The organism is Streptomyces kronopolitis (assembly GCF_050953795.1).
In the GTDB taxonomy this organism is placed as follows: Bacteria; Actinomycetota; Actinomycetes; order Streptomycetales; family Streptomycetaceae; genus Streptomyces; species Streptomyces kronopolitis_A.
The window spans coordinates 6501901-6557771 of sequence record NZ_CP191850.1; the positions used below are offsets into that span (position 1 = coordinate 6501901).

A 55871-nucleotide genomic window follows, 5' to 3' on the forward strand; every position below is an offset into this window, starting at 1 on the left:
ACCGCGCCACCGAGGCCGCCACCGGGGACGTCACCGGGAAGACCGCGCCGGCCCCCGCCCACTGACGCCCATCCACTGACGCCCACCCGCTGACGTCCGCCCATCGACGTCCGCCCGCGCAACGGCCCGTACGGGAGCGGCAACCGCCCTCCCTCTGCGGGCCGTTGGGCCGTCCACCCGGCGAGGGCTCAGCCCAGGAACCCCGCCAGCAGCTCGCGGAGCCCCGGGCCCGGGTCGAAGTCCTCGTCGGGAAAGGCAAGTTGACGGAAGACGACGCCGTCCATGTAGTCCAGCAGGATGGCGCAGTGCCGCCGGGGCGCCGGCGAGCCGAAGCGCCGCAGCCACTCCGCGCCCCAGCCGGTGACGGCCTCCCGTCCGCGGGTGAGTGCCGGACGCAGCGCGGGCCGGGCCGTGGACTCCAGGTACAGCGCGAAGCGGGCGGCGGTCCGGGCGCGCTCGGGACCGGTCGCGTGCCGCAGGAACCGGGCGACGGCGTCGGCGAGTTCCCCCGCGTCGGCCGGGGCGGCCGCCGCGGCGAAGGCCTCCCAGTCGCGGCGCTCCAGCTCCTGGAGGTGGCCGACGATGCCCTCGATCAGGGCCGCCCGGTTGCGGAAGTAGTTGGAGGCGGTGCCGGAGGGGACGCCCGCCGCGGCGTCCACGGCCTGATAGGTCAGCCGTCGCGCACCCTCGTCGCCCAGCACCCGGATCCCCGCGTCCAGGACCTGCTCCCGCCGTCGTGCCACCCCGTGCGCCCTTCGTGCCGTGCCCGTGTCCGTGCCCCGCGTGTGCCGTGTGCGGTGGCCAGACACTGTAGACGTAGTGGCGGGGAGCGCCGGGCCGCGACGCGACGGGCCGGTACGAACCGCGCCGCAGCGGTCCGTACCGGCCCCCGGGTGGGACGGGTGCGGGGTGTCAGTCCAGCAGCTCGTAGGCGGGCAGCGTCAGGAACTCCGTGTAGTCCGTGTCCAGCGCGACCCGCAGCAGCAGGTCGTGAGCCTGCTGCCAGCGGCCGGCGGTGAAGGCGTCCTCGCCGACCTCGGCGCGGATCGCGGCCAGCTGCTCGGCGGCGACCCGGCGCACCAGCTCGGCCGTGGCCCGCTCCCCGTTCTCAAAGACGACACCGGCGTCGACCCACTGCCAGATCTGGGAGCGGGAGATCTCGGCGGTGGCGGCGTCCTCCATCAGGCCGAAGATGGCGACGGCGCCCAGGCCGCGCAGCCAGGCCTCGATGTAGCGGGTGCCGACCTGGACGGCGTCGATCAGGCCCTGGTAGGTGGGCCTGGCGTCGAGGGAGTCGATCGCGATCAGATCGGCGGCCTTGACGTCGACGTCCTCGCGGAGCCGGTCCTTCTGGTGCGGCCGGTCCCCGAGCACCGCGTCGAACGAGGCACGGGCGATGGGGACCAGGTCGGGGTGGGCGACCCAGGAGCCGTCGAAACCGTCACCGGCCTCGCGGTCCTTGTCGTTCTTGACCTTGGCGAGTGCCTGCTCGTTGGCCTCGGGGTCACGGCGGTTGGGGATGAACGCGGCCATCCCGCCGATCGCGTGCGCCCCGCGCTTGTGGCAGGTGCGGACGAGGAGTTCGGTGTAGGCGCGCATGAACGGGGCCGTCATCGTCACCGCGTTGCGGTCGGGCAGCACGAACTTGGCGCCGCCGTCCCGGAAGTTCTTGACGATGGAGAAGAGGTAGTCCCAGCGGCCGGCGTTCAGCCCCGAGGCGTGGTCGCGCAGCTCGTAGAGGATCTCCTCCATCTCGTACGCGGCGGTGATGGTCTCGATCAGGACGGTGGCGCGCACCGTGCCCTGCGGGATGCCGAGCTGGTCCTGGGCGAAGACGAAGATGTCGTTCCAGAGGCGGGCCTCCAGGTGCGACTCGGTCTTCGGCAGATAGAAGTACGGCCCCTTGCCGAGCTCCAGCAGCCGCTTGGCGTTGTGGAAGAAGTAGAGCCCGAAGTCGACCAGCGCGCCGGGCACCGGCCGGCCCTCGACCTGCAGGTGCCGCTCGTCCAGATGCCAGCCGCGCGGCCGCATCACGACGGTGGCGAGCTCGCCGGCGGGCTTGAGCGCGTAGGACTTGCCGGACGCCGGGTCGGTGAAGTCGATGCGCCGCTCGTAGGCGTCGATGAGGTTCAGCTGACCCGAGATGACGTTCTCCCAGGTCGGGGCCGAGGCGTCCTCGAAGTCGGCGAGCCAGACCTTGGCGCCCGAGTTGAGCGCGTTGATGGTCATCTTGCGGTCGGTGGGGCCGGTGATCTCCACCCGGCGGTCGTTGAGCGCGGCGGGCGCCTCGGCCACCCGCCAGCTGTCATCGGCCCGGACCTGCGCGGTCTGCGGCAGGAAGTCCAGCGTGCTGGTGCGCGCGATCTCGTCCCGGCGCTCGGCGCGGCGGGCGAGCAACTCGTCCCGGCGCGGGGTGAACCGCCGGTGCAGTGCGGCGACGAAGGCGAGCGCGGCGTCGGTGAGGACCTCGTCCTGCCGTTCGGGGGTGTGCGCGGGGTCGACTTCGACGATGGCCAGCGGGGACGGCGCTGGTGCGGACATGAGCTGTCACTCCATTCATCGGCGGTGCCCAACGGCCACGGGGACGCCGGGCGGCACGGGGTGCCGCGGGCCCCGGAACGCGGTCGCGGGCGCCGTCTGGGTTCAGGGCGCTTCTGACCAGTGGAGACTAGTTTCCTTATCGCGGAAGTTCAATGGTTTGTTGATGTCGAGATTCTCCGGCTCGACACACCCGTAGATCGAATGACTCCCGGTGCCACCGCGGTCACTCTCCCTCACTCCCGCTTCCCGGACGACGGCCGTCCGCCGGCGCGCGGGGTCACTCCAGGCGGCTCAGATCCTCCGGGGTGTCGATGTCGTAGGGCGCGGCCACATCGGCGCACTCGACCAGAGTGAGGGCGTCCGCATGCGTGCGGAGGTAGGCGCGCGCACCGCGGTCACCCGTTGCGGTGGCGGCGATGTCCGCCCAGCGCGCGGCGCCGAACAGGACCGGGTGGCCGCGCCGCCCGTCGTAGGCGGCGGAGGCGAGTGCGTGGCTGCCGTCGTACGCCGCCACCATCCGCGCCACCGCCGCGGCGCCGATGCCCGGCTGGTCCACCAGGGACACCACGACCGCGTCCGCCCCCGACCCTGCCAGCGCGGCCAGCCCCACCCGCAGCGACGAGCCCATGCCGTCCGCCCAGTCCGGGTTGCTCCAGAGGTGATAGCCCGTCAGATCGGCTCGCTCGCGCACCGCGTCGGCCGCCGCGCCGAGCACGATGTGGACCGGGTCGCAGCCACCCTCCCGCAGGGCCCGCGCGGCGTGCTCGACCAGCGGCCGGCCCCGGTGGTCGAGCAGCGCCTTGGGCCGTCCCCCCAGGCGCCGCCCACCGCCCGCGGCGAGCAGCAGACCGGCCACCCGCCCGCCCCTCCCCGTCCCCTCCGTCGGGGCGTCCGGCCGGACGCGGGGCGGCTGTTCACCCGGATCACCCGGATCACCCGGATCACCCGGGCCTCGCGGATCTCTCGGATTGTTCGGGTCCTTCGGTGCTGTCGGTGCCATGGGGACTGCATACCTCATGGCACCGTGGGGCGCGGCCCGTCGCTCAGGCGGCGTCGTCCGACGCGCGCGGGCGCGGGATGTACGGCCGGAACCGCTCGCGCCGCGGGGGAGTTCGCTCCTCCTCTTCCCGGTGCTCGGCGACGTAACGGTGTATGTGCTCCAGCGTGATTTCCGAGGCGTCGGACAGGCCGTAGGCGCGGCAGATGAGTTGGACGACGCTGACCCGACGCTGGTTCGAGCCGGTGTCGGGGCCGGAGTGGGGCTCCATGACATTCTCCGATCCAGTGATATGCCGGATATTTCCTTGAAAGGGAGAATGCTCCATCACGCCGTGCCGTACGCCTCGTCCCGGGTGTGCCCACGCCAAAGGGTGGCCTGGTGAACGCATGTGCTGACGCATGATCACATCGAATTCGGGTATCGCGTGACGGGCATGTTCCGGGGGTGCCCCGGCCGTCCGCGCCGTGCGCGAGCGGGGAGGTGGGGCGCGGCCCCCGCGGGCCCGGCGACCGTGACGCCTTTCGGTCTTCATGTGCGGCGCGACGGGGTGCGATCGGAGGGGGATTCCGGGAGGTCAGGGGCGTGAGCGGGCGTGCGGGCGGCGCATCCGCCGGGTGCGCCGTCCGGATTGCCGCCGGGCGAATCCCGCCAGTGATCGGTCTTTTTTCGCTCTCCGTATGGCGCGGGAAGCGCAGAGTGGCGTTAACTGTCCCGCATCGCGGGTCGGGCAACGGCCACGGAGGACGCCGTCGTGGTGGAACAGCTGCAGAGTGACAGACGAATGACCGGGGTCGAGGGTGACCCGCGGGTCCATGAACTGCGCGGGGCGGTGGCCCGGCTGCGCCGTCAACTGGCCTTGCTACCAGGCGAGTTGATGGACCGGGCGGCCGCGGACGACGAGCTGGCCGCCCTGGACGCGATGGTGAGCCACGGCCTGCCCGAGGTGCCCCGGCTGCGGCGCTCGCTGCTGCTGATCGCCGGGGCGGTCGGATCGGTGAGCGCCCTGTCGTCCGCGTTGACCGAAGTGCGCGAGGGCATCGACCGGTTCGGCGCGCTGCCGCGCACCCGCTGACCGCGGGGCGGCTCCGGCTGCGCGGCGGAGGCTAGGCCGGCGTCTGGTTGGCCAGTGCCACCGAGAGCTGCGCCGCGACGTCCTGGAGCACCGGCACGATCTTCTCGGTCGCGGCCTCCGAGACCCGGCCGGTCGGACCGGAGATGGAAATCGCCGCGGAGGTGGGGGAGTTGGGGACCGGCACCGCCAGGCAGCGGACGCCGATCTCCTGCTCGTTGTCGTCGACCGCGTAGCCCAGGCGGCGGACCTCGGCCAGCGCCTCAAGGAAGCGGTCGGGGTCGGTGAGGGTCTTCTCGGTGGCGGCGGGCATGCCCGTGCGGCCGAGCAGTGCGCGGACCTCCTCCGGCGGGTGGTCGGCCAGCAGGGCCTTGCCGACGCCGGTGGAGTGCGGCAGCACCCGCCGGCCGACCTCGGTGAACATCCGGACCGCGTGCCGGGAGGGGACCTGGGCGACATAGACGATCTCGTCGCCGTCGAGCAGCGCCATGTTGGCGGTCTCGCCGGTCTCCTCGACCAGGCGGGCGAGGAACGGCCGGGCCCAGGTGCCCAGCAGCCGCGAGGCGCTCTCGCCGAGCCGGATCAGCCGGGGGCCGAGCGCATAGCGGCGGTTGGGCTGCTGGCGGACGTAGCCGCAGGCCACGAGCGTGCGCATCAGCCGGTGGATGGTGGGCAGCGGCAGTCCGCTGCTGGCCGAGAGCTCGCTCAGGCCGACCTCTCCACCGGCGTCGGCCATCCGCTCGAGCAGGTCGAAGGCGCGCTCGAGGGACTGGACGCCGCCGCCGGCGGGCTTGGCTTCGGCGGCGGAGGTGCTGGCGCTGGACGACGGCACGTCGCGTTCCTTTCGGGGCGGGGCGGATCGGTCTCGGCAGGGCGCACGGGCGCCGGGCCCGATCGGAGCAGCCTACCGGTCCCCTTGCCCCGGCACACGGCCTCGCGCACACTCGTTCCCGCCGGTCAGGCCCCGTGCGTCCCGAGCCGCGACCCGCCGGGTCCCCTTCGGGCGGGGTGCTCCGGGTGGCACCGATGCCCCCGGTCGCGTTCTGCTGGGTGGAACTCTCTATCCGTTCCATGGAACCGCCTGCGGCGATGGAGTGCTTCCGGGGAGGCGCGGCGGGCGGCGGCCGTGGGGTCTTGACGGGTCGGGGTCCGGGATGAAGACTCATTCAACAGACTGTTGAATCCCGTGCCCGGCGCCCGTGCGGACACGTCCAGGGCCGTCTCGCCGTCCGCCCCGTCGGCCGTACGCCGCACGCGCCGCCGGCCGAAGCCAGAAGCACGATACGAGGAGGGGACCGGGTGTCCGAACCAGAGCTGGTGCTGCGCTCCACACGCGTCGTCACCCCGCAGGGCACGCGCGCCGCGACCGTCACCGTCCAGGACGGCACGATCGCCGCGGTGCTGCCGTACGACGCCCCGGCCCCGGCCGGAGCGCGGGTGGTGGACTGCGGCGACGACGCCCTGCTGCCCGGCCTGGTCGACACCCACGTGCACGTCAACGACCCCGGCCGCACGGAGTGGGAGGGCTTTTGGACCGCCACCCGCGCGGCCGCGGCCGGCGGGATCACCACCCTCGTCGACATGCCGCTCAACAGTCTGCCGCCCACGACCACCACGGCCCACCTCGACACCAAGCGCGCGGTGGCCCGCGGCAAGGCCCATGTCGACGTCGGCTTCTGGGGCGGCGCGATCCCCGGCAACGTCAAGGAGCTGCGCCCGCTGCACGACGCCGGGGTCTTCGGCTTCAAGTGCTTCCTGTCGCCCTCCGGTGTGGACGAGTTCCCCGCGGTCGACCAGGAGCAACTGGCCGCCGCCCTGGGCGAGATCGCCGGCTTCGACGGACTGCTGATCGTGCACGCCGAGGACCCGGGCCACCTGGACGCGGCGCCCGCACCGCACGGCCCCAAGTACACCGACTTCCTCGCCTCCCGCCCCCGGATCTCCGAGAACGACGCCATCGCCGGGCTGATCGTGCTCGCCGAACGGCTCGGCGCCCGGGTGCATGTGCTGCACCTGTCCTCGGGCGACGCGCTGCCGATGATCGCCGCCGCCCGCCGCGAGGGCGTCCGGATCACCGTCGAGACCTGTCCGCACTTCCTGACCCTGACCGCCGAGGAAGTCCCGGACGGGGCGACGGAGTTCAAGTGCTGCCCGCCGATCCGCGAGGCCGGCAACCAGGACGCGCTGTGGCAGGGCCTGGCCGACGGCACCATCGACTGCGTCGTCTCCGACCACTCGCCCTCCACCGCCGACCTCAAGACCGCCGACTTCGGCGCGGCCTGGGGCGGCATCTCCTCCCTCCAGCTGGGCCTGCCCGCCATCTGGACCGCGGCCCGGGCGCGCGGGCACGGTCTCGACGACGTGGTGCGCTGGATGTCCACCGCCCCGGCGGCGCTCGCCGGCCTCGGCCGCAAGGGCGCCATCGAGCCCGGCCGGGACGCGGACTTCGCGGTCCTCGCCCCCGAGGAGACCTTCACCGTCGACCCGCAGGCCCTCCAGCACCGCAACAAGATCACCGCGTACGCCGGGAAGACCCTGCACGGCGTCGTGCGCTCCACCTGGCTGCGCGGCCGGCAGATCAACGACGGCGCCACCCTCACCGAGCCCACGGGCACACTGCTGGAACGCCCGCGGCGCGGATAGCCGCGGTCGCCGAACCACCCCGCGGCCACTGCCGCGTGCCCCGGCTCTCCGCCGGGCGGGGTGCGGGGCGGTGCGACGGGTCAGTCCGCCACGGTGTCCCAGAACATCAGCTCGTACGCCTGGAGGAGGCGGCCGTAGCGGTGCGCCAGGGCCGGCTGCGCCTGGCCGGTGTCGAGGCCGTGCTGCACCGCCATGCGGGCCTGCTCCCCGACGGCCGGCGCCGGCTCGGCGAAGAACCCGAAGAAGGCCCGGGCCGCCTCCGGGAAGGCGTAGTGCTCGCGCATCGCGGCCTCGACGGTCGCGCAGGTGGCGCCCCAGGCGGCGAAGTTGGCGGTCAGCGCGATCGTCACATCGGCCGGTTCGCCGCCGAGGGCGAGCCGCGCCGCGTAGGACGGGTACGCCTGACAGCCCGGGCGCGGCCGGTAGCCGGCGATCTCCCGCTCGGTCAGCTCACACGCGTCCGCCAGCCCGGCCAGCTGCTTCAGGGCGTGTGCCTCCCCCTGGGCGAGCAGGTCGAAGAAGTCGGCCACCGGCGGATCGCCGTCCGCCCGCCGCGCCAGATGCTGGAAGCTGAGCCGGTCGGTGGCGATCACCTGGTGCTGTTCGAGGGCGAAGGTGGCGAACACCGAGCGCGGCGCCGTCCCCGCCTCGATCCGTGCGACCAGCCGGTTGGCGTCGGTGTCCGGGGCGAGCACCCGGACCGCGTCGTCGAGCACGGCGACCGCGGTCGGGCGGGGGGCTTCGGGAGCGCATCGGGCCATGGTGTCGGTCTCCTCCGGGGCGAGGGCGGTGGCCGGGGCCTCAGATTAGGGCGCGGGAGACCGGCACAGGGCGTGCTGACGCCGGTGCGTCCGGGGGAAGCGGACCGCCCCCTCCGCGGCCCCGGACCGGCGGAGCGCGACCGCGCGCCGGGCCGCCCGGCATACCGCGTCGTCGCGGGCGCGACCGTCCGCGCGCCCCCGCCGCTCAATGCGAAATCACCTCATTGACCTCGGGGACCACCGCCTGCTCCCGCCGGTGGAGCCGTACGGCCTCAAGCGCACCGCCCCCTGCCGCAAGCCGCGTACACACACCGGCCGAGACGCCGATCGTGCTCCGGACACCGCTCGTACCCACCTCGATCCACGCCACGGGGCCGGCCGCGTCGCACGGCCGCGGCACCACCACGGACCGCGCCGCGTCTTTGGGGGATGGAGGCCCACCCCCGCACCCGCTGCCCGTGCCACCCCGGGCGGTCCGTCACCGCGTCACCGCGTTTTGGCGATGACCACCAGGAGACTCATGAAGGCCAGCAGCACATGGGTCGCGACGACGTAGATGAACACCCGCACATACATCCCGCGGGGTGGCTTGTTCTCGACGTACGGCCGGGCGGCCGGTGCCTCGGGTGGCTGGTCCGCCGGCGGGGGAGTGGCAGGGGCGATCCGATCGGACATGACGCATCCGGTCCTTCCGTCAGGAGCGGCGCCGGGGCTCACAGCCCGCGGCGCCGCACGTCGTCACCGAGGCAGAGTTCGGCGGCGCCGCTCTGCAGCAGGGTGTGGACGAACAGCAGCTCCACCCCGCCCTGGGAGGCGGCGGCGATCCGGTGCGGGGTCAGCGAATCGAAGTGCGCCGCGTCCCCCGGATCCAGCACATGCACCGCCGCACCGAGCGTCAGCCGCAGCCGCCCGTCGAGGACGTACAGCCACTCCTCGCCGGGGTGCACCCGCACCAGCTCGCCCTGCGCCCGCTGCGGCACATGCACCCGCAGCGCCTGCATCGCCCGCCCGGCGCCGCCCACCGTCCAGTACGTCCAGCCGCCGGCCCGCGACGGTTCGGTGCGCCCGGCCCGCACGATCGGGTCCCGCTCCGGTGCGGTCTCACCGAGCAGGTCGGATACCGTCGTGCCGTAGGTGCGGGCCAGCGCCAGCAGCATCGGAAGCGACGGCTGCCGCCGGCCGGTCTCCAGCCGTGAGAGGTGCGCGGGCGACAGGCTCACCAGCCGGGCCGCGGTCTCCAGCGTGAGTCCACTGCGCCGCCGCAGGTCACGAAGTCGCGGTGCGACGGTGGACAGTGCTTCCGGCGGGGTGCCGGAGGGCTCGTCGGGGAGCTCGGTCATGTCACCGGTATAGCGAGGCCCCGCCTCCGGGGCAAAAGATTTGCCTCTCAGGCAAAAGCCCTCCGGGCCCGGACGGGCTCACCGCCCGGTGGCGCCGCCCGGGCTCACTCCCCGGCGTCCTGCGGATACCAGCGCAGCTCGACGGTGTTGCCGTCCGGGTCCTCGACGTAGATCGACTGCGCCATGCCCCGTGCCCCGTACCGGCCGACCGGGCCCTCCAGCACGGTGAACCGCCCCGAGTCGATGACCTCCTGCCAGTCCAGCGGCTCGACGACCAGGCAGAGGTGGTCGACGTTGGAGCCGCCGCCCGGGTCGCCGGCCACCAGATCGATGATCGTGCCCGGGCTGATCCGCACCGACGGGAAGGGGGCGTCACCGGCCCGCCACTCCTCCTCCCGGACCGTCTCCAGGCCGAGCGGCCCGCTGTAGAACGCGAGCGCGCGCTCCACGTCCCGCACCGTCAGCACCAGGTGATCGAAGTCCTTGACCCGCATGGGCAACCTCCCGTGATGTGCGCCGGACCGGCGCGGTCCGGCTGTGGCCCGCGTGCGCCGCACTCGGACCGATCCCGTTCAACCCCTGAATTCAACCCGAAACCGGCGCGGCCGCCGTCCTCCTGACGCCGGGGCGGCTCGCCGGCGCCCGCCCGGCACCGCACCGGCCTGGGCGGACGCCCGGCGGGGCCTCGGTTTCCCGAGAGCGAAAAGGCCTTTCCGGAAAGGCTTCTGACGCTACGTCGCATTCACCTCAATTGCGGGGGCCGTGTGAACTCCCGGAAAACTTCGGCCGTTTGGGATTGACAGGATCATGTCTACGCGCGTCATCCTGAGAGGCATGAGAATCCCCCCACGGATCACCAGGATCGGCGCCGCGGGCGCCCTCGCTTCGGCCCTTCTCATCGGCGGGACCGCGGTCGCCGCCACCCCTGCCGTCGCCACGACGCACACGGCCACCTCGTACGCCACGACGGTGCACGAGGCGGCCGCGGACGCCGCGGACATCGGCAAGGTCTGCTACTCCAAGCTGCCCTCACAGGCCCATGACACCCTCGACCTGATCGCGAAGGGCGGGCCCTACCCCTACCCGAAGGACGGCACGGTCTTCGACAACCGCGAGCACGCCCTGCCGGACCAGAGCGACGGCGAGTACTACCACGAGTACACCGTCGTCACGCCGGGCTCGCCCGACCGCGGCGCGCGCCGCATCGTGGCCGGCAAGAAGAAGGACGAGGACTACTACACCGCCGACCACTACTCGTCGTTCGACCTCGTCGACCGCGGCTGTTGAGCCCGCAAGGCCGTCAGGCCGTTAGCCGTACCGGACGTACGGCGGAGCGGCACCACACCACACGGCGGAAACGCTGACATCACACACCACTCGAGTAACAGGTCCATCGGGCCCGTTGCCCGGAGCCCACGGCGGCCGGGGTGCCTACGCACCCCGGCCGCCGCTGTGCTGTGCGCCCCCTGCGACCTGCCACTTGTTCCCATTCTCGGCAGAAGGGGCGCACGGGGCGCACCCCCGAGAGAGGATTGTCAGTGGTTCCCGGTAGCGTTTCGGCAGAAACGAGGAGCGGGCGGGCATCGGCGGAAATAGGCCCTGTGAGGTCGGCTGCCGGGACTCGTCCCGGAACGTGCCCTGTCCGTCGTGGGCCAGGTGCCGGACGGCATGCAGTGTCGGAGACAAGGAAGGACGGCGAACTGCCGTGTATCGCTGGGAGATCACCCGGGCAGCACTGGCGCAGCGCGTTTTCGCCATCGTCCGCAGCAGGACCTATGACGAGGCGAGCGCCACCGCCGACACCCTGCTGTCAGCCGGCATCACGAGCCTGGAGATATCCCTGACCACGCCCTTCGCGCTGGAGGCGGTCACCACGCTCTCCCGGGAACTCGGTGACGACGCGGTCATCGGCGCGGGCACGGTCCTTGACGGCGCCTCGGCGCGGATGGCGGTCGACGCGGGCGCCCGCTACCTGGTCTCGCCCAGCCTGGACGCCGAGGTCATCCGCACCGGCCACCGCTATGGCGTGCCGGTCTTCCCCGGCGTCTCGACGCCGACCGAGATGGTCCGTGCCCTCGAACTCGGCGCGGACGCGGTCAAGCTGTTCCCCGCCTCGGCGCACGACCCGTCCTGGCTGACGGAGGTCCGGGCCGCGCTGCCGCAGATGCCGGTGCTGCCGACGGGCGGCGTGACGGTCGACAGCGCGCCGGAGTGGATCGCCGCGGGCGCCGTCGCCGTCGGGATGGGCACGGCACTCTCCGAGGGGGACCGGGACACCGTCGCCAAGCGCGCCGCGGACCTCCTCGTCCGTCTTGAAGAGGCCGCCCCCGGCCGTCCGGCGATGCGGGGCGGCGCGGAGCTCTTCGAGGACTGAAGTCCGCGCACCCCGCCGCCGTCCGGGCCCCCGCGGTCGTCCGGGCCTCCGCGGTCGTTCCACCGGCCGCTCAAGGGGTGCACCGGCACCACGGCTCTGCCACGCTGAGAGCTTCCCCCGTGTGCCCCGCCGCCGCGTACCGGAGTCCCAGGAGCCCTGATGAAGCGCGCCGCCGCCCTCTCCGCCCTCGCCTGCCTGCTCGCCGTCAGCGCCACCGCCCCGGCGGCCTCGGGTGCCGCCGCGAGGGGCGGAGGGACCGCCTCCCCGGCCGCGGGGACGACCTCGGCCCTCGACGCCGTCCCGCGGCGCGGGGTGCTGCGGGTCTGCACCACCGGCGACTACCCGCCCTTCAGTTACCGCGACCCCAAGAACGGCAGCTACCGCGGTGTGGACATCGACATGGCCCGCGACCTCGCCAAGAGCCTCGACGCCAGGCCGCGTTATGTGCCCACCACCTGGGCACGGCTCGTCGGTGACCTGTCGGCCGGCCGCTGCGACATCGCCATGGGCGGGGTCTCCGTCACCCTCCCGCGTGCCCGCTCCGTCTACTTCAGCGCCCCGACCCGTACCGACGGCAAGACGCCGCTGGTGCGCTGCACGGACAAGGGCAAGTACGCGACCCTGCGGCAGATCGACCGGCCCGGCACCCGGGTCGTCGTCAACCCCGGTGGGACGAACGAGGAGTTCGCCCGCTCCCATCTGAAGCACGCCACCCTCACGGTGCACCGGGACAACACCACGATCTTCGACGAGATCCTCGCGGGACGGGCGGACGTGATGATGACCGACGCCAGTGAGACCCGCTACCAGGCCCGGATCCACCCGGAACTCTGCTCGCTGCACCCGGACAAGCCCTACACGTTCTCCGAGAAGGCCTACGCGCTGCCCCGCGGCGACAACGAGTTCAAGGCCTATGTGGACCAGTGGGTGCACCTGGCCACCCATGACGGCACGTACCGGAAGTACGAGGACGCCTGGATGACGCGATGACGCGGCGGCGCCGGTGACGGAACGGCACGAGGACGCGGGCGGCGGGGGGCCGGGCCGGCTGAGGCCCCGGCCGGCCCGCGGGCGGTCAGCCGCCGGCGCCGCCGTCACCGGCCGGTGCCCGGTGCCCCAGGATATTGACCACCCGGCCGTTCGGGTCCTCGACGAAGAAGCGGCGCACGCCCCACTCCTCGTCCTGGAGGGGCCGGACGATCCGCGCCCCGGAGCCGCGGACGGCGGCGTAGGCCGCGTCCACGTCGTCGACCTCGATGCTCAGGTCGGGGACGACCGGGGCGGTCGCGTCGTGGGTGAGGAAGGTGAGCTGGGCGGCGGGCTGGGCGGGGGAGGCCAGGGTCATCACCCAGCCGTGGTTCATCACCTCCTCGAACCCCAGCAGGCCGTAGAACGTGCGGTTCTCCTCCAGGGCGTCGCACTGGAGGTCGGGGACGACGCGGCGTACGGACACGGGCGCTCCTTCGGGCCGGGAGACGGGCCGCTGCCGGGCCCAGGGGCGGCAGCGGGGGCGACGGACCGGATTCTGCCGCGCGGCGGCCCGCAGCGCCCCTCACCCGCCCTTGTCCGGACAATGTGACCTCCGGACTTCCCGTCATCTGCCCGGGCGGATACGCTCGCGAGCGTGGGGAAACGCGAGAGTCAAGACGCCCCGGGCGCCGGGAGCACCGTTCAGTTCAGCGTGGACCGGAGCAGTCCGGTCCCGTTGTATTTCCAGCTGTCCCAGCAGCTGGAGGCCGCGATCGAGAACGGCGAGCTGGCCCCCGGCAGCCTGCTCGGCAACGAGATCGAGCTGGCCGGCCGGCTGGGGCTGTCCCGGCCGACGGTCCGGCAGGCCATCCAGTCGCTGGTCGACAAGGGCCTGCTGGTGCGCCGCCGCGGCATCGGCACCCAGGTCGTCCACAGCCAGGTCAAGCGGCCGCTGGAGCTGAGCAGCCTCTACGACGACCTGGAGGCGGCCGGACAGAAGCCGGCCACCCGGGTCCTGCTGAACACCATCACCGAGGCCGACGCCGAGGTCGCCGCCGCGCTGGGGATCGCCGAGGGCGCGGAGGTCGCGCTGGTCGAGCGGCTGCGGCTGACGCACGGCGAGCCGGTCGCGCATCTGCGCAACCACCTGCCGGCGGGGCTGCTCCCGCTGGAGACCGCCGCGCTGGAGGAGACCGGCCTCTACCGCCTGATGCGGTCGGCCGGCATCACCCTGCACAGCGCCCGCCAGGCCGTCGGCGCCCGCGCCGCGACCACGGAGGAGGGCGCCCGGCTCGACGAGCCGGAGGGCGCCCCGCTGCTCACCATGCAGCGGACCACGTTCGACGACACCGGGCGGGCGGTCGAGTTCGGCTCGCACGTCTACCGCGCGTCCCGTTACGCCTTCGAATTCCAGCTGCTGGTCCGTCCCTGAGCGGTCGGCGCACGAGCCCCCGCGGGGTGTCCCGGAGCGGCGCCGGACGGGGCTCCGCGCGTCGTTCCGTGGGCCGTCGGCCGGTCGATATCACCCGTGATGCACCGGCCTGTCGGGCCGTCGGCGGCCCTCTTCGTCAGAATGTTCTGACAAAGTATTGACGTGGCTCCGTGCGCGCCGTTACAAACTCCTCCAACCGCATTCCGGCGGCCGGGAGAAAAGGCGGTCCCACGATGAACGGCGTGCGTTCGGCGAGTCCCCGCACTGTCCGCGGCAGCACGGTGCGCAGGGCCGCCGCCTTACTGACCACCCTCGCGCTGGCCACCGGATGCGGCGCCGCCGGCGCCCAGGGCTCCCCGGAGACCGGCGACGGAGCGGGCAAGGGTGCCCCGCACCTGACGATCGGGATGGTCAGCCACTCCGGCGACGGCGACACCTTCTGGGACATCGTGCAGAACGGCGCGGAGCGGGCGGCCGCCAAGGACCACGTGAAGTTCCTCTACGCCCACGACAAGGAGGGCGCCCAGCAGGCCGCGCTGATCCAGTCGTACATCGACCAGAAGGTGGACGGGCTGATCGTCACCCTCGCCAAGCCCGAGGCCGTCCGGGCGGCCGTCCGCAAGGCCGTGGCCCACGGGATACCCGTCGTCACCATCAACTCCGGGGGTGAGTTCTCCCGGGCGTACGGGGCGCTGGCGCACATCGGCCAGGACGAGTCGGTGGCCGGCCGCGCGGTCGGCGACGAGCTGAACCGGCGGCACGCCAAGAAGGTCCTGTGCGTCGTGCACGAGCAGGGCAACGTGTCCCTGGAGGACCGCTGCGCGGGTGTCCGCAAGGCGTTCCGCGGGACGCTCGAGAACCTTGATGTCGACGGCACCAACGCGCCGGCCTCGCAGTCCTCGATCGAGGCGAAGCTGCAGGCCGACGCGTCCCTCGACACGATCGTCACGCTCGGTGCGCCGATGGCGGCGATCTCGGTCAAGGCCAGGGAGCAGGCCGGCAGCTCCGCGAAGATCGCGACCTTCGATCTGAACTCCGCCGTGGTCAAGCTGCTCAAGGCCAAGGACGTCACCTTCGCCGTCGACCAGCAGCCCTACCTCCAGGGCTACGAAGCGGTGGACCTGCTGTGGCTGCACCGGACCAACGCCGATGTGCTCGGCGGTGGCAAGCCGGTGCTCACCGGGCCCGCGCTGGTCACCGCGAAGGACGTGCCGAAGCTCACCGAGTACACCGGGCGGGGTACCCGGTGAGGCCCCGGTGCGGAGGGGGCCACCCCATGAACCGGGACAGATCACCGGTAACGGATACTTGGCCGGTTGATCCGGCCCGACCGGTGCCGCCCCATGGCGTCCCACCGGTGCAGACCGGGCAATCCGGACAGCGAATACAACCAACGCGGCCGACACGGCGGCATCAGCGGGAAGGGCGAGTCCTCGTGGCACGGGTTCGAAGAAGGGGACGCGTCGTCAGCGCTGTGCTGGCGGCGGTGCTCGGCGCCTCCCTGGCGGGGTGCAGCAGCACCGGAGGCAAGCGCGCGGAGGACGAGCGCGCCGCCCAGGCGGCCGGCGGCAAGGCCGCGGTCAACACCCCCCGGTGGACGTTTGCGATGGTCACCCACTCGGGGGACGGCGATACCTTCTGGGACATCGTCCAGAACGGTGCCAAGCAGGCCGCCGCCAAGGACAACATCAAGTTCCTCTACGGGCACGACAAGGAGGCCCAGCGGCAGAGCGAGCTGGTGCAGTCCTACATCGACCAGAAGGTCGACGGGCTGATCGTCTCGCTGGCCAAGCCCAACGCCATGAAGGACGTGGTGGCCAAGGCCGAGAAGGCCGGCATCCCGGTGATCACGGTGAACTCCGGCGCCGAGGAGTCCAAGGCCTTCGGCGCGCTCAGCCACATCGGCCAGGACGAGACCGTGGCCGGTGAGGCGGTCGGCGAGGAGCTGAACAAGCGCGGCCGCAAGAAGGCCCTGTGCGTGCTGCACGAGCAGGGCAACGTCGGCCACGAGCAGCGCTGTGACGGCGCCAAGAAGACCTTCAAGGGCGATCTGCAGAAGCTGTACGTCGAGGGCACCAACATGCCCGACGTGCAGTCCTCCATCGAGTCCAAGCTCCAGTCGGACCGGGGCATCGACGCCGTCGTCACCCTCGGCGCCCCGTTCGCCGACACCGCCGTCAAGGCCAGGGAGCAGGCCGGCAGCAAGGCCGAGGTCGACACCTTCGACCTCAACGCCCAGGTCGCGACCGGGCTCAAGGACGGCTCCCTGGGCTTCGCCGTCGACCAGCAGCCCTACCTCCAGGGCTACGAGGCCGTCGACCTGCTGTGGCTCTACAAGTACAACTCCGATGTCCTCGGCGGCGGCAAGCCGGTGCTCACCGGACCCCAGGTGATCACCAAGAAGGACGCCGCCGCACTGCAGGACTACACGAAGCGGGGGACGCGATGAGCCGGACCGAGACCTCCCCGGCGCAGCCCGCCAAGGGCGACGAACGGCTGCTGCACCGCTCCCTGGCGCGCCGGCTGATGGGCCGGCCCGAACTGGGCTCGGTCGTCGGAGCCGTCGCCGTCTTCCTCTTCTTCTCGATCGTCGCCGAACCGTTCCTGCAGGCCTCCAGCCTCTCCACGGTGCTCTACGCGTCCTCCACGATCGGCATCATGGCCGTGCCGGTGGCGCTGCTGATGATCGGCGGGGAGTTCGATCTGTCGGCCGGTGTCATGGTCGTCAGCTCGGCGCTGATCTCCTCGATGTTCAGCTACCAGATGACCGCCAACACCTGGGTCGGCGTCGGGGTGTCGCTGCTGGTGACCCTGGCCATCGGGGCGTTCAACGGGGTGCTGCTGACCCGTACGAAGCTGCCCAGCTTCATCATCACGCTCGGCACCTTCTTCATGCTGACCGGCCTCAACCTCGGCTTCACCAAGCTGATCGACGGCACCGTCTCGACGAAGTCCATCGCCGACATGGAGGGCTTCGACTCGGCCCGCGCGCTCTTCGCCTCGCATCTGACCCTCGGCAGCGTCGACATCCAGATCACCATCTTGTGGTGGCTCGTCCTGGTCGCCGTCGCCACCTGGATCCTGCTGCGCACCCGCGTCGGCAACTGGATCTTCGCGGTGGGCGGCAACGCCGATGCCGCACGGGCGGTGGGCGTCCCGGTCACCAAGACCAAGATCGGCCTGTACATGGGCGTCGCCTTCGCCGCCTGGGTCTCCGGCCAGCACCTGCTGTTCTCGTACGACGCGATCCAGTCCGGCGACGGCGTGGGCAACGAGTTCCTCTACATCATCGCGGCGGCGGTCGGCGGCTGCCTGATGACCGGCGGCTTCGGCTCGGCGATCGGCGCGGCCGTCGGCGCCTTCATCTTCGGCATGGCGAGCAAGGGCATCGTCTACGCGCAGTGGAACCCGGACTGGTACAAGTTCTTCCTCGGCGCGATGCTGCTGCTCGCCACACTCCTGAACGCATGGGTCCGCAAGCGGGCGGAGGAAAAGGCATGACAGCGCTGGTCGAGCTGGCCGACGTCAGCAAGTACTACGGCAACGTCCGGGCTCTGGAGGGGGTGTCCCTGGAGGTGCACGCGGGGGAGATCTCCTGTGTGCTCGGCGACAACGGCGCCGGCAAGTCCACCCTGATCAAGATCATCGCAGGGCTGCACCGGCACGACGCGGGCTCCTTCACCATCGACGGGGAGGAGACCACCCTGTCCTCCCCGCGCGAGGCCCTGGACCGTGGGATCGCCACCGTCTACCAGGACCTCGCCGTGGTCCCCCTCATGCCGGTGTGGCGGAACTTCTTCCTCGGCTCCGAGCCGACCACCGGCGTGGGCCCCTTCAAGCGGCTCGACGTCCGCACCATGCGCGAGACCACCCGCAGCGAGCTGCTGCGGATGGGCATCGACCTGCGCGACGTCGACCAGCCCATCGGCACCCTCTCCGGCGGCGAGCGGCAGTGCGTCGCCATCGCCCGGGCCGTCTATTTCGGTGCCAAGGTCCTCGTACTGGACGAGCCGACGGCGGCGCTCGGCGTCAAGCAGTCCGGCGTCGTCCTCAAGTACGTCGCGGCCGCGCGGGACGCCGGGCTCGGCGTGGTGTTGATCACCCACAACCCGCACCACGCCTACCTCGTCGGTGACCGCTTCGTGCTCCTCAAGCGCGGCGCGATGGCCGGCAGCCACGCGAAATCGGAGATCACCCTGGAGGAGCTGACCCGGCAGATGGCGGGCGGCAGCGAGCTGGAGCAGCTCAGCCACGAGCTGGCCCGCACCGCGACCCCGGAATTTCCCGGAGGTCACCGGCCCGACTGAGCACCCGTGGGAGATGCCCCGCCCCGCACCGCCTCCGAGCTGTGCGGGGCGCATCACTGTCCGTCGCGATGCGCCGGACGCCGCCGGTGATGCACAATCGCAGCGAACCAGCACATCGAGGCCCCGGCCTCCCGAGACCCGCAGGGACGAGACGACTCTTGCGCGCACACAGCCGCCGCGACGGCGAAGAGGTGGGTCGATGAGCATGTACCGCGACCGGGTACACCGCGGATCCGCCCGGGCCACCGTGCTGCGCACGGTCGGCACCCGCGAGCGGCGCTCGCATCTGACCGCCCCCCGGGTGCCCACCGTCGGCATCGACATCGGCGGCACCAAGGTCATGGCGGGCGTGGTGGACGCCGACGGCACCATCCTGGAGCGGGTGCGCACCGAGACGCCGGACAAGTCCAAGAGCCCCAGGGTCGTCGAGGACACCATCACCGAGCTGGTGCTCGACCTCTCCGACCGGCACGACGTCCACGCGGTCGGCATCGGCGCCGCCGGCTGGGTCGACGCGGACCGCAGCAAGGTCCTCTTCGCCCCGCATCTGAACTGGCGCAACGAACCGCTGCGGGACCGCCTCGCCGGCCGCCTCGCGGTGCCGGTCATGGTCGACAACGACGCCAACACCGCCGCCTGGGCGGAGTGGCGCTTCGGCGCCGGCCGCGGCGAGGACCACCTCGTCATGATCACGCTCGGGACGGGCATCGGCGGCGCGATCCTGGAGGACGGCGCGGTCAAGCGCGGCAAGTACGGCGTGGCCGGTGAATTCGGCCATATGCAGGTCGTCCCCAGCGGCCACCGCTGCCCCTGCGGCAACCGCGGCTGCTGGGAGCAGTACAGCTCCGGCAACGCCCTGGTCCGCGAGGCCCGCGAGCTGGCCGCCGCCGACTCCCCGGTCGCGTACAACATCATCGAGCGGGTCGGCGGGCAGATCGGCGACATCACCGGACCGCTGATCACCGAGCTGGCCCGGGAGGGCGACGCGATGTGCGTCGAGCTCCTCCAGGACATCGGCCAGTGGCTCGGCGTCGGCATCGCCAACCTCGCCGCCGCCCTCGACCCCTCCTGCTTCGTCATCGGCGGAGGCGTCAGCGCCGCCGACGACCTGCTGATCGCCCCGGCCCGCGACGCCTTCCGGCGCCACCTCACCGGCCGCGGCTACCGACCCGAAGCCACCATCGCCAAGGCCCAGTTGGGACCCGAGGCCGGCATGGTCGGCGCCGCCGACCTGGCCCGGCTGGTGGCCCGCCGCTTCCGGCGCGCCAACCGCCGCCGCGTCGAGCGGTACGAGCGCTACGAACGGACCGGCCGCCGATGACCGACACCGACCTGCACCCCCTGCACGACGACCCGGCCCCCGACCAGCAGCCGCCCCGCGTCAAGCGCCGCCGCCCCGTACTGATGGCGCTGATCGTCTTCCTGCTGATCGCCATCCCGGCCGGCTACATCGTGATCTCCGCCGAGCAGAGCCGCGACAGCGGCGAGGGCAAGGAGGCCGAGGCCGCCGCCACCGGCCTGACCAACGCCTTCCCCTCCAAGGTCCAGCAGCGCATCTACAACGTCCCGGTCCCCATCGGCTCCACCCCGGTCTACTACTACGAGACCAACTCCTGGCAGACCAGCTCGCTGTTCGTCCAGTTCCGCACCAACGACTGGGGCCTGGAGCACTACCTCAACGCCATCGGCACCAGCACCGCCGCCCTGAAGAAGGAACACCACACCATCCCACCCGGCCAGGCCTCCAAGGTCGGCTGGGAATTCGACGACGACCTCCCCTGGGCGGGCGCCACCACCACGGACCGGCCACCCCGCCCCTCACAGCGGATCATGGTCAGCTATGACGAGCCCGGGCATCCGGTGGTCTACACGGTTTCCACGGTGAAGTTCTGAGGGGAACCGGGGCGGAGTCGGCTCCGGCGTGCGTCCTGCCTACCGCTCATACCGTCTCCACCTCTCCCGCATCTCCCGGGGGACCGTCATCCGGCCCTGCGGGAAAAAACCGCGCTGCCTTGGCGCTCAGTTGCTGCCGGAAGTACCGGTCGGCGTCGTCGGGGCGCATGCGGGCGAGGGTGACCAGACCGGTGATGACCACGTCCGCCACCTCGGCGTGCACGTCCTGCCAGGTGTGGCTGTCGCCCTTGCGGGGGTTGGTGCCACGGACACCGATGAGGGCCTGAGAGGCCTCGCCGGTCTCCTCGGCGATCTTCAGTACCTGCAGGGTCCACTGCTGTACCTGATCCAACCCGCGTTCGTCGTCATGGGTGTTGAAGCGGCGGGCCAGGTGGGACACGGTGTCCCAGGTGTCTCTGCGCACGGTGGTGTCTCCTCTCTTTCGATGGTGGAGCCGGCTTTTCTCCGAGGTTCACTGCCCGCCTCCGGCCTCGGTAGGGGCCGCTGCCATGGGCCCCGCGGGTTCGGTCCGTTCGTGCCCGGGCCACTGGAAGACCAGACGGGAGGAGGCCTTGTCCAGGAGGTGCCCGGTGGGGAGGACGTGGTCAGAGGTGCCGGCGGGGTGGACGCTCATCTGCGGGTAGCCGGCCCCGCGTACGTGCCGGTCCCAGGCCCGTACGCAAGCGGCCATGCGCTCCGCCGGCATCGCGGCGGCCGGGCCGAAGGCATGGACGACGAACTCGGAGCGGCGCTCCTCGGCGGTCTCCCCGTCCTGGACCAGGACGTGCGTGAGGTAGGCCAGCGAGCCGTCCTCGACCGTGGCAGCGGCGTCCGCGCCGCGCGGGACGAGCGGCCAGGTGGCGCGGCACCGCCCTCAGCGCGCCCTGGACGGCGGCCGAGGGCGCCCAGCCACCGGCGCTGACGCGCTCGGCCATGTCCTGCCGCAGGCGCACCGCTTCGGCCGGCTCGCCCCCGACAGGCGGCTGCGTGCGGGTAGGCGTGCACGTGCGGCAGGCCGGGCAGTACGCCGGGCCAGGTCCCAGCGCGGCGGACGTTCGTCGAGCGCGCTGCGGCGGATGTACGCCTGCGTCATCAGCGCCTCGCGCGGCAGCGCCGGCAGGGCCTCGCGCACCGGACCGGGCCGGAGGGCGCCGGCCATCTCCAGTGGGGCGACCATCGCTGCCCGTGCCGAAGCCGCCTCGTCTGCGGGCTTGAGGAGCCGCTGCCGACGGGCAGGGACGGGATCGTGCTCAGGCAGGGCATTGCTCCGCAGGCCGGTTCGGCTCTTGTCAGGCGTCATGACCAGCCCACCTCCGTGTACAGGCGTCCCGCGCGGATGCCCTCGATGGCGGCCCGGGCGTAGGGCACGATCGGGGTAGGGAGGGCGTCCGGGGGCCACCAGTCCCAGCTCTTGCACTTGTCGGGCTCCCGGATTTCCGGTGTTCCCGCCCAGCGGCGGGCCCGGAACACCATCTGCATCCGTGGCCGGCCGCCCGGACCGTGCACGAGGTGGACGACATGGGCGAGTTCGACATCGCCGGGGTCGATCACCAGCCCCGCTTCCTCGTGAGCCTCGCGGACGAGGCAGGACACGGCGGACTCCTGCTCGCAGTGGCCCGCCAGGAAGTGCCAGGTGGACCCCGCGTGGGCGGAGTCGGGGTGGCGCAGGCCGAGCAGCACCTCGCCGTCCACGTTCTCCACGTAGAGATGGACACCGACGACGTTGAGCACGGGGGCTCCGCTCGCGGCAGCGCCCGCGCTCGCCATCGAGGAGGCGTCCGCGTGGGCCTCGGCGGAGTCCCGCTCGGCGTGGCGGTGGATCAGGGCGAGGGTCGAGGGGGCCATCCGAAGGCGTGGCATGACGTCCGGACGGAACCAGTGCAGCATGACGCCCTCGGTCAGTGGCAGCGCCGCGGGGTCGCCGTTCCACCGGCCGGCGAAGATCTGAATCGGAACGGCGGTGCCGTCGTCTCTGCGTGCTTCTTCCACGGCGAAGGGGACGAGGCCGGGGATGTCGAGGCCGGCCTCTTCGCGCAGTTCGCGCCGGACCGTCTCTTCCGGAGTCCGGTCGCCTGGTTCACGGCCGCCGCCGAGCAGGGACCACGACCCCGGTTCCCAGATTCCGGGAATGTCGTCCCGCAGGTGCAGCAGGTAGGCGCCGGCCCCGTCGTGGATGAGGGCCGAAGCGTTCGCCGTCGCCGCCCTCAGCACCATGGGGGAGGGGGAGGCGAGCTCAGATGTTGTCTCGGTCACGGGTGCACCGTCCTGGAGTCGGAGGTTGTGGACGTGGTCCGGTAGCCGGCCGCCTGGAGCGTGAACATCTGGGCGTAGTCGCCCCCGAGGGCCATGAGTTCTCGGTGGGATCCGCGCTCGATGATGCGGCCGTTGTCGAAGACATAGATGCGGTCGCAGTCGACGACACTGGCCAGCCGGTGGGAGATCAGCACGGTGATCTGGTCAGCGCGGAGCTTGCCGCGCAGCACCGCCTGGTAGACGTCGTGTTCGGCGCGCGGGTCCATGCTCGCGGTCGGCTCGTCCAGCAGCAGGACCGGCGCGTCCTTGTAGAGTCCTCGGGCCACGGCGATCTTCGCCCACTGGCCGGCCGACAGCTCCTGGCCGTCGCGGAACCGCTTGGACAGCAGCGCTTGCCAGGCGCCGGGCAGGCCGGCGATGACCTGGTCGGCACCGGAAGACCGCGCGGCGTCCAGTGCCCGCTGCGGTTCGGCCTCGGTGAGCGTGCCGCGCGAGACCGTGAGGTTCGCCAGCGCGCTGAAGGGGAAGCGCACCGGGTCCTGCAGCACGGTGGCCACCCGCTGTTGAAGGGATTCGGTGTCCAGGCCCGCGGCATCCACCCCGTCCCACAGGACTGTCCCCATCTGCGGGTCATAGAGGCCGGCGATCAACCGTGAACAGGTGCTCTTGCCGGACCCGTTGAGGCCGACGAAGGCGACGGTCTCCCCGGCGTTCAGAGTCAGGGAGATGTCATCGAGCGCCGGGGCGTCCTTGCCGGGGTAGGTGTAGCTGACGTTCCGCAACGTGATTGCTTCGACGGTGTCGGGTGCCTTCTGCTGTCCGCGGCGAGGTTGCAGCGAGCGGCACCGGTCCTGGAAGGCGAGCAGGTCGCTGACCCACATCGCGTGCTCGTAGACCAGGTGGGCGACATCGACGAACCGCGTCAGGGAGGTCTGGCTCGCCTGGATGGCGATCACCGCTCCGGCGCCGGCCGCCAGCGGAAGCCACCCGGCGATCAGCATGGCCCCCAACGCGACGTAGGTGAGGCCGGCCCCGATCCCGCCCAGGCCGCGGCCGGCCAGCGTGAGGAGGGCGGCACTGACTCCCAGGCGGGTGTCCTCCTCGGCGATGCGTGTGGTGAGGCGGTGATGCTCGTCGAGCAGGGCTCGTTGGGCGGTGTCGGCGCGGAGTTCGGCGGCCGAGTCGCGGTCCAGCAGGAGCCAGGAGAAGACCCGCACCCGGCGCTGGAGAGCGTTCCACCGCTGGAAGCTGTGAAAGCGCGCCCGCGCGGTGCGCACGGCGGCCGCCCCGACGGGCAGGACGGACAGCGGAAGCAGGGGCAGCAGCAGCGGGTGCAGGACGGTCAGGACACCGGCCGTGGCGATCAGGCCGAGGAATGCGGAGGCCAATGAGACGACCTGGCCGACGATCTGCCGGGCGTAGAAGAGCCCGCGGTCGTTGGCCCGGTAGACATCGTCGTGCCAGTCGGCGTCGTCGACCACCTCCAGGCTGACGTGGGCGGCCAGTTGGAGGAAGTCGCTCTCCAGCGAGGTGCGGATTTTCGGCGTCACGCGGGCCTGCGCGACGGCGACCCCGGCTTCGAGCAGAGCCCGGGCGGAGAGGAACGCCACCACGAGCAGGATCTGCGGCACGGCCGAGCGGACCCTGTCCGGGGTCGGGCCCTGGGCGAACAGCTGATGCAACACGGCCACGGACGCCACCAGACCGAACGCGGACATCGCCGCCGACATCAGTTGGAGCACCACCACCGCGACCGTCGCGGGCCGATCGGCACGCCATGACAACTGGCCGATCTGACGCACGATGCGCGGGAGTCGGCCGAGGATCTGCCCGACCGTCGCCTTGGCCGCGGCCCCGTCGTAGATCGCCCAGTACGCCTCCTTCATGTCATCGGCGATGTCCCCGCCCGCCGGACCGGCGGGCATCGCCGCAGGCGGCGGTGTCAGGTTCTCGTGGCGGGGCGCGGGCACCTTGCCCTGCGGCTCGGCCGCGTCGTCTGCGGCGGTCGTCCCGCTCATGCCCCCCACCTCGTATCCGGGCGTGATGAGCGCCGAACGACCTGCCGGTGGGCGTCAACCCCGTGCACCGAGGAGCGCGGGAGCGGGCGGAGGGACTCTGGGCGATGTTCGAACGCGGTGGGTCCGGTCAAAGGCACGGCTACGGGATTCACGGGTTCCTCCGGGAGGGCGCGATGAGTACAGGTGCTCTAAGAACAGCCCCGGATCGTGCCCCGTAACGGGTGCGGCGGAGGCAGATGTTGAACACATGTTCTGGTCGTGAGTGCGAGGTGTGCGGGGGCTGGCTTCCGGGCAGCTGCGGGTACTCGAACAGCACGGGTCGCTCGTTCGGGGTATTGCGTGGTCGGCCGATGGCTTCGCGAAGGGCGGGGTGCGGGTATGGCGGGGAGCGTGTTCGGCGACAGGCTCCGAGGCCGGCCCCGCGGGACCGGGGACCACCGCACGGCGTTGGTCCGTGCGACGGTGGTGGATGCCCACGAGGCCGACCGAGGGCGCGAGCCGGGGCGCCCGATCCGGCCGGGGCGAGCATCGCGATCTCGGTGGCGGTGTCGACGTCGGGGCGATCGCCACCGAGGTCTCCTGAGGTCTCCACCAGGGGCACGAACCGGCTCCCGCGACAGGTCTCGGACGGGTGAATTCACAACCCCGGCCGCTCCCGGAATCCGGTGGGGCCGTTGGGCTGGGCGGATTGCCGGATGATCGCTCTTCGGGGCGCCCCCGGCTCCTTACCGTCCATGTGCTTGAGGAGAGGTTCCCTTGGCTGGTGCTGAACTTCCCGGTTCTGATTCGCTGTTGCGCCGCACGCTGGGGGAGTGGCGGATCGGGTTGGTGGCGTGGCGGCTGTTGGTTCTCCAGACGGCGGATCCGGCGGTCGCGGCCGGGATGGCCCGGTTCTCGACCTACCGTGCGCACCCGTGGCGGCGTATCGAGCACACCATGGACAGCGGGCGGCGGCTGTTCTTCTCCGACCGTGAGGGGCTGCGGCGTGAGGTCGCCCGTCTGGAGCGTACGCACCGCCGTCTGGCCGGGAACGATGAGCAGGGCAGGCCGTTCACCGCGTCGGATCCGGCGGTGCGGGTGTGGGTGCTGGTCACCTTGTACGAGTGCATGACGGCGATGCGGGAGCTGTCCGGGCGCCCGCTGGCGGCCGCTGAGTTGGAGGAGATGTACGGCGAATTCCGGGCGGTGTGTGACGAGTTCGGGCTCTCCGGTGACCTGCTTCCGGCCACGGCCGCGGAGGTGCCCGCGTATGTGGACCGCACGATCCGTGAGCGCCTCGAATACAGCGAGCCCGTGCGCTACCTGCTCTACGACATGCTGCGTGAGGCGCCCGCGCCCCGCCGCCTCGGCCGCCTGAAGCCGGCCTGGCCGATCGTGCGCACCGTGGCCGCCCGCACGATCGGCGCGCTGACCGTCGCGGACCTGCCGGAAGCCTTCCGCGAGCGCTTCGGCCTGCGCCGTACCCGCCGGGCGGCCCTGCTGTCCTTCCTCCTGCACCGGGGGATGCGTGTGCTGATGAACGCGCTGCCCGAGCACCGGCGCTACCGCACCCCGCCGGCCGGCAACTCCTCGGCCCCGCGGCTCTCCACCGCCGCCACCGACCGTCCTTCACCACCGGAGGCGAGCCCGGTCCGGATTCCCGGGCCGCGCCGCCGCAGGGGTGCCGATTCCCGACCGGCGCGGCTGCGGACCTTCTTCCACCAGGTCCTCGACCAGACCGGCGACGGCCGCGTCAGCTCGGTGGATCTGCAGGCGATGGCGCACAACGTGTGCTGGCCGCTCGAACTCGGCCCGGAGCGCGAAGCCCGCGTCTATGCCGCCTTCGAGACCTGGTGGCAGCACCTGCGCAAGGGCATGGACGCCGACGGCGACGGAGAGGTGAGCTGCGAGGAGTTCGTCACCGCCATGCTGACCGGGATCGATGCCGGTCCGGGCTATCTGGAACAGGGGCTGCATGTCGCGGTGCGGGCGATCTTCCACGCCGCGGACGCGGACGGCAGCGGACACCTGTGTGCCGATGAGTACCGCACGGTCTTCGGCGGCTCCCGGGTCCACCCGGCCGAGCTGAATCACGGTTTCCGCCAGCTCGACCACGATGGCGACGGCCGCATCACCGAAGACGAATTCGTCCGGGCCTTCACCGACTACTTCACCGCCCGCACCGACAACACCGCCGGAAGCCAGCTTCTCGGACGCCCGTAGCGGCCGGTGGAGGCGGGCCGCCACCGGTGTTTCGTGCCGGCGGGTTCGGGTCCGCCCGGGCGTGCGTCGTTATCCCGGAACAGCGGGGTCCTCGGCGAGCCGGCGGAGGGTGAGGGCGGCACCGAAGAGCTGGATGCCGTGGGTGGTGTGCGGGTCCAGGCCGGTGAGCTGAGCGGCTCGGGCGAGGCGGTTGTCGACGGTGTTGGGGTGGACGCTGAGTGCCCGGGCCGTGCGGCGTCGGTCGAGGTCGCAGTCGAGGAAGGCGGCGACGGCCGCCAGCAGACCCGTGTGGCCGTCCAAGGGGTCGAGAAGCGCGGCCAGTTCGTCGGCGCTGTCCCGGGAGCCGGCCAGATGGTAGTCGAGCAGTACGTCCTGGAGCCGGTGCACGCCGGGGGTGCGGGCGATGGCGGCGATCCGGTGCGCCTGTTCGGCGGCGGCGGGGACGTCCTCCGGCGTGGCCGCGAGGGCGGCTCCCGCGATCACCGGGCGGGACAGGCCGGTGGACAGGTGCCGGACGAGGTCGGCGTGGGGTGTGCCGAGGGGGAGCAGGACGTGGCCGCCTTGTTCGTTCGGCAGGCTGAGCGCCCGGCCGTCCGCTGCGGGCGCGAGCCGGACCAGGACCTGGTGGAGCAGTCGCCGCGCGGCCACCGGCTCCTGCGCCGTCGGGGCGCGGACGCTGAGGACGAGGTAGCCGGGTTCGAGCGGCAGTCCGCACCGGGCGGCCACCTCCTGCGAGGCGTCACCGCGGAGCAGTGCCGCGGCCAGTTCGCGTCCTGCCGCCTGCTTGCCGGCCAGCCCCAGCAGGTACGCCTCGGTGGCCTGCTCGGCCAGCCAGTTGACCGTGGTGAACAGCCGGCGGGTGAGCCACAGCAGGGCGGCCTCCTCCCCGGGGCGGGCGGCGGCCGACAGCGCGTCCGCCGCCACCTCGGCGCCGACGTGGTACGCCCTGAGCAGCCCGGTCAGGTGGACGCCTTCCGCGGCGCGCTGGGTGGCGCGTTCCCGTAGCACCTCGGCGTCGGTGCCGGCGAGGCCCTGCACGCCGCGGAGGAAGCCGCGGAAGGTGTGGCGGGCGGCCGAGGCGATCTCCAGATCCTGCATGTCGTCCGGGAGGCGGTCGAAGCCGGGGACCTCGGCCCGCTGGCGCTCGACGGCCTGCCTGGCCAGGTGGTTGATCCGGGGTTCGAGCCGGGTGGCCATCCGGACCGCCTGGCCGCGGATCCCCTCGTCCGGTTCCGGGGCCTCGGTCGGCGACGCGCTGCGTTGTGGCACGTCACAACGATAGGCCGTCCGGCGTGTCCCGCGGACCGATTGTCCCGGCCCCTCGGTGGGACGAGAGTGAGGCGCGAGCGACCCGGTGTCCCTTCTCCGCGTGGTGCCGGCCTGCCGGGCCACGCATCCGGTCGTCAACTCGGACCACAGCCTGTGAGGAACAACCCTTCATGAAACCAACGCGACGACTCCGCCGCTGGGGTGCCGCTGCCGGTGCGGGGGTGGCCGTACTCACCCTGGCCGCCGTGCCGGTGACGGCGGCCCAGGCGAGCACGGCACACCCCGCGCCCGCGCCCGCCGCCACCACCGCCGACGCGGTCAAGGCCTACGTCTACGGCTACCCGCTGGTGCTGGCGCGGGCCACCGAGCAGGCGTCCACCAACGTCCGCAAGCCCGACCCGGCGACCCTTCGGGCACCGGTGAACCAGTTCGCCAAGGCGGACCGGGCTCCCGGCCCGGAGTTCCACACCGTGGTGGCCCCGAACGTCGACACCCTCTACGCCTCGGCGTGGGTGGACCTGAAGAAGGGGCCGATCGTGCTCCATGTTCCGGACACCAAGGGCCGGTACTTCATGATGCCCATGCTCAGCGCGTCGACCGACGTCTTCGCCTCGCCGGGAACCCGCACCACCGGCAGCTCGGCCGGCGACTTCGCCCTCACCGGCCCCGGTTGGCACGGCCGGCTGCCGGCCGGAGTCAAGCAGATCAAGTCGCCCACCCGGACCGCGTGGATCCTCGGCCGCACCCAGTTCAACGGCCCCTCCGACCTGTCCGCGGTCAAGGCCCTGGTGCGCCACTACACCCTCACCCCGCTCCGTGACCACGGCCACCACCACACCCCGCGGCCGGGCCACGTCGACCCGAACATCCCCGCCACACCGCCGGCCACCCGCGTCGCCGGCATGGACGCGCAGACCTTCTTCTCCCACCTCGCCTCGGCCATGGCCGACAACCCGCCCGCCAGGAAAGACGCTCCGATGGTGGCCCGCCTGGCCCGCCTGGGGATCGTCCCCGGCCGGCCGTTCGACATCAACGCCAAGGGCCCTGCCACGGCACAGGCCCTGCGCCGGGCCGTCCCCGCGGCCCGGAAGCAGATCCAGGCCGCGCTCGCCACGTCCGGGAACGAGGTGAACGGCTGGCGCGTCTCGCTCAACCTGGGCGACTACGGCACCGACTACATGCTGCGCGCGACCACCGCCTGGCAGGGACTCGGCGCCAACCTCCCCCAGGACGCCGTCTACCCGATCGTCCGCTCCGACAGCCGGGGCAGGCCACTGACCGGAGCCAAGCGCTACGTCCTGCACTTCGCCCCGGGGCAGACCCCACCCGTGAAGGCCTTCTGGTCCCTGACGATGTACGATCCGGACGGCTTCCTGGTGCCCAACCCGATCCACCGCTACGAGGTCGGACATGCCGTCAAGCCGACCCGGAACGCCGACGGTTCCACGGACATCTACCTTCAGCACGACGCTCCGGCCGGCAAGCGAGCCAACTGGCTCCCCGCACCGAGCGGCCGGTTCTCCATGATCCTGCGCATGTACCTGCCCAAGTCCAGTGTCCTCGACGGCACCTGGTCACCGCCCGCGGTCACCATGACCAGCTGACGTGGGCCTTTCGGCGGCAGTCCCCGGGATCCGTGTGAGGACGGACCCCGGGGGCTGCCGCCGTCGCGACCCGACGGCGGCAGCCCCCGCGGGATTCAGGCCTTGCGGGGCGAGAAGCCGCCGAAGGCGTCGCCGCGGACCGTGCAGTCAGTGTCGTGGTAGCGGTCGACGAAGGTGCCGGTGAGGCCGGTGAACGCGTCGTACGCGTGGTCCAGGGGCAGGTCTTTGCCCACCCTGAACCGCAGCTGCACGTGGACGGACCGGCGGGGCTTCAGCGTCTTCGGGCCGGGGAGGGTGCCGCGGGCGTCTCCGTCTGCCTGGCGGAGCGTCTTCCAGGCGTGCCGCGCGCTGTCCCAATACTGAAGATCGCCGTACGGGCTCAGGTCGCGCTCGCCCTCGTTGTAGACATAACTGCCCAATGTGGCGCCGAGGGTGAACGACTTCAGTTCGTTCGCCGAGGCGTTGGTGAGCGTGGCGGTGTACGTCGTCCAGTGCGTGCCGAGAGTGACCGAATGGGGGACGCCGAACGTGCGGCCCACGAAGGTGTTGTTCTGTTCCTGTCCGACGTCGGAGCACGTCGGGAGGTCCACGGCGGGGGCCGCCTGAGCGGCGGGCGCGGCGGCCACCGCGAGGGGGAGCAGGGCGGCCGTGGCGGCCGTGAGCGACAGGGCGCGGCGCAGTGTCATGAGGATCTCTTTCCGGTTCGTCGGACCCATGTGCCGTTGTCTCCCCTGTCTTCGGGGTCTGCGGCCGTGGATCCGTGGGGTGTCGGGCTCTCGGAGAAGTGGTGCGGGCTCACGCGGCGACGTCCGTGGAGTCCGGACCGGCCGCGCCCTTCCGGCGGCGCGCGCCGAGGACCGCACCCGCGCCGGCCACTACCGCCGCTCCGCCGATGAGCGCGATCGCTGGGAGCGTGGAGGAGGAGCCGGTCGCGGCGAGGTGGCCGCCGCCGCCCTGCGGACCGAGGCCACCGGTGGCCTCGGAGCCACCCGTGCCGGCGCCGGACGCGGCGCTCCCGCCGGTCCCGGCCGTGCCGTCCGTCGTGCCCGGCTCACCCGGCTCGGCGGTCGGGGGCTGCGTCGGCCTCGTGCCCTCGGGGAGGAGGGTGAAGTCGTACCAGGCTTCCTTGGCCGAGCCACAGGAGCCGTCGCGGTTGCGGAAGTCGCCGGCGGCGAGTGCGTACCCGGCGCCGGGCTTGGCGTTCTTGACCGCGTGGGTGCGCAGTTGGAGCGTGCGGGTGCCGCGCGGACCGACGGTGAAGGAGCCGAACAGGTCCTCGGGCGACGCGTCACGGAAGGACTTCCACTTCCCCGTCCTGGCGTCGCGGTACTCGGTCTCCAGCTCCCGGTCCGGCCGGTCGACGGCTTCGGCGGAGGACACGAGCAGGAAGGGCTGGACCTCCGCCAGGGGCTTGTCGGTGGTGTTGGTGAGCGTCATCGAGAAGGGGGTCCAGGCACCGCCCGCGGTCAGTTGGCGCGGCAGCCCGTGGACGGCCGCGCGCAACTGGTCGGACTCGAACGCGCAGGACTGATCCGCGTCGCCGGAATCGCCCGCGTCCTTGCCGCCCCGGGCGGCGGCGTGCGCGCCGGTGGTCTCCTTGACGGTCCCTGCGGCCCTCTGCGGCTTGCCCGGGGCGGGGCGGGCGGCCCCGTCGTGGTCCTGCGAGGCCGAGCCACCGGCGGCGGCTTCGCCCGGGTGGCCCGTTCCGCCGCCCTGCGTCGCTGCATCCGCCGGCCGGGCCGCCGGTGGCGCGGCATCCGGTAAGCCGGGGGAGGCGGGTGTGCGGGGACCGGCCCCGGACACCGGCTCCGTGGCGAACGCGGCGGCGGGTGCGGCCAGTACGGCGGCGGGGGCCATCACGGCAGCCGCTGCGGCGGCCGTCAGGGCGCGGCGAATCTTCATCCGGCAGACCTCTCGTATCCCAAGTGGCGCCTGTTCGGCGCGGGTTGACATTCGTCGTGTGCAGGTCGTGCGTGACGCAGGGTGCGCGTGAGCGCGCCGGACGCGGCCGTCTCCGTGGAGGTGGGGCCCGCCGGAGGCGGCTGCACCGGTGCAGCCGGGGCTCTACTCGTGGGCGCTGCTCATGTCGTCGGCGCCTGGTGCGCGTCGAGGGTGTCGGCATCGAGCCCGGCGTCGGCGAACCGACCCGGCGTCTTCCTCATGGCCGCGGCAAGGGCGCCGACGCTCATTGCAGATCCCCCGGGCGGTCGGTGGAGTCGTCTCCTCGGTGCGCCACCCACTGTGGTCCGGGTCACTGCCGAGAAGCTGACGCTCCGCTAACGACCGGCTAACACCGGAAGGAGCCGCGCCGCCCGCCGGACACGTACTGCGGTGGAACGGGGCGCACCCGCGAGGGAGCCTCATGGGCGCCCGTACCGCATCTGTCGTGGCGAGAGGTAGCGAAACCCGCTAAATTCGCCCCGCCGACGTGAGATTTTGTGATATGTGAGAGGGTCTGGCGGGTGAGCGAGACACCACCGAGGCACCTGCAATACCGCTGTGACGGGCCGGAGGACGCCCCCGTACTCGTCCTGGGCGCCGCGCTCGGGACCACGTGGCACATGTGGGACCGGCAAATCCCCGAGCTGACCCGCCACTGGCGCGTCATCCGGTTCGACCTGCCCGGGCACGGCGGATCCCCCGCGCACGCGGCGTCCTCCGTCGCGGAGCTGGCCGACCGGCTGTTGGCCACCCTCGACGCCCTGGGCGTGGACCGCTTCGGCTACGCCGGCTGCAGCATCGGCGGGGCCATCGGCACCCAGCTCGCGCTCACCCGGCCGCACCAGGTCACCTCGCTGGCGCTGGTCTCCACGTCATCGCGCTACGGCACCGCCGACTCCTGGCGCCAGCGCGGCGTGGTCATCCGCACCAACGGGCTCGACCCGATCGCCCGCACCGCGCCCGAGCACTGGTTCACCCAGACCTTCGCCGGCGCCCAGCCCGCCATCGTCGAGTGGGCCGTCCAGATGGTGCGGACCACCGACCCCGGCTGCTACATCGCCGCCTGCGAGGCGCTGGCGTCCTTCGACGTGCGCTCCTCCCTCGGCCGCGTCGGGGTGCCCACCCTCGTCGTCGTCGGCTCCGAGGACCAGGTCACCCCGACCACCGACGCCCGCACCCTGGTCGCCGGGATACCCGACGCGAGCCTGGCGCTGGTGCCCGGCACCTCCCATCTGGTGCCCGTCGAGCAGCCCTCGGCCGTCACCGAACTCCTCATCCGGCACTTCTCCACCGCCTGGCACGACAAGCCGGGCCCCGGCGGACAGGCCGCGATCGGCGCCTCCGCGCCCAAGCCCCAGCTCGCGCCCGCGCCGCCCCCGCAGGCGCCGCCCGCCGCCATAGAGTCCGGCTTCCCGGGGGCGGAGCAGGATCGCGGCGCCACCTACGAGGCGGGCATCAAGGTGCGTCGTGAGGTGCTCGGCGACGCCCATGTCGACCGGGTCGAGGCGGCCGCCGACGACTTCACCGGCGAATTCCAGGACTTCCTCACCCGCTACGCCTGGGGAGAGACCTGGACCCGGCCGGGCCTGGACCGCCGCACCCGCAGCATCGTCACGCTCACCGCGCTGGTCGCCCGCGGCCACCACGACGAGCTGGCGCTGCACACCCGCGCGGCCCTGCGCAACGGCCTGACGCCGATGGAGATCAAGGAAGTGCTGCTGCACACCGCCGTCTACTGCGGCGTCCCGGCGGCGAACTCCGCCTTCGCGGTCGCCCAGCGGGTGATCCGGGAGGAGACGACACCGGAGGCCTGAGCGGGCGGCGGGCCCGCGGCACACCGCCGTGCCCGGCCGTGTCGCCGGACGTGCCACCGGGCCCCGCCCCACGGCAAGATGGCGGGCATGGAACTCACGAAGAAGACGCATGCCTGTGTCCGGCTGGAGAAGGACGGGCGGACGCTGGTCATCGACCCGGGCGTGTTCAGCGAGGAGGACGCGGCCGTCGGCGCGGACGCGATCCTGGTCACCCATGAGCACGCCGACCACTTCCACGAGGACCGGCTGCGGGCGGGCATGGAGGCGAATCCGGGTGCCGAGATCTGGACCCTGGCCAGCGTCGCCGAGCAGCTCTCGGCCGCCTTCCCCGGCCGGGTGCACACGGTCGGGGAGGGTGACACCTTCACCGCCGCCGGATTCGACGTGGAGGTGCACGGCCAGCTGCACGCCGTCATCCACCCCGACATCCCGCGCGTGACCAATGTCGGCTTCCTCCTCGACGGCGGTACGGTCTTCCACCCCGGCGACGCCCTGACCGTCCCGGAGGGCCGCAGCGTCGACACCCTGCTGCTGCCCGTGCACGCCCCGTGGAACAAGGTCGCCGAGATCATCGACTACGTCCGCGAGGTCGCGCCGCGGCGGGCCGTCGACATCCACGACAGCCTGCTCCAGGACCACGCCCGCCCGATCTACGACTCGCTGATCGAGAGGCTGGGCGGCACCGCGCACGGGCGTCTGACCCCCGGTACCGGAACCGCGCTCGGCTGAGGTCGGCGCTGTCGGTCCCCCGCTGTAGGTTGGCAGACATGCGCATCGCGACCTGGAACGTCAATTCGATCACCGCCCGTCTCCCGAGACTGCTGGCCTGGCTGGAGAGCTCCGGCACGGATGTGCTGTGCCTCCAGGAGACCAAGTGCACCGCCGAGCAGTTCCCGCGTGAGGCGCTGCGCGAGCTGGGCTACGAGGCCGCGGTGCACGCCGACGGCCGCTGGAACGGCGTGGCCGTGCTTTCCAGGGTCGGCCTGGAGGACGTCGTCACGGGGCTGCCCGGCGGCCCGGAGTACGACGGCGTGCAGGAGCCGCGGGCCGTCTCGGCGACCTGCGGCCCGGCCCGGGTCTGGTCGGTCTACGTCCCCAACGGCCGCGAGGTCGATCACGCGCACTACGCCTACAAGCTCGGCTGGTTCGAGGCGCTGAGGACGGCCGTCGCCGAGGACGCGGCTGGCCCCCGCCCGTTCGCGGTCCTCGGCGACTACAACGTCGCACCGACGGACGAGGACGTCTGGGACCCGGCCGTCTTCGTCGGCGCCACCCATGTCACCCCCGCCGAGCGGGCCGCGCTGGCCGCCCTGCGCGAGGCGGGGCTGTCGGACGTCGTCCCGCGCCCCCTCAAGTACGACCGTCCCTACACCTATTGGGACTACCGCCAGCTCGCCTTCCCCAAGAACCGCGGGATGCGCATCGACCTGGTCTACGGCAACGAGCCGTTCGCCAAGGCCGTGTCGGACGCGTATGTGGACCGCGAGGAGCGCAAGGGCAAGGGCGCCTCGGACCACGCACCGGTCGTGGTGGATCTCGACGTCTAGGGGGTCCCGCTCGGATCGTGGGGGACCAGCGCCCGCAGGTCCACCGCCTCGCCCAGCGCCCGGAGCCCGGCGTCGCCGGGGTGGAGATGGTCGCCGCTGTCGTAGGCGGGCAGCATCCGCTCCGGCCGCTGCGGATCGCGCAGGACGGCGTCGAAGTCCGGTGTGGCGTCGAAGGCGCCGCCGTTGTCGCGGATGAAGGCGTTGACGGCCTGGCGGCGGGCCTCGACGTCCGGGGTGCAGTCGGGGTAGCCCGCGCAGGGCGCCACGGTCGCCATCAGCACCCGCAGCCCCCGGGCGTGCGCCCGCCCCGCCAGTTCCCGCAGGCCGGCGATGACGTCCCCGGCCGGGGTGCCCGCCCGCAGGTCGTTGATGCCCTCGAAGACGAGCACCGTCCGTGCCGACGGCTGGGCGAGCACGTCCCGCTCCAGCCGGTGCCCGGCGCTGACCCCGCCGGTGTCGCCGCTGACCCCGTCGCCCGGGTAGCGATCGGTGACGACGCGATTCGCCGAAATGCCCTGGTTGAGCACGCCGTAGCGGGGCACCGCGTGCTGCGCGGCCAGGCGGCGGGCCAGCACATCCGGCCAGCGCCGGTCGGCCCCGGCGGTCGACTTGACCCCGTCGGTGATCGAATCGCCCAGCGCCACGACCGAGCCGGGACCGCCCCCGACGTCGACACCCGTCAGAAACGGCCAGAACGTCATCGTCTCCGGGAAGGCCGCGCCGCCCGCGTCCGCGGTGCGGTCCCCGCCGCCCGCCGCGCTCAGATACGACAGCTGGGCCGCCTCCTGGTGCACCGGCGCCGCCGTCACCGTCCCCGGCAGGTGCAGGCTCACCAGCAGATCGGTCCCGGCCGGGACGGTGAAGCCCGCCGGATCGCTGAACGCCTCGGCCCCCGCCGGGATCCGGACCCCGGTGTGCCCGCCGAAGGTCAGCGGCACCGGCGCGCCCCGCGCCGCCGCGCCCGTGCCGCGCACCGCGATACTGGCCGCCGCGATCTCCACCGGCGCGGCGGCGAAGGTGTTGGCCAGCCGGATCCGTGCCCGGGGGCCGCCCGCTCCGCTGTGCACCACCAGTCGCAGCGTGCGGTCCGTCCACGGGCCGACCGCCCGGTAGCCCGCCGTGCTCGCCGCCCAACTCCCGGTCCGGCCGCGCCCGGTGTCCCGCACGGCCACCGCGAACACATGCAGCGCCGCCGCCCCGGACGTCGTCGGCAGCACCACCGAGCGCACCTCCCGCCCGGCCCGCAGCGGGACGGTCACCGCGTAGAGCCGCGCCGGACCGGCCGACTGCCCGCCGGTGGCGTGGTTGAGGTGCGGCAGGGCCACGGCCTTGGTGCCGAGGGGCCCCGACCGCCAGTCGGGCGCGGTGAGTTCGTAGCCGCTGTGCGAGCCGTCCCGGTAGCGGACGGTGCCGGTGCCGCCTGCCGCACCGCCGGTGGCGGCGACCAGGAAGGTGAGCGCCTGGCCCCGGTCGCGCAGCGCGACCTGCTGGCCGTGTGCCACCACGTTGTCCGGTGCGCCGGGTGCCGTGCGCGGCAGGGTCAGCCGGGCCCCGTCCAGCGTCAGCACGCCGCCGGGTGTCCAGCCGGCCGCCGCCAGGTCCCGCGCGGACAGCGAGCGGCCCGCCCCGTCGAAGTCGGCCGCGTCCGGCCGGGCGTCGTCGCTGACCGCCCGGTTGTCGAAGAGCGCCGCCAGCGGGCGGGGCGCGGCGGCCGCGGCACGGGCCGGACCGGCCGCGGTGGCGGGCAGGGCCGCCGCGGTGAGCAGCAGGAGCAGGGCGGTGACCGCTCGTCGTGCACGCATCGGTCGGTATCCCTCCGGGGGTGCCAACGGACAGGTGGGAGCCGTGATCTTGCCGGAACCCGCGGTGCCGCGGCTCCGTGACCCGGCGGATCCGATCCGGGCGCCCTGAAGTTAGGGACCCGCCGGGGGTGCGTCAAGATGACGAACGGGCCAGGTCCGCGCCGCGCGCCTGTGGCCCCGGCCACAGGTCGGATGGGACCCTGCACACCATGAACATGTCTTTCCTGGACCGGTGGCGCAGGCGTCAGCGGGCGGACCGGTCCGTACCGCTCGCCGAGTCGGTGCGGGCCGACCCCGAGAGTGTCGTGGAGCTGCTGTCCGAGTGCGGGCTGCTGCGGGCCCAGGCCGCCACCGTGGGGCTGGAACTGGACGATTCCGTACGGTCGTTGGAGGCGCTGGACCAGCTGCAGCCCGTATGGCGGGACGATCCGGAAGTGCTGCCCTGGCTCGGCAACGACGCCGGTCTCTACCTCGGCACGGTGCTGGTCCGCACGGTGCGCGGCGCCGTGTGGCACGTCTGGCCGGACGGGCAGCCGGTGGTGCGGTTGGCGTCGGGGCGGGAGATCGATGTGGTGACGGCGGGGCACGAGTGGGCCGATACCGGCGTCCCCGAGCTGTCCCAGCTCTACGCCGAGGTCTCCGAGTCCTGACGGCCGCGTTGGCCCGGGCCCGCGGAGGGGACGCGCCCGCCGCCGCCCGGTGAGCCGCCCGCGCCGGGCCGCCGGGAGTTCCGCCGTAGCCCTGAATTATGCGGCCATCTCTGTGCGTACGTGCGTGTCAGTGGGGAAGTGCCCCATTCGCCCCGGTAAGTTGCGGGCTCCGCGCTGTACGGATGAGAGTGGGCGGGTCTGCATATGGCCGGTGATGCGCTGATTGAACTGCGCGGGGTCAACAAGCACTACGGAGCACTGCACGTCCTGAAGGACATCGACCTCACCGTCGGCCGCGGCGAGGTGGTCGTGGTCATCGGGCCCTCCGGGTCCGGGAAGTCCACGCTGTGCCGGGCCATCAACCGGCTGGAGACCGTGGAGTCGGGCACCATCACACTGGACGGCCGGCCGCTGCCCGAAGAGGGCCGGGCGCTGGCGCAGTTGCGGGCCGAGGTCGGCATGGTCTTCCAGTCCTTCAACCTCTTCGCCCACAAGACCGTACTGGCCAATGTGATGCTCGCGCCGATGAAGGTCCACCGGACGAAGAAGGACGAGGCCGCCCGGCGCGCCCGCGAACTCCTCGACCGGGTCGGACTCGCCTCCCAGGCCGACAAGTACCCGGCGCAGCTCTCCGGCGGTCAGCAGCAGCGCGTCGCGATCGCCCGCGCCCTGGCCATGGAACCCAAGGCGCTGCTCTTCGACGAGCCGACCTCCGCCCTCGACCCGGAGATGATCAATGAGGTGCTGGAGGTCATGCGGCAGCTCGCCCGGGACGGCATGACGATGGTCGTGGTCACCCACGAGATGGGCTTCGCCCGCTCCGCCGCCCACCGTGTGGTCTTCATGGCCGACGGCAGCATCGTCGAGGACCGCACCCCCGAGGACTTCTTCACCGCGCCGCGCAGCGAGCGGGCCAAGGACTTCCTCTCCAAGATCCTCAAGCACTGAACGGGGGCGCCGCGATGCCGCACCGTCACTCCTCGCCCCCGCGCCGCGCCCTGCTGGCGCTGCTGTTCGCCGTGCTCGCGCTGGCCCTGGCCGGCTGCGGCCGGGAGGGCAGCCCGCCGGTCAAGGGCCCCAAGGGCAATGAACTCCCGCAGTACCCGGTGGCCCGGAACTTCCGGCTGCCCGCCTCCCCGACCTGGGTGAAGGCCAAGCGCCGCGGCCATCTCGTCATCGGCGTCAAGGAGGACCAGCCCTATCTCGGCGAGAAGGACCCGGCCTCCGGCCGCTACACCGGCTTCGACATCGAGATCGCCAAGATGATGTCCGCCGCGCTCGGCTTCCCGCCCCGCACCATCGAGTTCAAGACGATCGCCTCCGCCAACCGCGAGACCGCCCTGCAGAACGGCCAGATCGACCTGTACGTCGGCACGTACACCATCAACGACAAGCGCAAGAAGCTGGTGGGCTTCGCCGGCCCCTACTACATGGCCGGGCAGTCGCTGCTGGTGCGCGCCGACGAGAACGACATCCACGGCCCCCAGGACCTGGCCGGCAAACGCGTCTGCTCGGCGGCCGGCTCCACCCCCTACCAGCGCATCCAGGCCGACTACCCCAAGGCGGTCCTGGTCTCCTACGACACCTACTCGGTGTGCGTGGACAACCTGCTCACCTACCAGGTCGACGCGGTCACCACCGACGACGCGATCCTGCTGGGCTACGCCGCCAAGGTGCCCGACGAGCTGAAGGTGGTCGGCAAGCCGTTCTCCCAGGAGCCGTACGGCATCGGCGTCCCCCGCGGCGACAACGCGCTGCGCCTCGCCCTCGACGACGCCCTCGCGGAGAACGAGCGGAACGGCAACTGGCGGAAGGCCTACGACGCGACCCTCGGCCTGTCCGGGGTGCCCGCCCCCAAGCCGCCCCCGATCGACCGCTACCCGGCGTCCTGACCAGCCAAGGAACCGTCCGATGAACGTTCTTCTCGACAACCTCTCCCTCTACGGGCAGGGCCTGCTGGGCACCGTCGAACTCACCGTCTACTCCTCGCTGCTGGCCCTCGTCCTCGGCTTCCTCATGGCCGCCTTCCGCGTCGCCCCGGTCGGCTCGCTGCGGGCCATCGGCACGGTGTGGGTGAACGTGCTGCGCAACACGCCGCTGACGCTGCTGTTCTTCGCGGTGGTGCTGGGCCTGCCGCGCTTCGGCCTGGTGCTGCCCTTCACCCTCTTCGCCGTCCTCGCGCTGGGCTGCTACACCTCGGCCTTCATCTGCGAGGCGGTGCGTTCCGGCATCAACACCGTGCCGACCGGCCAGGGCGAGGCGGCGCGCAGCCTGGGGATGTCCTTTCCGCAGACCCTCGGCGACATCGTGCTGCCGCAGGCCTTCCGGTCCGTCATCCCGCCCATCGGCTCCACGCTGATCGCGCTCGCCAAGAACTCCGCGATCGCCGGCGCCTTCAGCGTCGTCGAACTGCTCGGGGTCTACAAGCCGCTCAGCGAGAAGGGCTACAGCATCATCTGGACCTTCGTCTGGATCGCCGTCGGCTATCTGCTCGTCACCCTGACCATCAGCGCGCTCTTCCACGTGCTGGAGAAGCGCTACGGAGTGGCCCGATGACCACCGCCCTCTACGACGTCCCCGGCCCGCGGGCCCGGCAGCGCCACCGGCTCTACGGCATCGCCGCGACGGTGGCGATCCTCGCCGTGCTGGCCTGGATCATCCATCTCCTGTTCGCCACGGGGCAGTTCACCGCGGCGAAATGGACGCCCTTCACCTACAAGGGCATTCAGGACCTGCTGCTCCGCGGCCTGGGCAACACCCTGCGGGCCTTCGGCCTGGCGGCCGTGCTGTCACTGGTGTTCGGCGCGGTGTTCGCGACCGGCCGGCTCTCCGTGCACCGGGTCGTGCGCCGGCTGAGCGCCGTGGTGGTGGAGTTCTTCCGGGCCATGCCCGTGCTGGTCATGATCTTCTTCATCTATGTGGCGCTGAAGGCGGAGCCGCTGGTCGCCCTGGTCGCCGGGCTGACCCTCTACAACGGCTCGGTGCTCGCCGAGGTCTTCCGCAGTGGCATCAACTCCGTCGAGCGCGGCCAGCGGGAGGCCGCCTACGCGCTGGGGATGCGCAAGACGCAGGTCATGACGCAGATCCTGGCGCCGCAGGCGGTCCGGGCGATGCTCCCGGCCATCATCAGTCAGCTGGTGGTCGCCCTGAAGGACACCTCGCTCGGCTACCTCATCACCTACGAGGAGTTCCTGCACGCCGGCAAGCTCATCGCCTCCAACCTCGACTACGACCTGCCGTTCATCCCCGTCGTCATGATCATCTCGCCGATCTACATCGGGATGTGCATGCTGCTGTCCTGGCTGGCCAACTGGGTCGCCCGGCGCCAGCGCCGCAACCCCAAGGTCGAGGCCGTCGAGGTCGCCGCCCCGGAACCGGGCACCCTGCTGCCGGGCGGCACCCGCCCCCCGTCGGGGTGAGGACGGGGGGCCGTGCCCGGGTGCGGGCCGCGGGCTCCGGCGAGCGGGTCGGTCCGGCGGAGTCCGGGACCGTGAGCAGGTGAAGGAACCGGAGCAGGAGCGCCGGACGTCTCCCTGAACGACCAAGTTTGAGGAGATTGTGCAGTGCGGATCTACATCAGTGTGGACATGGAGGGCGTCACCGGGCTGGTGGACGCCGACGATGTCCAGCCCGGTGGCCGGGACTACGAGCGCGGACGGCTGATGATGGCCGAGGACGTCAACGCCGCCGTCCGCGGCGCCGTCGCGGCGGGCGCCACCGACATCACCGTCAACGACGCGCACGGCCCGATGCGCAACCTCCTGCCCGAGTCCCTGCACCCGGCGGCGCGCCTGATCCGCGGCAAGCCCAAGCAGCTGCTCATGCTGGAAGGCCTCACCGCCGAGCACGACGCCGCGGTCTTCGTGGGCTACCACGCACGGGCCGGTGTGCTCGGCGTGCTGAGCCACAGCTTCATGGGGCACGAGATCGAGGACATGTGGCTCGACGGCCGGCCGGTGGGGGAGATCGGCCTGGCCCATGCCACGGCGGCCGCCATCGGTGTGCCCGTGGCGGCCCTCACCGGTGACGACCGTGCCTGCGCGGAGATGGCGGAATGGGACGCCTCGGTGACGACCGTGGCCGTGAAGTACGCGCGGGACCGGTTCACGGCGGACCTGCGCCCGGCGGAAGAAGCACGGGCGGACATCGAGAAGGCGGTCGCCGCCGTTCTCCCCGTGCCGCCGAGGGCCTCGGCCGCCGCGCAGGACCAGTCCACCCTCACGGTCCGCTGGCAGTCGGCTTCGGTGGCCTCGACGCTCCTGGGAATTCCCGGCGTCACCTCGGCGGACACCCGCACCGTCCAGGCGCGGGGCACCGTGCCCGGCCTCTACCGGCTGTTCGGCGTGTGGATGCGGGTGGCGGCGTCCCTGACCAACCAGGCCCCCTACTGCTGACCTCCACGGGCGACACCCGCCGGTCGCCGGTCGCTACTCGCGCACCGGCACCGACACATAGGACGGATCGTCCGCCGGCGAGGAGAACGTCAGGCGGGCGCCCTTGGGGTTGTGCGCGATGTACAGCGGGTCGACGGTGTCCACGACGACGGCGAGGCGGTGGCCGGCCGGCACGTCGTAGGCCGTGGAGAACAGGTCCAGGTCCACGCCGAAGGGCTGGTTCGGGGTCTTGCCGTGGAAGGTGTAGGGCGCGTGGGTGACCAGCTTGCCGATGCCGAGCGGGCCCACGTCGTAGAGGTAGGCGATGGCGGTGCCGCTCTCCGCGGTGCTGGTGAGGGTGGTGTGCAGCCGGGTGGTGCCGCGCACGCGCTGCCCGCTCCCGTAGCGCTCGGACTGCCAGACGGCGGCCACCGAGCGCGGCAGCAGCGGGATCGAGGCCATCGGCGGCAGCCGGAAGAACTGGTCCATCATGCTGGAGAGGATGATCAGCCCGCCGTCGGCGCCGGAGTCCCAGTTGGTGTGGAGCTGCGTGCTGCCGCCGAGGTCGATCCGCCGCTGTGCGGACGGGACGTCCTTCCAGCTCTTGTAGCCCTCGTACGCGCCGGTGGAACGGGACTTGAGCAGCACCGGCGACTCGCGGTCGACGCCGTTGTCCGCGCCCTTGAGGTAGTGGTCGAACCACCGCTGGGTGTCGGTCCAGGTGTCGTTGGGCAGCCCGAACAGCCCGAGCCCCTCGGCCGTGGCGTGGTCACCGGGGCGCAGCTCCAGCCGCTTGGGGCCGGTGAGCTTCTCGTAGAAGTCGGCGGTCTGGTTGGGCGGGAAGATGGAGTCTCCCCAGGCGTTGCCCAGCATGATGGCGGCGCCATTGGCATTGATCTTGTCGAGGTAGGTGGCGGGGGAGCGCTTGCGCCCCCAGGCGATCAGGTCCTTCTCCTTGTCCAGGTTCGAGGCGAGGAAGTCCTTCATGATGGTGCGGAACTCGGGGCTGGGGCGCCCGGTCAGCGCACCCGTGGCGCCCAGGAACTGCGCGGCCTGCCGGTGCTCGGTGCGGCCGCTGTAGATCGAGCCGACCAGGTCGGCCCAGCCGCTGAGCGCCGCGACCGCCTTGATCCGCTTGTCGGACGCGGCGGCCAGCAGGCTGATCCCGGCGCCGTAGGAGACCCCGGCCATGCCGACCTTCCGCGGATCGGCGGGGGTGTGGGCCAGCGCCCAGTCGATGACCTTCGAGGCGTCGGCGACGTCCTTCGGGCCGGCGGTCTCGATCTCGCCGCCGGACTGCCAAAAGCCCCGCGAGTTGTAGCCGACGACCACATAGCCCTTGTCGGCCAGCTTCCTGGCCTGCGCCATGTATTCGATCTGCGGCATCGACCAGCTGGTGGGCAGCACGATGACCGGGTAGCGCCGGGTGCCGTCCGCATCGGACGGAGTGAAGACATTCGCCTTGAGCGTGATCCCGCCGTCGCCCTCGATGTCGACGAACCGCACCGGGGCCGAACTGTCCGAGGACGCCGCGGTGGGGGCCGAGGGGGGCGTGGCCGCCTGCGCCGGTGCGACGGTGAGAACCGTGGTGGCCAGCAGCGCAGCCGAAACCGTGCCGATCGCGGCGCGCCGGGTCGTACGGGAGGGCCTCATCTTCTCTCCAGATCTCGATGCGGGCCGGCCGCACGCTGTCACGGGGACAGGAGGGGGCGTACGACAGGCCCGAGTTGACTGGAGAGTAAGGTCCACTCCTTACCTCTGGTAACCCATCGGTAGGTTACGGCTGGGTAACGCCCTTGGGGCGGAAGGGAGTCGACAGGACGGAGAAAAGCGGCGGTACGGGGGAGAATCGCGGCGACCGACGTGCTGACCGAATGAGGGGGAGCGGTGGCCCGGACACCGTTCGACGAGAGCGAGCGCCTGGTGTGGGCGGGCAACGCGGCGGCCTACGAGGCCGGTTTCGCCAAGTTGTGCGCCCACACGGTGCCGTTGCTGCTGGACGCCGCGGAGGTGCGCGCGGGCGCCCGGGTGCTGGACGCCGGGACGGGGACCGGCTCGGCCGCCGCGGCCGCCGGAGTGCGCGGGGCGCGGGTGACCGCCGTGGACGCCGAGCCCGATATGGCGCGCCGCGCCGCACACACCGTGACCGGCGCCCGCGTCCTGGTGGCCGCGCTGCCGCAGCTTCCTTTCACGCAGGGTCACTTCGACGCCGTCGTCGGCAACTTCGTCCTCAATCACGTCGGGCGGCCGCGGGCGGCCCTCGACGAGCTGCGCCGGGTGACGCGGCCCGGCGGCCGGATCGCGCTGACGGTCTGGGCGGCCCCCGCCGCCGCGGGGCAGGCCCTGCTCGGCCGGGCCGTGGCGGCCGCCGGGGTGGTCCGTCCGCCGTCGCTGCCCGCGCTCGCCCCCGAGGAGGATTTCCCCCGCACCCCCGACGGCCTCGCCGGGCTGCTGCGGGGCGCGGGCCTGGCCGACGTGGACTGCGCGCCGCTGTCCTGGGAGCACCGCACGACACCGCAGGAGTGGTGGAGCGGACCCGCGGCCGGCGTGGCGACCATCGGCCGGGTCGTGCTCAGCCGGGGCCCGGCCGTCGCCGCGCGCATCCGGCACCACTTCGAGTTGCTGGCACGGGAGTTCACCGATCCCGGCGGCGCGCTGGTGCTGCCGCACACGGCGCTGCTGGCGTCGGGACGGGTGGCCGGATAGCGGGGGCCGGCATCCGGCGCCGAAGTGCGCGGGCCCCGGGCCGGATGCCGTGGGTCAGGTGCCGCTCATCAGCTCGCCGAGGCCGGTGCGCAGATCGTCCGCGTTCATCACCGGCTGCAGCGAGACCTGCGCGTTCAGGTCCATGAAGAACGATTCGAGGAGCGTGGGCATCTGCCATGACTCCTGCATGTCGAAGTAGAAGAACGCGGTCCGCTCGCCGTCGTCGAGGGTGAAGTAGGCCGCCTCCGGCTTCAGGGCGGCGAGGGCCGACTCCATGATCTTCGGCAGACCGCCGTTGCGGATCACTTCGTTGCCTGTCTCGGTGGGTATGCGGGCCTTCAGAACCATCCTCATCGGGCTCATTCCTCGCGTCGCTCGCGTGGGGTGGGGGATCGCGGCGGTGAACCGGAGGCCGGGCGCTCGGCGGATACGCGGCGGGCCCGTGGCGCACCGCTCGTGCGGCTGTATCGCTGTCTGCTTTCAGGGTCTCACGCCCCCGCCGCAGGGGGCAGCTCCGGAGCCCGCGGAGCCGGGCGGTAGCCGCTCAGGAACCGGTGGGCAGCGGCTCGGCGCGGCCGCTGGGCGGGACCTCCTCGGCCGGCGGCACCGGCCCGGGCGGGGTGCCGTCGCCGAACGGCCGGCCGCCCAACTCCTCACGGTGGTGCGGCAGCAGCCAGCCGCCGAGGTCCGGCCCCAGCGGCACGATGCCGGTCGGGTTGAGGTGGCCGTGCACCCGGTAGTAGTGCTGCTTGATGTGGTGGAAATCGACGGTGTCGCCGAAGCCGGGAGTCTGGAAGAGGTCCTTGGCGTAGGCCCACAGCACCGGGTCCTCGGCCAGCTTGAACGCGTTGCACTTGAAGTGGCCGTGGTAGACCGCGTCGAACCGGACCAGGGTCGTGAACAGCCGGATGTCGGCCTCCGTGAGGGTGTCGCCCACGAGGTAGCGCCGCTCGGCCAGCCGCTCGGACAGCAGGTCCAGGCGCCGGAAGAGATCGTGGAAGGCGGCCTCGTACTCGCCCTGCCCGGTGGCGAAACCGGCCCGGTACACGCCGTTGTTGACGTCCCGGTAGACGCCCGCCATCACGATGTCGATCTCCTCGCGCAGCGGCTCCGGGTACAGGTCGGGCGCGCCGGGCCGGTGCAGCGCCGTCCACTGGGTCGCCAGGTCCAGGGTGATCTGCTGGAAGTCGTTGGTGACCAGCTGCCCGCTGGGGATGTCGACGACGGCGGGGACGCTGACGCCGCCCGGGTAGCCCCTCTCGCGGGCGTCGTAGGCCTCGCTGAGGAAGCGGATGCCGAGGACCGGGTCGCGGCCGTCGGGGTCCAGGGTGAACCGCCAGCTGCGGTCGTCCTGGATCGGGTCGGTCAGGGCGAGCGAGAGCGCGTCCTCCAGGCCGAGCAGCCGCCGCGAGATGACGGCGCGGCTCGCCCAGGGGCAGGCGCGGCTGACCACCAGCCGGTAGCGGCCGGCCTCGACCGGCCAGCCGTCGCGGCCGTCGGCGGTGATGCGGTCCGCGAAGTGGCTCCTGGAGCGCTTGAACGGCTTGCTGCCGTAGCCGGTGTTGCCGCCGTCCCCGGTGGCACCGTCGCTGCTGGGATGGGACATCGCCGACTCCTTCCGCCCGCGGTGGCCCGCGCCTCGTGGCGCGGTCCTCGTGCCGCGGTTCGCCTGTCGTGCTGCTCCTGCCGTGGTCTTCGTGACACGGTCTCCTGACGAGCCTTCCCGGACCGGCGCGGATCTCCCGTCTCCCGTCTCAGCCGAGGTGGGTGAGGTCGGGCCGCAGCCGGTGCCAGACCGGGTGCCGCAGCCGGCCCGCCGACGTCCAGCCGGTGAAGGCGACCTCGGCGACGAGCCGGGGCTCGGCCCAGTGCGGCGCCGCGAGGTCCACGGGGTTCACGAACGGCGACCGGTCGAGCGGGATGACGCCCAGGTACTGCGCCAGCTCCTGGCGCTCGCGTGCTGACAGCCCCGACCCGACGGACCCGACGTAGCGCAGCCCGGCCGGTTCCGCCACCCCCGCCAGGATGCTGCCGGGCAGTCCGGCCAGCCCGCCGTGGCCCTCCGTCCAGCCCCCGATGACCACGTCCAGGGTCTGCAGATGCTTCGTCTTGCGCCACTCGGGTGACCGCACGCCGGGCAGATACGCGCTGGTCAGGCGCTTGGCCACCACCCCTTCGAGGCCGCCTTGCAGCGAGGCCTCCCATGCCTGCTGCCCATGGCCCTCGACATACGCGGGCGCCGACCAGTTCGGGCCGCTCAGCCCCAGCCCGGCCAGGATCGACCGCCGCTCGTAATACGGCGCACCGAGCAGCGAGCCGGCCAGAAACATGATGTCGAAGAGGACCAGGTGCACCGGGTGCTCCATCGCCAGGCGGGCGGTGCGGCGCGGGTTGACCACGCCCATCCGGCGCTGGAGCAGGCCGAAGTCCGGCCGTCCGCGGGCGTCCAGCGCCACCACCTCGCCGTCGAGCACCGCCGGCCGGCCGCGCAGCTGCGCACCCAGCGGGCCCAGCTCCGGGTAGGTCGCGGTCGCGTCGTTGCCCGCCCGGGTGATCAGGCGGAGGGTGCCGTCGCCCGCGGTGTGGACGATGCAGCGCGCGCCGTCCCATTTGGCCTCGAAGGCCCAGACCGTCTCCTCGCCCGCGGTGGGCAGCGGGCCGATCGTGGCCAGCATCGGCCGGATCAGGGGGTACGGGGCCGAGCCACGCTCGGCGGTGGGGGCCATGGTTCGATGATCGCGGGATCCGCGGGCGTTCGCAGATCGGCGGGCGGCCGGCCGCCGTCCACGGGGCCCGGACCTGCCGTGATCCCGGCGCCCCGCCCCCGCCCGCACGCCGCCCGACACCTTGCCCTACCGCCGCTCCCCGCCGCTCCCCGCCCCAGACGTGGGGAGCCGCTCCTCGCCCTCCGTGTTCACATGTGGCAGGGTCCGGTCCAGCCACCGGGGCGACCACCAGGCGGCCGGGCCCAGCAGCGTCATCACCGCCGGCACCAGCAGCAGCCGCACCACGGTGGCGTCGATCAGCACGCTCACGGCCAGACCGAGGCCCAGCATCTTCACCACGATGTTGTCGCTGAGGAGGAAGGCCGCGAACACGCTCACCATGATCAGCGCGGCACAGGTGATCACCCGTGCGGTGATCTCCAGCGCGTGCGCCACGCTCGCCTTGGCGTCGCCCGTCCGCTTCCACGCCTCGTGCACCCGCGACAGCAGGAAGATCTCGTAGTCCATGCTCAGCCCGAAGACGATCGCGAACATCATCATCGGGACGTAGCTCTCGATGGGCACCAGGCCCGAGACCCCGAGCGCCGGACCGCCCCAGCCCCACTGGAAGACCGCCACCACCACCCCGTACGAGGCGGCGATCGACAGCACGTTGAGCACCGCGGCCTTCACCGCCACCAGCAGGCCCCGGAAGACGATCAGGATCAGCACGAACGCGAGGGCGACCACCACCGCGATGATCAGCGGCAGCCGGCTGGCGACGATGTCCAGGAAGTCGACCTGCCCGGCGGTCGTGCCCGTTACATAGCCTTCCGCGTCGGTGCCCTTCACCGCCTGGGGCAGCACGTCGTGCTCCAGGCGCTTGACCAGATCGGTGGTGGCCGCGTTCTGCGGCGCCTGGGTGGAGTACGCGGTCCCGGTGAGCACCGCGCCGTCCGGGGTGGCCTTCAGCGGGGTGATCAGGGCCGCGCCCGGGACCCCGGTGAGCGCCTTCCCGGCCTGCGTCGCCAGCATCGGGCGGTCCGCCTGCGGGACCGCCGACTCGTCGATGACCAGGGTCAGCGGGCCGTTGGAGCCGGGCCCGAACGCCGACGACATCAGGTCGAAGGCCCGCCGGTCGGTGAACGACTTGGGATCGGCGCCGTCGCCGATGTGCCCGAGCTGGATCGAGAAGACCGGGAGGGCCAGCACGACCACCACCAGCACCCCGCCGGCCAGGTACCACCAGGGGCGGCGCTCCACCCGCTGGGCGTACCGGTGCCAGGTGCCGCGCGCCTCCTCGCCGGGCGGGGCGTCGGTCTCGGCGATGGGGTGGCGGACGTGCAGCCGGTCGATCCGCCGACCGATCAGTCCGAGCAGCGCCGGGACGAGGGTGAGCGCGCCGAGCACCGCGGAGACCACGGTGAGGGCCGCCGCCACGCCGAGCTTGCCGATGAAGGAGAGCTGGGAGACCCACAGCCCCATCAGCGCGATGATCACGGTGCAGCCGGACACCAGCACCGCCCGGCCGCTGGTGGCCACCGCCCGGCCCGCGGCGGTGACCGGGTCCGCGCCGTCCATCAGGTTCTGCCGGTGGCGGGTGAGCAGGAACAGCGCGTAGTCGATGCCGACGCCGAGACCGATCATCGTCGCCAGCGTGGGCGAGACGGTGGCGAAGACGGAGACGGCCGCCAGCAGCCCCAGGCACGCCACCCCGCACAGGGCCCCGATCAGCGCGGTCACCAGCGGCACGCCGGCCGCCAGCACGCTGCCGAAGCCGATCAGCAGCACCAGGATCGCCACCCCGAAGCCGATGACCTCGCTGATCCGGTCGTTGGGCGCCGGCCGGGCCAGCTCGCCCAGCGGCCCGCCGTACTCCACCTCCACGCCCGCCGCGCGCAGCGGCTTGACCGCCGCGTCGACGCCGTCGAGGTAGTCCGGCTTCAGGGTGGAGGGCTGCACGCTGAAGCGCATCGTGATGTAGGCGGTGCGGCCGTCGGTGGAGAGCGGGCCGACGTTCGGGGTGCCGGGCGGGGGCTTGGCGGGCGCCGCGCCGGGCGCGGGCAGCGGGTTCTGCGCGGCCAGCACCTCCGGCAGTTTGCCCAGGTCGGTGACGGCGCCGTCGATCTGGCTGCGGACGGCGGTCAGCGGCCGGTCCGCGTCGTGCAGCACGACCTGGCTGCTGTAGCCGCCGGCCTTCGGCTCGTGCGCCTTCAGCACGTCGCGGCCCTTGGTCGACTGGACGCCGGGCAGCGCGAAGTCGTCGGAGTAGTCACCGCCGTAGGAGTGTTGCAGCACCTGCAGCCCGGCCAGGGCGGCCAGCCACAGCACGATGACCACGACGAAGTGGCGGGCGCACCACTCCCCGATGCGGCGCAGCGCACCCCGGGGACGGGGTGCGCCGGACGCGGCGGGGGCGCCCGGGGTCTTCGGCAACGACATGGTGCTCCCGAATGAACGCCGGCCCTTCTGGCACATGCGGACAGACAGCATTCAACGGCGGTTCGGCCGCCGCGGCACGTCCACCGGGGATCCGGGTGTCGGCCGAACGGGTGCGCCCCGCCCGGCATGATCCTTACGATCGTGGGTGGCACGGCACACGGCCGTGAGGGCATCACGCATGGTGAGGACGGATCCGCTGATGAATGGTTGCCGGGCTCCGGGTGAGTTCCGCAGGTCCCGCGGGCGGCCGGTCCGTCGCGGCCGTCCGGGTGTCCGGGCGGGGGCCGTGCGATGAGCCGGGCGGTACTGGTGAGCGGGGCCTCGCGGGGGATCGGCCGGGCGGTCGCGGAGATCTTCGCGGCGCACGGGGACCGGGTCGCGCTGCATTACGCCTCGCGGCGGGAGGCGGCCGAGGAGGCGTTCGCGGGACTGGCGGGCGGCGGGCACGTCCTGGTGCAGGGGGACGTGGGCACACCGGAGGGGGCGGCGGCGCTCGTCGAGGCGGCCGTCGACGGGCTGGGCGGCGTCGATGTGCTCGTCAACAACGCGGCGGCCAACGAGCCGCATCCGCTGGACCGTACGTCCTTCGAGGAGTGGCAGCGGGTCTGGCGGCGGCTGGTGGACGTGAATCTGCTGGGGGCGGCGCATCTGACGCACTGCGCGGCGCGGAACATGATCGAGCGCGAGGTGAGCGGGCGGATCGTCAACATCGGCTCGCGGGGCGCGTTCCGTGGGGAGCCGGACCACCCGGCGTACGGCGCGTCGAAGGCGGCGCTGCACGCGATGGGCCAATCGCTGGCGGTCCATCTGGCGCCGTACGGCATCGGCGTGGCCTCCGTGGCGCCCGGCTTCGTCGCGACGGAGCGGGTCGAGGACCGGCTGACGGACGAGGTGCGGCAGCAGAGCCCGTTCGGCCGGGTCGCCTCGCCGCAGGAGGTCGCGTCCGCCGTGCACTACCTCGCCTCGCCGGAGGCCGTCTGGGTCTCGGGGGCGGTGCTGGACGTCAACGGGGCGTCGTATCTGCGCTGACCGCGGCCGCAGGGACGGATCGCCCGGGGCAGGTCGCCGCCGCCGGGACCTGCCGGGAAAGGGGAAGCCCCGGCCGAACGGGGGAATTCGGCCGGGGCGGTTCAAGGGGGCGGGGTGCCGGCGGCTGTCGGCGTTCCTGCCGCGTGGTGGCGGGCCGGCCTCCCGGAGGAAGGGCCCTCGGGCACCGTCGTGCGGCCCCGCTTCCAATTGAACGATAAACCATGGGGAGAGCTTCCGGCATCCCGGGTGACGGCTCTCACCCCGCGCCGCCAGCCGTCCGCGAGGGGCGGGGCGGCACCGTCCGGCGTGGAACTCCGCCCCGTGCGGGCGCCGTCGGGGGCCGGGCGTCACGGCTCGATACGCAGCGGACGGAAGCCGTCGTCCAGCAGACGTGGCAGATACCACTCCAGCGCCCGCACGGTCTGGGCGCGCTCGCCGCCGCCGTCGTGCGACAGGACGATCGCGCCGGGACGGACCTCGTCCAGGACGGTGTCGGTGATGGCCACCGCGCCGGGAGTCGTCCAGTCCCGCGAGTCGACGGCCCAGCCGACCGGCGACATGCCCAGGTCGTTGCAGATGCTCAGCGACGGGTCGTCCCACGCGCCGTACGGGGCGCGGGCCAGGTCTGGGGCGCTGCCCAGGACGTCCTCGATCAGGCTGCTGGTGCGGCCGAGTTCGCTGCGGACGGCGCCCGGCGGCAGCGTGGTGAGCTGCGGATGGCTCCAGGTGTGGTTGCCGACGGCGTGCCCCTCGTCGGCGATGATCTGCAACAGCCCGGGGAAGGCGACGGCGTTCTCACCGAGGACGAAGAACGTGGCGCGGGCGCCGTGGCGGCGCAGGATCCGCAGGATCTCGGGGGTGTGGCGGGGGTGCGGCCCGTCGTCGAAGGTGAGGAAGACCTCCCGGTGGCCGGCGGACAGCGTGCACGCGACCTCGGGGTGCGGCGGCGAGGCGCCCGGGCCGGAGCGGGAGGTCTCGCCGGCCATCGGCCGCAGCCGGTAGCCGTCCGGGCCGCCCTCCGCGGCGGGTCGCCCGGCGCCCGAGCGGGGTCCGGCGCCGGCGGCACGCGGCGTGGGAGGGCCGCCGCTCTCCGGGGCACCGGACGGGAGCAGCAGCCGGCCGGCGGAGAGCGCACCGAGCACGAGCGCGGCCTTGCACCACCCCCGCCGGCCTCTTGTGTGCTCGTCGGATGTCACCCCTCACGTGCTCTCACGCGGCCCTCGGGGGCGGCGGGAGCGACACCGCGACGGGCGGGTTCGCTACCCGATCGGCCCGCACGGCCGGACCGGCCGGGACGCCCTTCGCCGGCGGGGTGGCCGCGCCGGGCACGGCTCCGCGAGCCTCCCCGGACCCTCGCCGGGCGGCCCCTAGCTTGTCCCACTGTGAGCCTCTTCTCCCGGCCGAAGCGGATGATGGTGGGCCGTCCGCTGGACAGTGCGCGGCTCGGCGAGACGCTGCTGCCCAAGCGGCTCGCGCTCCCGATCTTCTGCAGCGACCCGCTGTCCTCGGTCGCCTACGCCACCGAGGAGATCCTGCTGGTGACGGGCCTGGGCGGGGTCGCCCTGCTCTCCTTGACCTGGTACGCGGCGGCCGCCATCGTGCTGGTGCTGGTGGTCGTCGTGGCCTCCTACCGGCAGACCTGTTACGCCTATCCCGGGGGTGGCGGCGCCTACCTCGTCAGCGCGCGCAACCTCGGGCGGAACGCCGCGCTGACCGCGGCGAGCGCCCTGCTGGTGGACTACGTGCTGACCGTCGCGGTGTCCGTGGTGTCCGGCGTCGCCGCGATCACCTCCGCGATCCCGTCGCTGGGCGGCCACGACGTGGCGCTGTCCGTGGGGTTCGTGGCGCTGCTGGCCCTGATGAATCTGCGCGGCGTACGGGAGTCGGGGCGCGTCTTCGCCGTCCCCACCTACGGATTCGTCTTCTTCGTCTACCTGATGTTCGGGTACGCGGCCGTACGGACGGCCACCGGCGCGACCCTCCGCGCCGAGTCCGCGGGCCTGCCACTGCACGCCGAGGCGGGCTACACCGGGCTGGCGCTGGTCCTGCTGGGGATGCGGGCGTTCGCCTCCGGCTGCACCGCGCTGACCGGTGTCGAGGCGATCAGCAACGGCGTGCCCGCCTTCCGCAGACCCAAGAGCCGCAACGCCGCCACCACGTTGCTGATCATGGGCTTCTTCTCCGTCACCATGTTCAGCGGGATCACCGTCCTGGCGATGCGCTACGACGTCCATGTCGCCGCGCGGCCCACCGACCTGGGGCTGCCGCCGGACGCCACGATGCCCACCGCGCTCGCCCAGATCGCCCGCACCAGCTTCGGCGGCGCCGACACCCTCTTCTACCTGCTGCAGGCCTTCACGGCCGGGGTGCTGATCCTCGCCGCCAACACGGCCTTCAACGGCTTCCCGATGCTGGCGTCGATCCTCGCCTCGGACCGCTATCTGCCCCGGCAACTGCGCAACCGCGGCGACCGGCTGGTGTTCTCCAACGGCATCATCCTGCTCGCGCTGGCCGCGATCGGGCTGATCGTGGTGTTCGACGCGCAACTCACCCGGCTCATCCAGCTCTACATCATCGGCGTCTTCGTCTCCTTCACGCTCTCCCAGACCGGCATGGTCCGGCACTGGCGCACCGCACTGGCACAACCGGGGCTGCCGCGGCGCGAACGGCACCACCACCGGCGCTCCCAGGCGATCAACGCGTGCGGTGCGGTGCTCACCGGCGCGGTCCTGGTCATCGTCCTGCTCACCAAGTTCGTGCACGGCGCGTGGATCGTGGTGATCGCCATGCCGCTGCTGTTCACCGGCATGCGCGCGGTGCACCGGCACTACCGGCGGGTCGGGCGGGAGCTGGCGGCCGCGCCCGGCACCCGGCCCTGGGAGCCGGCGGGCAGCTATGTGATGGTGCTGGTCAACGCCCTGGACGCACCCGCGCTCAAGGCCCTCGGCTACGCCCGGGCGATGCGTCCGACCACCCTGGACGCGCTGACCGTCGCGGTCGATCCGGACGAGGTGCGCGCGCTGCACGCGCAGTGGGACGCCCACGACATCGACGTACCGCTCCAGGTGCTCAGCTCGCCCTACCGCGACTACACCCGGCCGGTGCTCGACCACGTCCAGGACGTCTGCCGGCGGCACCCGGGCGGCGCGGTCACGGTCGTGCTGCCCGAACACCTCGTCAGCCGCTGGTGGGAGCAGCCGCTGCACAACCAGAGCGCGCTGCGGCTGCGGGCCCGGCTGCTGTTCAGCCCCGGGGTGACCGTGATCAACGTGCCCTACCGGCTGTCGGGCGGGGAGCCCGGCGACCGGTAGCGGCCTTCCGGGCGGGGCGACCGGAGTGCCTCACGGGCTGACGGCCAGCACGATGTAGGCGGCCAGCAGGGCCAGATGGACGCCGCCCTGCAACGGGGTGGCCCGGCCCGGGACGACCGTGAGGGTGCCGACGACCACGGTCAGCGCGAGCAGCACCATATGGCTCGCGCCCAGCCCCAGGACCAGGGGGACCGGCAGCCAGACGGTGGCCAGCGCGACCGCGGGGATGGTCAGCCCGATGCTGGCCATCGCCGAGCCGAGGGCCAGATTCAGGCTGGTCTGGACCCGGTCGCGGTGCGCCGCGCGGACCGCCGCGAGGGTCTCCGGCAGCAGCACCAGCAGGGCGATCACGATGCCCACGGCGGACGACGGCAGCCCGGCCGCGGCCACCCCCGACTCGATGGTGGGGGACACCGCCTTGGCCAGACCGACCACCGCGATCAGCGCCAGGGCCAGCAGCCCGAGGCTGGCCAGTGCGGCCCGGGCGGGCGGCGGATCGGCGTGGTCGGCCCCCTCGATCACCTCGCCGGAGCTGGTCACCGGCAAGAAGTAGTCCCGGTGCCGGACCGTCTGGGTGGCCACGAACAGGCCGTAGAGGATCAGTGCGGCCAGCGCCGCGAACGCCAGCTGCGGAGCGGAGAACCGCGGCCCCGGCGTGCTGGTGGTGAACGTCGGCAGGACCAGGCTCAGCCCGGCCACAGTGGCGACCGTCGCCAGCGCCGCGCCCGTGCCCTCGGCGTTGAAGACGGCTACCCGGCGCTTCAGCGAGCCGACCAGCAGCGACAGTCCGACGATGCCGTTGCAGGTGATCATCACGGCCGCGAAGACGGTGTCCCGGGCCAGTCCGGCGCTCTTGACGCCGCCGTCGGCCATCAGGGTGACGATCAGCGCCACTTCGATGACGGTCACCGCGACCGCCAGCACCAGCGACCCGAACGGCTCACCCACGCGGTGCGCGATCACCTCCGCGTGGTGCACCGCGGCCAGCACCGCCCCGGCCAGGAAGCACGACACCAGCACCACCAGCCACACCGGCAGCGCCACGCCCCAGGTCAGCGCCAGCAGCACCACGGCCAGTACCGGGAGGGCGACGTTCCAGCGCAGAAGGGACGAACGGATACCGGCGATCATGCCTCCGAGCCTCGCAGACCGGCCCGGCGGCTGCCCCTCGGACGGCGCGCCGGACCACCGCGCGGCGCGCTCAGGCCGCCGCCCGGTGCCCCTTCGGCTCCGCGGCCGTGGTCGCGGCCTTGGTGACATCGGCGACCAGCTCGACGACATCGGGCCCGTACGCCTGCGAGTTGACCACCTTCAGCAGCAGACAGAACTGGCCCTCGGCGCCGTGCTTGCGGGCCAGCCGGGCCCGGTTGCGGACCAGATGGCGGACCGCGGCCCGGTGGGTGACCGGGCGCTGGCCGGCCGCCAGGAACACCGGCCGGTCCCCCTCACCGGCCCGCAGCCGGGCCAGCAGCACATACTCGACGGCTCCGGGCTCCGGCCGGTACGCCGAGCCGCCGATGGTGAAGGTGCCGCGGCCCCCACCGGATTCGTCCCCCGGATGCACCGCGATCCCCGGCAGCAGACTGGACAGATGGGCCGCCAGCCTGCGGTGCGCGGTCGGGTCGCCGACACAGAACTCGGTGCGGGCGCCGAAGCCCTGGAGCCCGGTGTCGTGCGGCGCGATCTCCGGGTGCGCGCCGCAGTTCTCGACCACCGCGGCCAGCCCCAGCAGCGCCAGCGCGTCATGGCGCGGGATGCTCCAGTGGGCCGAGGAGCTGTCCCGGTGCGTGACCAGGACGCACTCCGAGCCGTCCGGCAGCCCGAAGAAGGCCTGTTCACGGGTCAGCTTGCGGCCGACCGCCGCCGACCGCACGGC

The 55871-nt window shown here is 72.6% G+C and carries 53 protein-coding genes (2 of these 53 only partly in view); 27 read left to right on the forward strand and 26 right to left on the reverse strand.

The features are described 5' to 3' along the window. Positions 1 to 65, forward strand: the final stretch of a protein-coding gene (locus tag ACQP17_RS28685) for a nucleobase:cation symporter-2 family protein (RefSeq protein WP_433858869.1). It extends 1396 nt beyond the left edge of the window; the window shows 65 of its 1461 coding nt (coding positions 1397–1461); the start codon falls outside the window, past its left edge; it ends in the stop codon at positions 63 to 65. 123 nt (positions 66 to 188) lie between these two features. Here the strand turns inward: ACQP17_RS28685 and ACQP17_RS28690 are convergent, their stop codons facing one another. From ACQP17_RS28690 to ACQP17_RS28705, 4 genes are all read right to left on the reverse strand, one after another. Further along, complete coding sequence (locus ACQP17_RS28690) at positions 189 to 743, reverse strand: TetR/AcrR family transcriptional regulator (protein WP_433858870.1); 555 nt, start codon at positions 741 to 743, stop codon at positions 189 to 191. Between the two features lie 169 nt (positions 744 to 912). Beyond that, a complete protein-coding gene (aceB, locus tag ACQP17_RS28695; RefSeq protein ID WP_433858871.1) occupies positions 913 to 2541 on the reverse strand; it encodes a malate synthase A in 1629 nt (542 codons plus the stop codon). Between the two features lie 277 nt (positions 2542 to 2818). Continuing rightward, on the reverse strand, positions 2819 to 3397 hold the full coding sequence (locus tag ACQP17_RS28700; protein WP_433858872.1) for a nucleotidyltransferase family protein: 579 nt from the start codon (positions 3395 to 3397) through the stop codon (positions 2819 to 2821). A 187-nt stretch (positions 3398 to 3584) separates the two neighbouring features. Further along, a complete protein-coding gene (locus ACQP17_RS28705; RefSeq protein WP_433858873.1) occupies positions 3585 to 3809 on the reverse strand; it encodes a hypothetical protein in 225 nt (74 codons plus the stop codon). A gap of 513 nt (positions 3810 to 4322) precedes the next feature. On the opposite strand from ACQP17_RS28705, the gene ACQP17_RS28710 reads away from it, so the two are divergent. Then, complete coding sequence (locus ACQP17_RS28710; RefSeq protein WP_433858874.1) at positions 4323 to 4613, forward strand: DUF5955 family protein; 291 nt, start codon at positions 4323 to 4325, stop codon at positions 4611 to 4613. Positions 4614 to 4644: 31 nt separating this feature from the next. On the opposite strand, the gene ACQP17_RS28715 is transcribed toward ACQP17_RS28710, so the two are convergent. Then, positions 4645 to 5442 (reverse strand): IclR family transcriptional regulator, encoded by a 798-nt coding sequence (locus ACQP17_RS28715; protein ID WP_364879746.1) that lies wholly within the window; start codon positions 5440 to 5442, stop codon positions 4645 to 4647. Between the two features lie 467 nt (positions 5443 to 5909). Here ACQP17_RS28715 and allB point away from each other — a divergent pair, with 467 nt between their 5' ends. Next, positions 5910 to 7253, forward strand: coding sequence for an allantoinase AllB (gene allB, locus ACQP17_RS28720; protein WP_433858875.1), 1344 nt, complete (start codon positions 5910 to 5912; stop codon positions 7251 to 7253). 80 nt (positions 7254 to 7333) lie between these two features. Here allB and ACQP17_RS28725 read toward each other — a convergent pair whose 3' ends face one another. From ACQP17_RS28725 to ACQP17_RS28740, 4 genes are all read right to left on the reverse strand, one after another. Next, positions 7334 to 8014, reverse strand: a complete 681-nt coding sequence (locus ACQP17_RS28725) for a transcriptional regulator (RefSeq protein ID WP_433858876.1) — start codon at positions 8012 to 8014, stop codon at positions 7334 to 7336. A gap of 486 nt (positions 8015 to 8500) precedes the next feature. After that, positions 8501 to 8689, reverse strand: a complete 189-nt coding sequence (locus tag ACQP17_RS28730; protein WP_433858877.1) for a DUF6126 family protein — start codon at positions 8687 to 8689, stop codon at positions 8501 to 8503. Positions 8690 to 8727: 38 nt separating this feature from the next. Further along, entirely contained in the window at positions 8728 to 9354 is a 627-nt protein-coding gene (locus ACQP17_RS28735) for a helix-turn-helix domain-containing protein (protein WP_433858878.1), read from the reverse strand. Between the two features lie 104 nt (positions 9355 to 9458). Next, entirely contained in the window at positions 9459 to 9848 is a 390-nt protein-coding gene (locus ACQP17_RS28740) for a VOC family protein (RefSeq protein WP_433858879.1), read from the reverse strand. Positions 9849 to 10188: 340 nt separating this feature from the next. On the opposite strand from ACQP17_RS28740, the gene ACQP17_RS28745 reads away from it, so the two are divergent. The 3 genes from ACQP17_RS28745 (at position 10189) to ACQP17_RS28755 (ending at position 12718) form a co-directional block, all read left to right on the forward strand. Beyond that, positions 10189 to 10641 (forward strand): ribonuclease domain-containing protein, encoded by a 453-nt coding sequence (locus ACQP17_RS28745; protein WP_433858880.1) that lies wholly within the window; start codon positions 10189 to 10191, stop codon positions 10639 to 10641. 418 nt (positions 10642 to 11059) lie between these two features. Continuing rightward, entirely contained in the window at positions 11060 to 11728 is a 669-nt protein-coding gene (locus tag ACQP17_RS28750; protein ID WP_433858881.1) for a bifunctional 4-hydroxy-2-oxoglutarate aldolase/2-dehydro-3-deoxy-phosphogluconate aldolase, read from the forward strand. Positions 11729 to 11887: 159 nt separating this feature from the next. Continuing rightward, on the forward strand, positions 11888 to 12718 hold the full coding sequence (locus ACQP17_RS28755) for a transporter substrate-binding domain-containing protein (RefSeq protein WP_433858882.1): 831 nt from the start codon (positions 11888 to 11890) through the stop codon (positions 12716 to 12718). An 85-nt stretch (positions 12719 to 12803) separates the two neighbouring features. Here ACQP17_RS28755 and ACQP17_RS28760 read toward each other — a convergent pair whose 3' ends face one another. Next, a complete protein-coding gene (locus tag ACQP17_RS28760; RefSeq protein ID WP_433858883.1) occupies positions 12804 to 13181 on the reverse strand; it encodes a VOC family protein in 378 nt (125 codons plus the stop codon). 228 nt (positions 13182 to 13409) lie between these two features. On the opposite strand from ACQP17_RS28760, the gene ACQP17_RS28765 reads away from it, so the two are divergent. From ACQP17_RS28765 to ACQP17_RS28795, 7 genes are all read left to right on the forward strand, one after another. After that, the gene (locus tag ACQP17_RS28765; protein ID WP_433860031.1) at positions 13410 to 14129 is read left to right on the forward strand and encodes a GntR family transcriptional regulator; all 720 of its coding nucleotides are present in this window, start codon (positions 13410 to 13412) and stop codon (positions 14127 to 14129) included. Positions 14130 to 14362: 233 nt separating this feature from the next. Then, positions 14363 to 15379 (forward strand): substrate-binding domain-containing protein, encoded by a 1017-nt coding sequence (locus tag ACQP17_RS28770; RefSeq protein ID WP_433858884.1) that lies wholly within the window; start codon positions 14363 to 14365, stop codon positions 15377 to 15379. Positions 15380 to 15603: 224 nt separating this feature from the next. Beyond that, a complete protein-coding gene (locus ACQP17_RS28775) occupies positions 15604 to 16578 on the forward strand; it encodes a sugar ABC transporter substrate-binding protein (protein WP_433860032.1) in 975 nt (324 codons plus the stop codon). Then, entirely contained in the window at positions 16575 to 17630 is a 1056-nt protein-coding gene (locus ACQP17_RS28780) for an ABC transporter permease (RefSeq protein ID WP_364879757.1), read from the forward strand. Before ACQP17_RS28775 ends, ACQP17_RS28780 begins: the two co-directional genes overlap by 4 nt. Next, positions 17627 to 18436: an ATP-binding cassette domain-containing protein gene (locus ACQP17_RS28785; RefSeq protein ID WP_433858885.1), complete on the forward strand. Its 810-nt coding sequence runs from the start codon at positions 17627 to 17629 to the stop codon at positions 18434 to 18436. Before ACQP17_RS28780 ends, ACQP17_RS28785 begins: the two co-directional genes overlap by 4 nt. Before the next feature lie 199 nt (positions 18437 to 18635). Continuing rightward, positions 18636 to 19757, forward strand: coding sequence for an ROK family glucokinase (locus ACQP17_RS28790; protein WP_189097710.1), 1122 nt, complete (start codon positions 18636 to 18638; stop codon positions 19755 to 19757). After that, positions 19754 to 20329, forward strand: a complete 576-nt coding sequence (locus tag ACQP17_RS28795; RefSeq protein WP_433858886.1) for a hypothetical protein — start codon at positions 19754 to 19756, stop codon at positions 20327 to 20329. The genes ACQP17_RS28790 and ACQP17_RS28795 overlap by 4 nt, the downstream gene beginning before the upstream one ends. A 46-nt stretch (positions 20330 to 20375) precedes the next feature. Here ACQP17_RS28795 and ACQP17_RS28800 read toward each other — a convergent pair whose 3' ends face one another. The 4 genes from ACQP17_RS28800 to ACQP17_RS28815 all read right to left on the reverse strand — a co-directional run bounded on the left by ACQP17_RS28800 (position 20376) and on the right by ACQP17_RS28815 (position 24600). Further along, positions 20376 to 20753 carry a MazG-like family protein gene (locus ACQP17_RS28800; protein WP_433858887.1) on the reverse strand — a complete coding sequence of 126 codons (378 nt, stop codon included), beginning with the start codon at positions 20751 to 20753 and terminating at the stop codon, positions 20376 to 20378. Between the two features lie 48 nt (positions 20754 to 20801). Next, entirely contained in the window at positions 20802 to 21020 is a 219-nt protein-coding gene (locus ACQP17_RS28805; protein ID WP_433858888.1) for a hypothetical protein, read from the reverse strand. A 605-nt stretch (positions 21021 to 21625) separates the two neighbouring features. Continuing rightward, a complete protein-coding gene (locus tag ACQP17_RS28810) occupies positions 21626 to 22582 on the reverse strand; it encodes an NUDIX domain-containing protein (RefSeq protein ID WP_433858889.1) in 957 nt (318 codons plus the stop codon). After that, positions 22579 to 24600, reverse strand: a complete 2022-nt coding sequence (locus ACQP17_RS28815) for an ABC transporter ATP-binding protein (protein ID WP_433858890.1) — start codon at positions 24598 to 24600, stop codon at positions 22579 to 22581. The genes ACQP17_RS28810 and ACQP17_RS28815 overlap by 4 nt, the downstream gene beginning before the upstream one ends. A 756-nt stretch (positions 24601 to 25356) precedes the next feature. Here ACQP17_RS28815 and ACQP17_RS28820 point away from each other — a divergent pair. Continuing rightward, positions 25357 to 26802 (forward strand): oxygenase MpaB family protein, encoded by a 1446-nt coding sequence (locus ACQP17_RS28820; protein WP_433858891.1) that lies wholly within the window; start codon positions 25357 to 25359, stop codon positions 26800 to 26802. 69 nt (positions 26803 to 26871) lie between these two features. Here ACQP17_RS28820 and ACQP17_RS28825 read toward each other — a convergent pair whose 3' ends face one another. Beyond that, entirely contained in the window at positions 26872 to 28071 is a 1200-nt protein-coding gene (locus ACQP17_RS28825; protein WP_433858892.1) for a PucR family transcriptional regulator, read from the reverse strand. Between the two features lie 170 nt (positions 28072 to 28241). On the opposite strand from ACQP17_RS28825, the gene ACQP17_RS28830 reads away from it, so the two are divergent. After that, complete coding sequence (locus ACQP17_RS28830; RefSeq protein ID WP_433858893.1) at positions 28242 to 29675, forward strand: DUF1254 domain-containing protein; 1434 nt, start codon at positions 28242 to 28244, stop codon at positions 29673 to 29675. A 95-nt stretch (positions 29676 to 29770) separates the two neighbouring features. Here ACQP17_RS28830 and ACQP17_RS28835 read toward each other — a convergent pair whose 3' ends face one another. Next, positions 29771 to 30361 carry a hypothetical protein gene (locus ACQP17_RS28835; RefSeq protein ID WP_433858894.1) on the reverse strand — a complete coding sequence of 197 codons (591 nt, stop codon included), beginning with the start codon at positions 30359 to 30361 and terminating at the stop codon, positions 29771 to 29773. 109 nt (positions 30362 to 30470) lie between these two features. Then, positions 30471 to 31577, reverse strand: a complete 1107-nt coding sequence (locus ACQP17_RS28840) for an LPXTG cell wall anchor domain-containing protein (RefSeq protein WP_433858895.1) — start codon at positions 31575 to 31577, stop codon at positions 30471 to 30473. A 560-nt stretch (positions 31578 to 32137) separates the two neighbouring features. Between ACQP17_RS28840 and pcaC the strand changes: the two genes are divergently transcribed. From pcaC to ACQP17_RS28855, 3 genes are all read left to right on the forward strand, one after another. Further along, a complete protein-coding gene (gene pcaC, locus ACQP17_RS28845; RefSeq protein WP_433858896.1) occupies positions 32138 to 33430 on the forward strand; it encodes a 4-carboxymuconolactone decarboxylase in 1293 nt (430 codons plus the stop codon). An 87-nt stretch (positions 33431 to 33517) separates the two neighbouring features. Next, positions 33518 to 34159 (forward strand): MBL fold metallo-hydrolase, encoded by a 642-nt coding sequence (locus ACQP17_RS28850; RefSeq protein WP_433858897.1) that lies wholly within the window; start codon positions 33518 to 33520, stop codon positions 34157 to 34159. Between the two features lie 38 nt (positions 34160 to 34197). Then, positions 34198 to 34977 carry an exodeoxyribonuclease III gene (locus tag ACQP17_RS28855; protein ID WP_364879770.1) on the forward strand — a complete coding sequence of 260 codons (780 nt, stop codon included), beginning with the start codon at positions 34198 to 34200 and terminating at the stop codon, positions 34975 to 34977. Here the strand turns inward: ACQP17_RS28855 and ACQP17_RS28860 are convergent. Further along, the gene (locus ACQP17_RS28860; RefSeq protein WP_433858898.1) at positions 34974 to 36779 is read right to left on the reverse strand and encodes a GDSL-type esterase/lipase family protein; all 1806 of its coding nucleotides are present in this window, start codon (positions 36777 to 36779) and stop codon (positions 34974 to 34976) included. The genes ACQP17_RS28855 and ACQP17_RS28860 overlap by 4 nt on opposite strands. A gap of 209 nt (positions 36780 to 36988) precedes the next feature. On the opposite strand from ACQP17_RS28860, the gene ACQP17_RS28865 reads away from it, so the two are divergent. The 6 genes from ACQP17_RS28865 to ACQP17_RS28890 all read left to right on the forward strand — a co-directional run bounded on the left by ACQP17_RS28865 (position 36989) and on the right by ACQP17_RS28890 (position 41823). Continuing rightward, positions 36989 to 37429, forward strand: a complete 441-nt coding sequence (locus ACQP17_RS28865) for a DUF6278 family protein (protein WP_433858899.1) — start codon at positions 36989 to 36991, stop codon at positions 37427 to 37429. A gap of 204 nt (positions 37430 to 37633) precedes the next feature. After that, positions 37634 to 38377 carry an amino acid ABC transporter ATP-binding protein gene (locus ACQP17_RS28870; RefSeq protein ID WP_433858900.1) on the forward strand — a complete coding sequence of 248 codons (744 nt, stop codon included), beginning with the start codon at positions 37634 to 37636 and terminating at the stop codon, positions 38375 to 38377. A gap of 14 nt (positions 38378 to 38391) precedes the next feature. Beyond that, complete coding sequence (locus ACQP17_RS28875) at positions 38392 to 39321, forward strand: glutamate ABC transporter substrate-binding protein (RefSeq protein WP_433858901.1); 930 nt, start codon at positions 38392 to 38394, stop codon at positions 39319 to 39321. Positions 39322 to 39340: 19 nt separating this feature from the next. Continuing rightward, positions 39341 to 39985 carry an amino acid ABC transporter permease gene (locus ACQP17_RS28880; RefSeq protein WP_364879775.1) on the forward strand — a complete coding sequence of 215 codons (645 nt, stop codon included), beginning with the start codon at positions 39341 to 39343 and terminating at the stop codon, positions 39983 to 39985. Continuing rightward, the gene (locus tag ACQP17_RS28885) at positions 39982 to 40848 is read left to right on the forward strand and encodes an amino acid ABC transporter permease (protein WP_433858902.1); all 867 of its coding nucleotides are present in this window, start codon (positions 39982 to 39984) and stop codon (positions 40846 to 40848) included. The genes ACQP17_RS28880 and ACQP17_RS28885 overlap by 4 nt, the downstream gene beginning before the upstream one ends. 144 nt (positions 40849 to 40992) lie before the next feature. After that, positions 40993 to 41823 carry a M55 family metallopeptidase gene (locus ACQP17_RS28890; RefSeq protein ID WP_433858903.1) on the forward strand — a complete coding sequence of 277 codons (831 nt, stop codon included), beginning with the start codon at positions 40993 to 40995 and terminating at the stop codon, positions 41821 to 41823. A gap of 33 nt (positions 41824 to 41856) precedes the next feature. On the opposite strand, the gene ACQP17_RS28895 is transcribed toward ACQP17_RS28890, so the two are convergent. Then, positions 41857 to 43455: an alpha/beta fold hydrolase gene (locus ACQP17_RS28895; RefSeq protein WP_433858904.1), complete on the reverse strand. Its 1599-nt coding sequence runs from the start codon at positions 43453 to 43455 to the stop codon at positions 41857 to 41859. Between the two features lie 234 nt (positions 43456 to 43689). On the opposite strand from ACQP17_RS28895, the gene ACQP17_RS28900 reads away from it, so the two are divergent. Next, positions 43690 to 44508, forward strand: a complete 819-nt coding sequence (locus ACQP17_RS28900; RefSeq protein WP_433858905.1) for a class I SAM-dependent methyltransferase — start codon at positions 43690 to 43692, stop codon at positions 44506 to 44508. Between the two features lie 54 nt (positions 44509 to 44562). Here ACQP17_RS28900 and ACQP17_RS28905 read toward each other — a convergent pair whose 3' ends face one another. The 4 genes from ACQP17_RS28905 to ACQP17_RS28920 all read right to left on the reverse strand — a co-directional run bounded on the left by ACQP17_RS28905 (position 44563) and on the right by ACQP17_RS28920 (position 49655). Then, positions 44563 to 44862 carry a hypothetical protein gene (locus tag ACQP17_RS28905; protein WP_364879779.1) on the reverse strand — a complete coding sequence of 100 codons (300 nt, stop codon included), beginning with the start codon at positions 44860 to 44862 and terminating at the stop codon, positions 44563 to 44565. Positions 44863 to 45052: 190 nt separating this feature from the next. Beyond that, on the reverse strand, positions 45053 to 46114 hold the full coding sequence (locus ACQP17_RS28910) for a glutathione S-transferase family protein (RefSeq protein WP_433858906.1): 1062 nt from the start codon (positions 46112 to 46114) through the stop codon (positions 45053 to 45055). Between the two features lie 148 nt (positions 46115 to 46262). After that, positions 46263 to 47234: a non-homologous end-joining DNA ligase gene (ligD, locus tag ACQP17_RS28915; protein ID WP_433858907.1), complete on the reverse strand. Its 972-nt coding sequence runs from the start codon at positions 47232 to 47234 to the stop codon at positions 46263 to 46265. A 126-nt stretch (positions 47235 to 47360) separates the two neighbouring features. Beyond that, positions 47361 to 49655, reverse strand: coding sequence for an MMPL family transporter (locus tag ACQP17_RS28920; RefSeq protein WP_433858908.1), 2295 nt, complete (start codon positions 49653 to 49655; stop codon positions 47361 to 47363). 291 nt (positions 49656 to 49946) lie between these two features. Here ACQP17_RS28920 and ACQP17_RS28925 point away from each other — a divergent pair, with 291 nt between their 5' ends. Next, entirely contained in the window at positions 49947 to 50684 is a 738-nt protein-coding gene (locus ACQP17_RS28925) for an SDR family NAD(P)-dependent oxidoreductase (protein ID WP_433858909.1), read from the forward strand. A 347-nt stretch (positions 50685 to 51031) separates the two neighbouring features. On the opposite strand, the gene ACQP17_RS28930 is transcribed toward ACQP17_RS28925, so the two are convergent. Continuing rightward, positions 51032 to 51826 (reverse strand): polysaccharide deacetylase family protein, encoded by a 795-nt coding sequence (locus ACQP17_RS28930; protein WP_433858910.1) that lies wholly within the window; start codon positions 51824 to 51826, stop codon positions 51032 to 51034. Positions 51827 to 52093: 267 nt separating this feature from the next. Between ACQP17_RS28930 and ACQP17_RS28935 the strand changes: the two genes are divergently transcribed. After that, positions 52094 to 53995: an APC family permease gene (locus ACQP17_RS28935; protein WP_433860033.1), complete on the forward strand. Its 1902-nt coding sequence runs from the start codon at positions 52094 to 52096 to the stop codon at positions 53993 to 53995. 30 nt (positions 53996 to 54025) lie between these two features. On the opposite strand, the gene ACQP17_RS28940 is transcribed toward ACQP17_RS28935, so the two are convergent. Together ACQP17_RS28940 and ACQP17_RS28945 are read right to left on the reverse strand one after the other, a co-directional pair. Next, positions 54026 to 55126 (reverse strand): calcium:proton antiporter, encoded by a 1101-nt coding sequence (locus tag ACQP17_RS28940; protein WP_433858911.1) that lies wholly within the window; start codon positions 55124 to 55126, stop codon positions 54026 to 54028. A 70-nt stretch (positions 55127 to 55196) separates the two neighbouring features. Further along, on the reverse strand, positions 55197 to 55871 hold the 3' portion of the coding sequence (locus ACQP17_RS28945) for a hypothetical protein (RefSeq protein ID WP_433858912.1). The gene runs 69 nt beyond the window's last position; the window shows 675 of its 744 coding nt (coding positions 70–744); its start codon lies beyond the right edge, outside the window — the gene reads right to left on this strand; it ends in the stop codon at positions 55197 to 55199.

Excerpts from the sequence above, each read along its gene's own strand:
- ACQP17_RS28940 (WP_433858911.1), bottom strand. The coding sequence starts at position 55,126 with ATGATCGCCGGTATCCGTTCGTCCCTTCTGCGCTGGAACGTCGCCCTC.
- aceB (WP_433858871.1), bottom strand. The coding sequence starts at position 2,541 with ATGTCCGCACCAGCGCCGTCCCCGCTGGCCATCGTCGAAGTCGACCCC.
- ACQP17_RS28755 (WP_433858882.1), top strand. The coding sequence starts at position 11,888 with ATGAAGCGCGCCGCCGCCCTCTCCGCCCTCGCCTGCCTGCTCGCCGTC.
- ACQP17_RS28735 (WP_433858878.1), bottom strand. The coding sequence starts at position 9,354 with ATGACCGAGCTCCCCGACGAGCCCTCCGGCACCCCGCCGGAAGCACTG.
- ACQP17_RS28785 (WP_433858885.1), top strand. The coding sequence starts at position 17,627 with ATGACAGCGCTGGTCGAGCTGGCCGACGTCAGCAAGTACTACGGCAAC.
- ACQP17_RS28895 (WP_433858904.1), bottom strand. The coding sequence starts at position 43,455 with ATGAGGCCCTCCCGTACGACCCGGCGCGCCGCGATCGGCACGGTTTCG.
- ACQP17_RS28920 (WP_433858908.1), bottom strand. The coding sequence starts at position 49,655 with ATGTCGTTGCCGAAGACCCCGGGCGCCCCCGCCGCGTCCGGCGCACCC.
- ACQP17_RS28840 (WP_433858895.1), bottom strand. The coding sequence starts at position 31,577 with ATGAAGATTCGCCGCGCCCTGACGGCCGCCGCAGCGGCTGCCGTGATG.
- ligD (WP_433858907.1), bottom strand. The coding sequence starts at position 47,234 with ATGGCCCCCACCGCCGAGCGTGGCTCGGCCCCGTACCCCCTGATCCGG.
- ACQP17_RS28880 (WP_364879775.1), top strand. The coding sequence starts at position 39,341 with ATGAACGTTCTTCTCGACAACCTCTCCCTCTACGGGCAGGGCCTGCTG.
- ACQP17_RS28795 (WP_433858886.1), top strand. The coding sequence starts at position 19,754 with ATGACCGACACCGACCTGCACCCCCTGCACGACGACCCGGCCCCCGAC.
- ACQP17_RS28865 (WP_433858899.1), top strand. The coding sequence starts at position 36,989 with ATGAACATGTCTTTCCTGGACCGGTGGCGCAGGCGTCAGCGGGCGGAC.
- ACQP17_RS28855 (WP_364879770.1), top strand. The coding sequence starts at position 34,198 with ATGCGCATCGCGACCTGGAACGTCAATTCGATCACCGCCCGTCTCCCG.
- ACQP17_RS28770 (WP_433858884.1), top strand. The coding sequence starts at position 14,363 with ATGAACGGCGTGCGTTCGGCGAGTCCCCGCACTGTCCGCGGCAGCACG.
- ACQP17_RS28705 (WP_433858873.1), bottom strand. The coding sequence starts at position 3,809 with ATGGAGCCCCACTCCGGCCCCGACACCGGCTCGAACCAGCGTCGGGTC.
- ACQP17_RS28910 (WP_433858906.1), bottom strand. The coding sequence starts at position 46,114 with ATGTCCCATCCCAGCAGCGACGGTGCCACCGGGGACGGCGGCAACACC.
- ACQP17_RS28805 (WP_433858888.1), bottom strand. The coding sequence starts at position 21,020 with ATGGCCGCTTGCGTACGGGCCTGGGACCGGCACGTACGCGGGGCCGGC.
- ACQP17_RS28860 (WP_433858898.1), bottom strand. The coding sequence starts at position 36,779 with ATGCGTGCACGACGAGCGGTCACCGCCCTGCTCCTGCTGCTCACCGCG.
- ACQP17_RS28780 (WP_364879757.1), top strand. The coding sequence starts at position 16,575 with ATGAGCCGGACCGAGACCTCCCCGGCGCAGCCCGCCAAGGGCGACGAA.
- ACQP17_RS28925 (WP_433858909.1), top strand. The coding sequence starts at position 49,947 with ATGAGCCGGGCGGTACTGGTGAGCGGGGCCTCGCGGGGGATCGGCCGG.
- ACQP17_RS28885 (WP_433858902.1), top strand. The coding sequence starts at position 39,982 with ATGACCACCGCCCTCTACGACGTCCCCGGCCCGCGGGCCCGGCAGCGC.
- ACQP17_RS28740 (WP_433858879.1), bottom strand. The coding sequence starts at position 9,848 with ATGCGGGTCAAGGACTTCGATCACCTGGTGCTGACGGTGCGGGACGTG.
- ACQP17_RS28730 (WP_433858877.1), bottom strand. The coding sequence starts at position 8,689 with ATGTCCGATCGGATCGCCCCTGCCACTCCCCCGCCGGCGGACCAGCCA.
- ACQP17_RS28835 (WP_433858894.1), bottom strand. The coding sequence starts at position 30,361 with ATGACACTGCGCCGCGCCCTGTCGCTCACGGCCGCCACGGCCGCCCTG.
- ACQP17_RS28745 (WP_433858880.1), top strand. The coding sequence starts at position 10,189 with ATGAGAATCCCCCCACGGATCACCAGGATCGGCGCCGCGGGCGCCCTC.
- ACQP17_RS28710 (WP_433858874.1), top strand. The coding sequence starts at position 4,323 with ATGACCGGGGTCGAGGGTGACCCGCGGGTCCATGAACTGCGCGGGGCG.
- ACQP17_RS28875 (WP_433858901.1), top strand. The coding sequence starts at position 38,392 with ATGCCGCACCGTCACTCCTCGCCCCCGCGCCGCGCCCTGCTGGCGCTG.
- ACQP17_RS28905 (WP_364879779.1), bottom strand. The coding sequence starts at position 44,862 with ATGAGGATGGTTCTGAAGGCCCGCATACCCACCGAGACAGGCAACGAA.
- ACQP17_RS28725 (WP_433858876.1), bottom strand. The coding sequence starts at position 8,014 with ATGGCCCGATGCGCTCCCGAAGCCCCCCGCCCGACCGCGGTCGCCGTG.
- ACQP17_RS28830 (WP_433858893.1), top strand. The coding sequence starts at position 28,242 with ATGAAACCAACGCGACGACTCCGCCGCTGGGGTGCCGCTGCCGGTGCG.
- ACQP17_RS28815 (WP_433858890.1), bottom strand. The coding sequence starts at position 24,600 with ATGAGCGGGACGACCGCCGCAGACGACGCGGCCGAGCCGCAGGGCAAG.
- ACQP17_RS28935 (WP_433860033.1), top strand. The coding sequence starts at position 52,094 with ATGATGGTGGGCCGTCCGCTGGACAGTGCGCGGCTCGGCGAGACGCTG.
- ACQP17_RS28790 (WP_189097710.1), top strand. The coding sequence starts at position 18,636 with ATGAGCATGTACCGCGACCGGGTACACCGCGGATCCGCCCGGGCCACC.
- ACQP17_RS28870 (WP_433858900.1), top strand. The coding sequence starts at position 37,634 with ATGGCCGGTGATGCGCTGATTGAACTGCGCGGGGTCAACAAGCACTAC.
- ACQP17_RS28850 (WP_433858897.1), top strand. The coding sequence starts at position 33,518 with ATGGAACTCACGAAGAAGACGCATGCCTGTGTCCGGCTGGAGAAGGAC.